Origin of the sequence: Streptomyces sp. NPDC094034 (assembly GCF_040303865.1) — a bacterium.
Lineage (GTDB): Bacteria > Actinomycetota > Actinomycetes > Streptomycetales > Streptomycetaceae > Streptomyces.
In genome coordinates, this window is sequence record NZ_JBEOUD010000006.1 from 1 (window position 1) to 57,671 (window position 57,671).

General features: G+C 68.7%; 43 protein-coding genes, 1 tRNA gene, 1 other RNA gene and 3 pseudogenes (1 of these 48 running past the window's edge). 25 read left to right on the forward strand and 23 right to left on the reverse strand.

The window, feature by feature from the left end; translation table 11 throughout:
- Positions 1–84 precede the first annotated feature (84 nt).
- The 5 genes from ABTZ59_RS07820 to ffs form a co-directional block, all read right to left on the reverse strand.
- A complete protein-coding gene (locus ABTZ59_RS07820) occupies positions 85–1,656 on the reverse strand; it encodes a N,N-dimethylformamidase beta subunit family domain-containing protein (RefSeq protein WP_351392395.1) in 1,572 nt (523 codons plus the stop codon).
- Positions 1,657–2,039: 383 nt separating this feature from the next.
- The gene (locus ABTZ59_RS07825) at positions 2,040–4,016 is read right to left on the reverse strand and encodes a M48 family metalloprotease (protein ID WP_351392398.1); all 1,977 of its coding nucleotides are present in this window, start codon (positions 4,014–4,016) and stop codon (positions 2,040–2,042) included.
- Positions 4,017–4,409: 393 nt separating this feature from the next.
- Complete coding sequence (gene purD, locus ABTZ59_RS07830; RefSeq protein WP_351392401.1) at positions 4,410–5,660, reverse strand: phosphoribosylamine--glycine ligase; 1,251 nt, start codon at positions 5,658–5,660, stop codon at positions 4,410–4,412.
- Positions 5,661–5,742: 82 nt separating this feature from the next.
- The gene (locus ABTZ59_RS07835) at positions 5,743–8,118 is read right to left on the reverse strand and encodes a DNA polymerase III subunit gamma and tau (protein WP_351392404.1); all 2,376 of its coding nucleotides are present in this window, start codon (positions 8,116–8,118) and stop codon (positions 5,743–5,745) included.
- Between the two features lie 51 nt (positions 8,119–8,169).
- Positions 8,170–8,268: signal recognition particle sRNA small type (ffs, locus tag ABTZ59_RS07840), an RNA gene on the reverse strand.
- A gap of 72 nt (positions 8,269–8,340) precedes the next feature.
- Here ffs and ABTZ59_RS07845 point away from each other — a divergent pair.
- The 4 genes from ABTZ59_RS07845 (at position 8,341) to ABTZ59_RS07860 (ending at position 13,435) form a co-directional block, all read left to right on the forward strand.
- Positions 8,341–8,428 (forward strand) — tRNA-Ser (locus tag ABTZ59_RS07845).
- Positions 8,429–9,027: 599 nt separating this feature from the next.
- Positions 9,028–10,884 (forward strand): hypothetical protein, encoded by a 1,857-nt coding sequence (locus ABTZ59_RS07850; protein WP_351392407.1) that lies wholly within the window; start codon positions 9,028–9,030, stop codon positions 10,882–10,884.
- 136 nt (positions 10,885–11,020) lie between these two features.
- Positions 11,021–12,697, forward strand: a complete 1,677-nt coding sequence (locus ABTZ59_RS07855) for an Eco57I restriction-modification methylase domain-containing protein (RefSeq protein WP_351392409.1) — start codon at positions 11,021–11,023, stop codon at positions 12,695–12,697.
- Between the two features lie 12 nt (positions 12,698–12,709).
- Positions 12,710–13,435: a PaeR7I family type II restriction endonuclease gene (locus ABTZ59_RS07860; RefSeq protein WP_030350016.1), complete on the forward strand. Its 726-nt coding sequence runs from the start codon at positions 12,710–12,712 to the stop codon at positions 13,433–13,435.
- Positions 13,436–13,455: 20 nt separating this feature from the next.
- Here ABTZ59_RS07860 and ABTZ59_RS07865 read toward each other — a convergent pair.
- From ABTZ59_RS07865 to ABTZ59_RS07875, 3 genes and pseudogenes are all read right to left on the reverse strand, one after another.
- Positions 13,456–13,761 (reverse strand): annotated as a pseudogene (locus ABTZ59_RS07865) (helix-turn-helix domain-containing protein); the annotation flags it as partial.
- Positions 13,762–13,813: 52 nt separating this feature from the next.
- The gene (locus ABTZ59_RS07870) at positions 13,814–14,389 is read right to left on the reverse strand and encodes an endonuclease domain-containing protein (protein WP_351392914.1); all 576 of its coding nucleotides are present in this window, start codon (positions 14,387–14,389) and stop codon (positions 13,814–13,816) included.
- 530 nt (positions 14,390–14,919) lie between these two features.
- Positions 14,920–15,471, reverse strand: a complete 552-nt coding sequence (locus ABTZ59_RS07875) for a PaeR7I family type II restriction endonuclease (protein ID WP_351392413.1) — start codon at positions 15,469–15,471, stop codon at positions 14,920–14,922.
- A 376-nt stretch (positions 15,472–15,847) separates the two neighbouring features.
- Here ABTZ59_RS07875 and ABTZ59_RS07880 point away from each other — a divergent pair, with 376 nt between their 5' ends.
- On the forward strand, positions 15,848–17,230 hold the full coding sequence (locus tag ABTZ59_RS07880) for a protein kinase domain-containing protein (protein WP_351392416.1): 1,383 nt from the start codon (positions 15,848–15,850) through the stop codon (positions 17,228–17,230).
- A 245-nt stretch (positions 17,231–17,475) separates the two neighbouring features.
- On the opposite strand, the gene ABTZ59_RS07885 is transcribed toward ABTZ59_RS07880, so the two are convergent.
- The 5 genes and pseudogenes from ABTZ59_RS07885 to ABTZ59_RS07905 all read right to left on the reverse strand — a co-directional run bounded on the left by ABTZ59_RS07885 (position 17,476) and on the right by ABTZ59_RS07905 (position 21,355).
- Positions 17,476–17,661 carry a hypothetical protein gene (locus ABTZ59_RS07885; protein ID WP_133243340.1) on the reverse strand — a complete coding sequence of 62 codons (186 nt, stop codon included), beginning with the start codon at positions 17,659–17,661 and terminating at the stop codon, positions 17,476–17,478.
- A gap of 89 nt (positions 17,662–17,750) precedes the next feature.
- Positions 17,751–18,371: a KpnI family restriction enzyme N-terminal domain-containing protein gene (locus ABTZ59_RS07890; protein WP_030350013.1), complete on the reverse strand. Its 621-nt coding sequence runs from the start codon at positions 18,369–18,371 to the stop codon at positions 17,751–17,753.
- A 745-nt stretch (positions 18,372–19,116) separates the two neighbouring features.
- A pseudogene (locus ABTZ59_RS07895) lies at positions 19,117–20,334 on the reverse strand (tyrosine-type recombinase/integrase); the annotation flags it as partial.
- Positions 20,335–20,345: 11 nt separating this feature from the next.
- On the reverse strand, positions 20,346–20,645 hold the full coding sequence (locus tag ABTZ59_RS07900; protein WP_351392423.1) for a helix-turn-helix domain-containing protein: 300 nt from the start codon (positions 20,643–20,645) through the stop codon (positions 20,346–20,348).
- A 143-nt stretch (positions 20,646–20,788) separates the two neighbouring features.
- Complete coding sequence (locus tag ABTZ59_RS07905; RefSeq protein ID WP_351392427.1) at positions 20,789–21,355, reverse strand: helix-turn-helix domain-containing protein; 567 nt, start codon at positions 21,353–21,355, stop codon at positions 20,789–20,791.
- Positions 21,356–21,625: 270 nt separating this feature from the next.
- Between ABTZ59_RS07905 and ABTZ59_RS07910 the strand changes: the two genes are divergently transcribed.
- The 6 genes from ABTZ59_RS07910 (at position 21,626) to ABTZ59_RS07935 (ending at position 29,918) form a co-directional block, all read left to right on the forward strand.
- Positions 21,626–23,161, forward strand: coding sequence for a DnaB-like helicase N-terminal domain-containing protein (locus ABTZ59_RS07910; RefSeq protein ID WP_351392431.1), 1,536 nt, complete (start codon positions 21,626–21,628; stop codon positions 23,159–23,161).
- Positions 23,162–23,421: 260 nt separating this feature from the next.
- Positions 23,422–24,798, forward strand: coding sequence for a hypothetical protein (locus tag ABTZ59_RS07915; protein ID WP_351392434.1), 1,377 nt, complete (start codon positions 23,422–23,424; stop codon positions 24,796–24,798).
- An 87-nt stretch (positions 24,799–24,885) separates the two neighbouring features.
- Positions 24,886–25,536, forward strand: coding sequence for a plasmid mobilization protein (locus ABTZ59_RS07920; RefSeq protein ID WP_351392437.1), 651 nt, complete (start codon positions 24,886–24,888; stop codon positions 25,534–25,536).
- Complete coding sequence (locus ABTZ59_RS07925; protein ID WP_351392440.1) at positions 25,533–27,227, forward strand: relaxase/mobilization nuclease domain-containing protein; 1,695 nt, start codon at positions 25,533–25,535, stop codon at positions 27,225–27,227. The genes ABTZ59_RS07920 and ABTZ59_RS07925 overlap by 4 nt, the downstream gene beginning before the upstream one ends.
- Before the next feature lie 194 nt (positions 27,228–27,421).
- Positions 27,422–28,723 carry a GNAT family N-acetyltransferase gene (locus tag ABTZ59_RS07930; RefSeq protein ID WP_351392443.1) on the forward strand — a complete coding sequence of 434 codons (1,302 nt, stop codon included), beginning with the start codon at positions 27,422–27,424 and terminating at the stop codon, positions 28,721–28,723.
- 652 nt (positions 28,724–29,375) lie between these two features.
- Entirely contained in the window at positions 29,376–29,918 is a 543-nt protein-coding gene (locus ABTZ59_RS07935; protein WP_351392446.1) for an NUDIX hydrolase, read from the forward strand.
- Here ABTZ59_RS07935 and ABTZ59_RS07940 read toward each other — a convergent pair.
- Positions 29,915–31,243 carry an NsdA family TPR-like regulatory protein gene (locus ABTZ59_RS07940; protein ID WP_351392448.1) on the reverse strand — a complete coding sequence of 443 codons (1,329 nt, stop codon included), beginning with the start codon at positions 31,241–31,243 and terminating at the stop codon, positions 29,915–29,917. The genes ABTZ59_RS07935 and ABTZ59_RS07940 overlap by 4 nt on opposite strands.
- A 158-nt stretch (positions 31,244–31,401) precedes the next feature.
- Between ABTZ59_RS07940 and ABTZ59_RS07945 the strand changes: the two genes are divergently transcribed.
- From ABTZ59_RS07945 to ABTZ59_RS07955, 3 genes are all read left to right on the forward strand, one after another.
- Positions 31,402–31,827: an ATP-binding protein gene (locus ABTZ59_RS07945; protein WP_351392451.1), complete on the forward strand. Its 426-nt coding sequence runs from the start codon at positions 31,402–31,404 to the stop codon at positions 31,825–31,827.
- Between the two features lie 451 nt (positions 31,828–32,278).
- Positions 32,279–33,373 carry a radical SAM protein gene (locus ABTZ59_RS07950; RefSeq protein ID WP_351392454.1) on the forward strand — a complete coding sequence of 365 codons (1,095 nt, stop codon included), beginning with the start codon at positions 32,279–32,281 and terminating at the stop codon, positions 33,371–33,373.
- A gap of 28 nt (positions 33,374–33,401) precedes the next feature.
- Positions 33,402–33,950: a class IV adenylate cyclase gene (locus tag ABTZ59_RS07955; RefSeq protein WP_351392457.1), complete on the forward strand. Its 549-nt coding sequence runs from the start codon at positions 33,402–33,404 to the stop codon at positions 33,948–33,950.
- 909 nt (positions 33,951–34,859) lie between these two features.
- Here the strand turns inward: ABTZ59_RS07955 and ABTZ59_RS07960 are convergent.
- The 4 genes and pseudogenes from ABTZ59_RS07960 to uppS all read right to left on the reverse strand — a co-directional run.
- Positions 34,860–35,146: pseudogene (locus tag ABTZ59_RS07960) on the reverse strand (FtsK/SpoIIIE domain-containing protein); the annotation flags it as partial.
- 302 nt (positions 35,147–35,448) lie between these two features.
- Complete coding sequence (locus tag ABTZ59_RS07965; RefSeq protein WP_351392460.1) at positions 35,449–36,618, reverse strand: NsdA family TPR-like regulatory protein; 1,170 nt, start codon at positions 36,616–36,618, stop codon at positions 35,449–35,451.
- A gap of 497 nt (positions 36,619–37,115) precedes the next feature.
- Positions 37,116–38,543, reverse strand: coding sequence for an oxygenase MpaB family protein (locus ABTZ59_RS07970; RefSeq protein ID WP_351392916.1), 1,428 nt, complete (start codon positions 38,541–38,543; stop codon positions 37,116–37,118).
- A gap of 101 nt (positions 38,544–38,644) precedes the next feature.
- The gene (gene uppS / locus ABTZ59_RS07975; protein WP_503002414.1) at positions 38,645–39,334 is read right to left on the reverse strand and encodes a polyprenyl diphosphate synthase; all 690 of its coding nucleotides are present in this window, start codon (positions 39,332–39,334) and stop codon (positions 38,645–38,647) included.
- Positions 39,335–39,747: 413 nt separating this feature from the next.
- On the opposite strand from uppS, the gene ABTZ59_RS07980 reads away from it, so the two are divergent.
- Positions 39,748–40,977, forward strand: coding sequence for a hypothetical protein (locus tag ABTZ59_RS07980; RefSeq protein ID WP_351392466.1), 1,230 nt, complete (start codon positions 39,748–39,750; stop codon positions 40,975–40,977).
- Here ABTZ59_RS07980 and ABTZ59_RS07985 read toward each other — a convergent pair.
- Both ABTZ59_RS07985 and ABTZ59_RS07990 read right to left on the reverse strand, forming a co-directional pair.
- Positions 40,958–41,488 carry a pyridoxamine 5'-phosphate oxidase family protein gene (locus ABTZ59_RS07985; RefSeq protein WP_351392469.1) on the reverse strand — a complete coding sequence of 177 codons (531 nt, stop codon included), beginning with the start codon at positions 41,486–41,488 and terminating at the stop codon, positions 40,958–40,960. The two genes, ABTZ59_RS07980 and ABTZ59_RS07985, sit on opposite strands and share 20 nt — an antisense overlap.
- Positions 41,489–41,596: 108 nt before the next feature.
- Positions 41,597–43,015 carry an MFS transporter gene (locus tag ABTZ59_RS07990; RefSeq protein WP_351392472.1) on the reverse strand — a complete coding sequence of 473 codons (1,419 nt, stop codon included), beginning with the start codon at positions 43,013–43,015 and terminating at the stop codon, positions 41,597–41,599.
- A gap of 253 nt (positions 43,016–43,268) precedes the next feature.
- Between ABTZ59_RS07990 and ABTZ59_RS07995 the strand changes: the two genes are divergently transcribed.
- Both ABTZ59_RS07995 and ABTZ59_RS08000 read left to right on the forward strand, forming a co-directional pair.
- Positions 43,269–44,174 (forward strand): LysR family transcriptional regulator, encoded by a 906-nt coding sequence (locus tag ABTZ59_RS07995; RefSeq protein ID WP_351392474.1) that lies wholly within the window; start codon positions 43,269–43,271, stop codon positions 44,172–44,174.
- 133 nt (positions 44,175–44,307) lie between these two features.
- Positions 44,308–44,841 carry an EF-hand domain-containing protein gene (locus ABTZ59_RS08000; RefSeq protein WP_351392477.1) on the forward strand — a complete coding sequence of 178 codons (534 nt, stop codon included), beginning with the start codon at positions 44,308–44,310 and terminating at the stop codon, positions 44,839–44,841.
- Between the two features lie 194 nt (positions 44,842–45,035).
- On the opposite strand, the gene ABTZ59_RS08005 is transcribed toward ABTZ59_RS08000, so the two are convergent.
- Positions 45,036–47,465 (reverse strand): ABC transporter permease, encoded by a 2,430-nt coding sequence (locus tag ABTZ59_RS08005; protein ID WP_351392480.1) that lies wholly within the window; start codon positions 47,463–47,465, stop codon positions 45,036–45,038.
- Between the two features lie 240 nt (positions 47,466–47,705).
- Here ABTZ59_RS08005 and ABTZ59_RS08010 point away from each other — a divergent pair, with 240 nt between their 5' ends.
- Positions 47,706–48,593 (forward strand): sensor histidine kinase, encoded by an 888-nt coding sequence (locus ABTZ59_RS08010; protein ID WP_351392483.1) that lies wholly within the window; start codon positions 47,706–47,708, stop codon positions 48,591–48,593.
- A complete protein-coding gene (locus ABTZ59_RS08015; protein ID WP_351392487.1) occupies positions 48,590–49,375 on the forward strand; it encodes a response regulator in 786 nt (261 codons plus the stop codon). Before ABTZ59_RS08010 ends, ABTZ59_RS08015 begins: the two co-directional genes overlap by 4 nt.
- Positions 49,376–49,488: 113 nt before the next feature.
- Here ABTZ59_RS08015 and ABTZ59_RS08020 read toward each other — a convergent pair whose 3' ends face one another.
- Positions 49,489–51,417 carry a P-loop ATPase, Sll1717 family gene (locus tag ABTZ59_RS08020; protein ID WP_351392489.1) on the reverse strand — a complete coding sequence of 643 codons (1,929 nt, stop codon included), beginning with the start codon at positions 51,415–51,417 and terminating at the stop codon, positions 49,489–49,491.
- Between the two features lie 280 nt (positions 51,418–51,697).
- Between ABTZ59_RS08020 and ABTZ59_RS08025 the strand changes: the two genes are divergently transcribed.
- From ABTZ59_RS08025 to ABTZ59_RS08050, 6 genes are all read left to right on the forward strand, one after another.
- Positions 51,698–52,561: an isocitrate lyase/PEP mutase family protein gene (locus tag ABTZ59_RS08025; protein ID WP_249951622.1), complete on the forward strand. Its 864-nt coding sequence runs from the start codon at positions 51,698–51,700 to the stop codon at positions 52,559–52,561.
- Between the two features lie 103 nt (positions 52,562–52,664).
- Positions 52,665–53,117 (forward strand): hypothetical protein, encoded by a 453-nt coding sequence (locus ABTZ59_RS08030; RefSeq protein WP_351392492.1) that lies wholly within the window; start codon positions 52,665–52,667, stop codon positions 53,115–53,117.
- Between the two features lie 22 nt (positions 53,118–53,139).
- On the forward strand, positions 53,140–54,171 hold the full coding sequence (locus ABTZ59_RS08035) for a bile acid:sodium symporter family protein (RefSeq protein ID WP_351392919.1): 1,032 nt from the start codon (positions 53,140–53,142) through the stop codon (positions 54,169–54,171).
- Positions 54,172–54,347: 176 nt separating this feature from the next.
- A complete protein-coding gene (locus ABTZ59_RS08040; RefSeq protein ID WP_351392495.1) occupies positions 54,348–54,764 on the forward strand; it encodes a YciI family protein in 417 nt (138 codons plus the stop codon).
- Positions 54,765–54,774: 10 nt separating this feature from the next.
- The gene (locus ABTZ59_RS08045; protein WP_351392498.1) at positions 54,775–56,007 is read left to right on the forward strand and encodes an RNA polymerase sigma factor; all 1,233 of its coding nucleotides are present in this window, start codon (positions 54,775–54,777) and stop codon (positions 56,005–56,007) included.
- Between the two features lie 137 nt (positions 56,008–56,144).
- Positions 56,145–56,957, forward strand: a complete 813-nt coding sequence (locus ABTZ59_RS08050; RefSeq protein ID WP_351392501.1) for a hypothetical protein — start codon at positions 56,145–56,147, stop codon at positions 56,955–56,957.
- 119 nt (positions 56,958–57,076) lie between these two features.
- Here the strand turns inward: ABTZ59_RS08050 and ABTZ59_RS08055 are convergent, their stop codons facing one another.
- On the reverse strand, positions 57,077–57,671 hold the 3' portion of the coding sequence (locus tag ABTZ59_RS08055) for an aldehyde dehydrogenase (NADP(+)) (RefSeq protein WP_351392504.1). 986 nt of this gene lie beyond the right edge of the window; only the last 595 of its 1,581 coding nucleotides appear in the window; the start codon falls outside the window, past its right edge; its stop codon occupies positions 57,077–57,079.

The window sequence follows — 57,671 nt, forward strand, 5'->3', positions numbered from 1 at the left end:
ATATCTAAAACTAATCCCTCACTATCTTCACAGGCCCGTGTCGGGCCCACGCCGGCGGGCCCGCGAAGATCGACCGGAGAGGACCTAGTCCCGCTTGCAGATCCGGTCCAGGAGATTGGCGGTCGCACGCTGGATACGGGGGTCCACATGGCCCGGCCGGTCCAGCGCAGGGGACCACGCGAAGGTCCCCGACGCGAAGACGAGCGCCCCGGACGGGGCACGGTAGAGCGAGGTCTCCTGGTGGCGCCTGCTGTTGTCGAGATCGCGGTACGGGGAGTGCGCGAGCAGGATCCGGTCCTGGTGCTCCGGGAGCGCGGTGCGCGGGAAGTAACGGTCCGCCTCACCGGCGACCAGGCCTTCGATCTCGTCGCCCTCGGTCGCGCCGGTGGCTTCCCAGAGCCAGTGATCGGCGTTCCGTACGACCAGGGGGCGCGGCTCGGGAACGCGGCCCGCGTACTGGATACCGAGCAGCTGCTGCTCCGGCCGGTCCACCTCGCGCCAGAGCGCGGGGCGGCCAGGACCGCGGCGCTTGCGGCAGGTGAGCAGGCGGTCGGGGACGCCGGAGGCCGAGGGTCCCAACTCCACCTGCCAGTACATGGTGTTGGCGGAGAGGAAGACGAGTGAGGTGCCGCCGTCCCGCGCGGCCTCGACGGTCCGGCGCATGGGCACGGACCAGTACTCGTCATGGCCGGGGAAGACCAGGCCCCGGTAGCGACTGGGGTCGACACGGCCCGCGTGCAGATCGCGGGTGTCGGCGTAGGCGAGGTCGTAGCCGTACCGCTCGGCCCAGCGGATGAAGTCGTAGGCGTGGCCGACGTGGAGCGGCAGCCCCGCGCCCGCGTAGGGGCGGTCGAAGGAGACGGTCATGGCGGCGTCGCGCTCGCCGAGGAGCCGGCCCTCCTCGTCCCAGGCGTGGTAGAGGCTGGCGCCGGTGTGGCCGTCCTCGGGATAGAGGTTGTAGGCCTGCCAGGTGATATCGGGGAGGAGCAGGAGCAGGTCGGCCGGGTGGCTGTCGCGGACCGTGAAGGGGATGTGGGAGCGGTAGCCGTCGAGCGTCGTGAGGACGGCGACATAGGCGCCGAGGGCCCAGAACTCCGGGATCTGGAGCCGCCAGGAGAGCCACCAGTGGTGGCAGGAGACGGTCCGGTCGGCGGCGAGCGGGGGCGGCTGGACGATTCCGGAGAGCCGGGGGCTGGTGATGATCTTGCGGGCGCCGTCGCCGCCGTAGTGCCCGATCCGGTAGATGTCGACCGAGAACTGCTGGGGCGGGTCGACGGTGACATGGAAGTCGATGGCCTCGCCGGGCGCGACGGCGCCGGTGGACGCGAAGCCCTTGATCTGGCGTCGTACGTCGTCGGCGGTACGGGTGCCACCGCTGCCGCCGTGATGGCCGCCGGGGTGCCCGTGACCGACATGGTTGCCATGACCGGTGTGGTTGCCATGAGCGGGGTGGTCGCCCTGGCTGCCGTTGTTGCCGTGGTTGCCCTGGCTGCCGCTGCCCAGATGCGGATCGGCGTACCAGGGCACGACATGGCCGGTGTCGTCGAAGTAGTTCTCGCTGCCGCGCAGCCAGGGCAGCGGGCCCTGACCGAAGGGATCGCTGACCGCGTGGGCGAGCGCGCCCGATTCCCACCGCCGGATCTGATCCGCCCCCATGGTGCGCCCCTCCTCCGAGCCCCCGCGCCATCAGGTGGCACGACCGTTGATGAATGCGCCGACGCGAGCGCCGACGCGCCGGTGATACGACCGTTTATCCGGCCGGTGAAGCGGTCGGGTGTAAGCGGCGATCCCCAGCACATCACATTACGCACGCACTCCGTCACCGTTCGTTGCGAATTAACCTTAACGGAAGGCGACAATCGGGATGCACGGTGTGATAAAGGATGGCGCCGATCGGCGGCTACGGGGCGACGCCGGGCGCATTTCCGGGCCCGATGCCGAGCCCGGTGCCGTGCGCTGTCGTGCGCTGTCGTTCGACGGATGACGATCTCGGGCCCTCGGATGGGCGTGTGACGGGTCTGCGTGGCGTGTGGCGCGACTCACACGAGGCGTACGGGCTTCTCGGCCCGTACACCGAGCGAGATCAGCCAGGAACGGAGCGGCTCGGCGTCGCCGCCCTCGACCAGGCTGAGGACGCGCCCGCCCAGGTCCGCTCGGCGCTCGCCGTCGATCAGGAGTGCCGGGCCGTCGAGCCAGTCGAGACCGGGCACGGCGCCCGCCGTGTCGACGGCGGAGCAGCAGACCATGGCCGTGACATGGTCGGCGAGCAGCTCACGGCCGCTGCGGGGCGGCTGGAGCGGGAAAAGGGGCAGCGGGTCGTTGCCCCAGAGGGCGAGGGCGTCGCTCGCGGCCTCGGCCGGGGTGGACGGGGCCGCCGCCGCCTCTTCGCGGGCCAGCTCAGCGCTGATGCCCGCGGCCAGGGCATCGCCGGCCTCATAGACGTCACCGGCCTCGTCGGCGGTCCTGGCGGCTCCGGTTCCAGTTCCAGCAGTTTCAGCGGTTCCAGTTCCGGTGGTTCCAGTTCCGGTGGTTCCAGTGGTCGCGGCGCTTCCGGCCGTTCCGGCGGAGTCGACGGTTCTGGCTGTGCCGGCGGCCCCGGTGGAGTCGCTGGTCTCGCTGCTCTTGTTGGTCTCGCTCGTTCCTCCGGCCATGGTGGAGCCGCTGGTCCCAGTCGGCTCGTCCGACCCGGCGTCATGCCGGGAAAGATGGTCGATGACCCTTTCCAGGGTCGGGCCTGGGCTCAGGGCGGAGCCCGTGGGGTCGGCGGAGCGCCGTACCCCCATGGTGTCGAGGACACGGTGCAGCCTGGCCGCTTCCGTACGCCACTTACGGTCGACGACCTCTTCCGGATACTGCTGCCAGTCCACCGGGGACCAGTCCGGGCCCGCCTCGGCCGGGCCGCCGTGGAAGAGGCGGGCGGCCAGCAGGGAGGCCGCCTCGTCGACCACGCCCGGTTCTTCGAGCAGATCGCAGGCGGGACGCTCGCCGAGCCGGGAGGCGAAGCCCTCGGCGAGGCTGTCGCGGCGGGACAGCTCGGTGAGGGCGGACACCACGCCGGCGTCCAGCCGGGAGGGCCAGCGGCCCATGCGCCAAGCGGGCAGCGCGACCCTGGTCAGCAGCCGGTCCCAGCCCGCGTAGGCGAGGCCGACCTGTTCCTGGGCGACGATCCGCAGACCGTAGTCCACCGCCTGTGCGCGCTCGGACGCCGCTGCCGCCACGCCGCGCTCCATCAGCGCGGCGTGCTCGCCACAGCCGCGCAACAGCAGCTTGGCGATCCGTCCGACACAACCCAGCGCCACCCGCCGTATGGGCCCCAGGCCCGGCCGGGACGCGACAGCCACCGCCGCGTCCAGCCCCCGAACGAACCGGCGGGCCGCGGCTATGTCCGGGTGCGCCGAGGGTCCCGTACCCGCCACGACAGGGGCCAGTACGGCGCGCAGCTCGGCGACCCGCATCCACCACAGGAAGGGAGAACCGATCACGAGGACGGGGGCGGCCGGGGTCCGCCGGACGGCGTGCCGACGGCCGCCGCCGAAGCCGGACAGCGCGCGGTGCCGCGTATATGGGTCCGCGTACGTACGCGAAAACGCCTCGGCGTGCGCCGGATGCGTACGGTCCTCCAGCCAGCTGTCGCAGTCCGGGGTCAGCGCTATGGCGGAGGGCGCGGGCACATCGAGCCGCTCCGCGAGATCGCGCACCAGCCGGTAGAGGTCAGGGGCGGCCTTCTCGGTCACCGGGACCGTGGGGCTGAGCGCGGGCCTGGCGCGGGCGACCACGGCGGCGACGGCACCCGCGATCAGCAGCACGACGAGCGCGAAGCCCGTCACGGCCCAGCGCGCGATGTCCCAGCCTCCACCGCTGAGGCGCCCCGTGGCGCCGCCGACGAGCAGTACGACGGCGACGGCGGCGGGCAGCAGCGCCACGGCCAGCGCCCTGCTGCGGATGCGCAGCACGGCGAGAGCCCGTACACGGGCGCCCTGAGCACCCATCTCCTCACGGATACCGGAACCGGACATGGCCGGACCTCACCCCCTCTGCCCTGCGGCCTGCGTTGCTCACTCCCCCACTGTGGCACCCGCCACTGACATCGCAATGCCGATGGGCCAAGTGCCGGAACGCCTGCGCCGCACCCTAGTTGGACCCTGGAGACCCGTCATCCGGATGGCCCAACGGTCACTCGATGGAATGGCTTTGGGTAAAGCTGCTGACGCGAGGGGGCGGGTGCGAGCGTGCGGCGTGGCGGCCCGGCTGGGTGGGGCGGCGTAATCGAGGGGTGGCGTGATCGAGGGGCGGCGGGCGCGGGGCGGGGCGGGGGCCGGGCAGCGCGTACCGGGCGGGGCGCACCTGATCCCCAGCCGGGACAGGCGCCGGGGATCAGGCAGGCCCCGGGATCAGGCGGGCCGCCGGGATCAGGCTCCCGCGGCCTCGCGGGCGATGTCCGTGCGGTGCTGGGAACCCGCCAGACGAATGCGGCGCAGCGCCGTGTACGCGCGCTCCCGGGCCTGCGTAAGGTTCCGGCCCGTCGCCGTCACCGAAAGCACGCGCCCGCCGGCGCTGACGACCGTATCGCCGTCGCGCCGGGTACCGGCGTGCAGGACGTACGCGTTGGGGGCATCCTGTTCCGCGATCTCGCCCAGGCCCTCGATCGGGTCGCCGGTGCGCGGCGTGTCCGGGTAGTTGTGCGAGGCGACGACCACCGTGACCGCCGCGTCGTCGCGCCAGGTCAGCGGGGGCAGCGCGGCGAGATCTCCCTCCGCCGCCGCCAGCAGGACGCGGGCCAGCGGCGTCCTGAGCCTCGCCAGGACCACCTGTGTCTCCGGGTCGCCGAAGCGCGCGTTGAACTCGATGACCCGCACGCCACGCGCGGTGATCGCGAGACCCGCGTACAGCAGCCCCGAGAAGGGCGTACCGCGCCGGCGCAATTCGTTGACCGTCGGCTGGAGCACGCTCTCCAGGACCTCGTCCACCAGCTTGGGGTCGGCCCACGGGAGCGGGGAGTACGCCCCCATGCCGCCCGTGTTGGGGCCCTCGTCGTTGTCGAGGGCGCGCTTGAAGTCCTGCGCGGGCTGGAGTGGAAGGACCGTCTCGCCGTCGGTGATGGCGAAGAGGGAGACCTCCGGGCCGTCGAGGAACTCCTCGATGACGACCCGATCGCAGCCGATCGCGTGCGCGCGCGCCACGGCGAGATCCGCGGTCACGACGACGCCCTTCCCGGCGGCCAGCCCGTCGTCCTTGACGACGTACGGCGGACCGAAGGCGTCGAGGGCGTCATCGATCTGCTCGGGGGTGGTGCAGACGTAGCTACGGGCCGTCGGAACGTTCGCCGAGGCCATCACATCCTTGGCGAAGGCCTTGGAGCCCTCCAGCTCGGCCGCCTCCCGCGACGGACCGAAACACGGGATGCCCGCGCCCCGTACGGCGTCCGCGACCCCGGCCACCAGCGGGGCCTCGGGACCGACGACGACGAGCCCGGCCTCCAGCTCGGTGGCGAGGCGGGCCACGGCCGCACCGTCCAGCGCGTCCACCGGGTGCAGCTCGGCCACCTCGGCGATACCGGCGTTACCGGGCGCGCAGTGCAGAGCGGTGACCTCGGGGTCGAGGGAGAGAGAGCGGCACAGGGCGTGTTCGCGGGCGCCGCCGCCGATGACAAGGACCTTCACGAGGGGCAGCCTAGCCCGGACGGGGCGCCGCTCCGTGTGCGGGCCTCGGACGGTCTTGGACGGGTCACCGAAAGACGGACCCCTATTCGTTTGTGTATTCCTCCACAACCGTCGCTCCCAGCTCGCGCACGATCAGTTCACGACCGGAGAGCGCGGAGTCGACGAGATCCGGATCGTCCTCCTCAGGAATGTCGTCCTCCGGTGCGACCGGAGGCTTCGTGGGCGCGACGGGTCTGTTGTCGGGCCACTCCGAGCGGGCGGGGCCGCTCTGGCGCGGGGGCTCGGATCGCGCCGTACCGGGACCGGTCGGGCCCTGGGACGTGGGGGCGGGCGACGGCTGCGACGCGTGCGCGGGCTGGGCGGGGCGCTGAGCCTGCGGGGCTGTCGAGGGTGTCGGAGCGGCCGGTGCGGCGTTCGAGGCGGAGGGGGCGCCGCCGTAACCTCCGGTCCCGCCGTCCCCGTACCCACCGCCGCCGGAACCGGGCGCGCTCGCGCCACCTGGGCCGCCCGTGGCAGCGCCATAGCCACCACCAGGGAGGGAGCCGGAGCCGGGGCCGGAGCCGGGACCTGGGCCTGGGCCGCCGTAACCGCCACCGCCGCCACCGCCTCCTCCTCCGCCGGCCGGGGGCGTGGCGGTGCCGCCCGACGGGTCGACGATCGCCTCGATCTTCCACTGCACATGGAACTGCTCGGAGAGCGCCTGTTTGAGCACGTCCTCGCTGCCGCTGCTGGTGAAGTTGTCGCGAGCGCCCGCGTTGATGAAGCCGACCTGGAGGGTCGTGCCGTCGAACCCCGCGACCTGCGCGTTCTGGCTGAGCAGGATCCAGGTGAAGCGCCGGCGGTTCTTCACCGCCTCCAGGATGTCCGGCCACATGTTCCGCACCTGACCGGCGCCCTGTGTCATGCCGGGGGCCGACGCGGCGGCAGCGGGCTGGGGAGCGGTCGGCGCGGACCCGGGTCCCGGCGGCGGCGCGGCCCCCTGTCCCTGCCCCTGCCCCTGTCCGGGCGCCGACGCGGTGGGCCAGCCGCCGGGACGGCGCCCCGGAGCCTCCGACGCCGCGGCGGAGGGCCAGGCACCGGGCCGCTGCGGCTCGACGGCGGGAGCGGGCGCCGACGGGGGCGCGGCCTGCGGAGCGGCGGGCGCCGGAGCGGCATGCTGCATGGGCGGCGGTACGGGCGCGGGCGGCCCAGGCATCGCGGGGGGTACGGGCGCGTGCGCCTCGGGCCCGGGGACGTACCCCGTCGCGGGACCGGGCCCCCCGGCGGAGAACGCGGCCCCCGCGACCGAAGCGGCCGCGGCCGCCCCGCGCTCCAGCCGGTCGAGCCGTGCCTGAACCGACCGCTCGTCGTCGAAGGCCGCGGGCAGCAGCACCCGCGCGCAGATCAGCTCCAGCTGAAGCCGGGGCGAGGTGGCCCCGCGCATTTCCGTGAGCCCGGTGTTGACCAGGTCGGCCGCCCGGCTCAGCTCGGCCGCGCCGAAGACCGACGCCTGGGCCCGCATCCGCTCGACGACATCGGCGGGGGCATCGATCAGCCCCTTCTCCCCCGCATCCGGCACGGCGGCCAGAATGACCAGGTCCCGCAGCCGCTCCAGCAGATCGGCGACAAAGCGCCGCGGGTCGTTCCCGCCCTCGATGACCTGTTCCACGACCTCGAACGCCGCGGCCCCGTCTCCCGCCGCGAACGCGTCCACCACCGAATCGAGCAGCGACCCGTCCGTATAACCGAGCAGGGCCGTCGCCATGGCGTACGTCACACCGTCCTCGGCCGCGCCCGCGAGCAACTGATCCATGACGGACATCGAGTCACGCACGGACCCGCCCCCGGCCCGTACGACCAGCGGCAACACCCCGTCGGCGACCGGGATCCGCTCCTTCCCGCACACCTCGCCGAGATAGTCGCGCAGCGTCCCCGGCGGGACCAGCCGGAACGGATAGTGGTGCGTACGCGACCGGATCGTGCCGATGACCTTCTCGGGCTCGGTGGTCGCGAAGATGAACTTGAGATGCTCCGGCGGCTCCTCGACCACCTTCAGCAGCGCGTTGAAGCCCGCCGAGGTGACCATGTGCGCCTCGTCGATGATGTAGATCTTGTAACGACTGCTCGCCGGCCCGAAGAACGCCTTCTCACGAAGATCACGGGCATCGTCCACACCGCCGTGCGACGCGGCGTCGATCTCGATCACATCGATGGACCCCGGCCCGTTCCTGGCCAGGTCCTTGCAGGACTGGCACTCCCCGCACGGCGTCGGCGTCGGCCCCTGCTCACAGTTCAGACAGCGCGCGAGGATGCGCGCACTGGTCGTCTTCCCACAGCCGCGCGGCCCGCTGAACAGGTACGCATGATTGACCCGGTTGTTCCGCAGGGCCTGCTGCAGCGGGTCAGTGACATGCTCCTGCCCGATGACCTCGGCGAACGACTCGGGGCGATAACGGCGGTACAGCGCAAGGGACGACACACCTACGACGATATCGGCCCCCTACGACAACGCCCCCCTGCCGCCACCCCCAACACAAGCGCCCCCCACGCACCCGCCAGAGCCAACCTACCCTTGCTGCCTTCCGGCCCTGGGGGAGTTCAGTCAGATAGCGCCACGTGAGGGGCTCCGCACACAGTACCCGATGCGGGAGGCCCGGATCGAGTTCGCGAGCACTCCCCAGCGTCTTGTATTGTTTGCGGCGGAGGATTCGCCTAGTGGCCTAGGGCGCACGCTTGGAAAGCGTGTTGGGGGCAACCCCTCACGAGTTCGAATCTCGTATCCTCCGCCATTGCTCTCACCGGGCAATACGTCGAAGGCCCCCGCAGCTTGCTGCGGGGGCCTTCGACGTGCGTGGTCTCAGTTTTGGTCTCAGTTACGCAGGCGGACCGCCGCGGACAGTCGTAGACCCCCGCTAGGAATCCAGGTCACTGGATGACGAGCCCGGGTCTCCTCCAGCGCCTCGCCGCAGCAACCACGACAGCGACAGCCGGGCGCCCCCTCCCTATGCGCGGTGTGCGCTTGCTCGACGAGCTCGTACACCAGCACCTCAAAGCTCCTGCGCCCGCACCTTCCAAGCAGCCGCTTCGCGACGCACGCGAGATGCCTCGTCCTGCGCTTCCCGCGCTCGGCGATCAGCGTGGATCTTGCCTCATGGGGGTACCGCCGCCGTACATGCCCTCCTCACTGTCCACAAGACCCACTGTTGCCGCCAGCAACGGAGAAAGAGGGTGATGATCACAGCACGGGGCCGTCAACCGGCCGGAGCGCTGGCGCCCCGTTCGGGCGCTTCCAAGCGCCCTGCGCCTTCCGTCGTCACGTTGCATCGTTACGCAGGCCGTGACGCGCTGGCCATCCAGGCGGGGCGGCGAGCGCTGGAGAGACCAGGTCATGGCACATTCGATCAAGCTGCTGCGCTACTCGGTGGAGACTGCGGCAGGTTGGCATTCCTACGCCCTCGACGCCGACCTCGTCGCCTTGGTGGGCGCGGTCAACACCGGCAAGACGACCTTCTTCGAAGGCGTCTCGTACACCCTCGGCTCAACTCCGAAATGGCCCGTGGCCATGGACCGATACGTCCACCGGGTCGAGACCGAGGCCCTCCTGGATGACCAGCATGTGAGGCTGCGCCGGAACGTGCGTGGCCGCACTGGCCAGGTCGAGCTGCTCGAACCCGACGGCACACTGAGCGAGATCCTGCCCCTGAAGGACTCGGACGAGACTGGCCGCACGACTCTGTCGCAGTGGTTGCTGGAAGCAGTGGGCCTGTCCCGATTGCTGTCCACCGCGCGCCGCAGGAGCAAGCCGATCAGCTTCCCCGACCTGCTGGACTTCATGTACGTACGGCAGTTGACCATCGACCAGAAGATCGCCGGCCACAGCGTCGACCGGCCCAGTGCCCTGCGCCAGACCCTTTTCGAGCTGCTCTTCGGGATGTCCACCCCGGAACTCCCGGCCCTGGAAGCCGAACTGAGCGCCGTCAAAGCCACCGTGCGGCAGCTCACCCAGGACCAGGCCAGCATTTCGACATTCCTCAACGCTTCCACCGCCACGAACCTCGACGCCATCCACGCCGAGATCACCCGAGCCACCGAAGCACGCGAAGCAGCCGAGCGGCGGCTCAAGGTCATCGAAACCGAACTCACCGCCCTGACGGGGGCCGCCGATCCGCTGCGCGCCGCCCTGCGGCAGGCCAGCGAAGAAGCCGAAGCCGCCCACCGCCGCGCCAGCAGCGCCCGCCGCGCCCTCGCTGAGAGTGAGGGCAGCGTGGACCAGCTGCGCAAGCGGCTGGAGAAGGCTGGCAAGCCGGTGGTGCAGTGCTCCCACTGCAGCGCCGACCTGACCCGGCGCGCACTCCCAGCGGGGGCCTGCCCGCAGTGCACCGAAACACAGACCGATCTCGCAGCCGCGCTGGACACACTCCAGCGGCAGCTGGACGCCGCTCGCGACCGAGTCGTACAGGGCCAGGCTCGGGCGGCCAAGTCAGAGAAGGAAGCCGCCACTGCCGACGCACACGTCGCCGACCTCCAGCAGCGCCTCGACGAGGCAACCCGCCGACTGATCGCCCCGCATGCCGATCAACTCGCCACTGCCCGCGCAGCCGTCGCCGAAGCAACCACCCGCCTGCAGGGCCTGGAACGCCTCGTCGAACCCCACCAGCGGCTGCGCACCCTTGCGGAACAACTACGCGAAGCCGAGGAACGCCGTACCGAGCTCACCGAGGCCCGCAGAGACCTCATCGCCAGCTACGCCGTACGTCGCGGAGACGTACTGGACAGCCTCAACGACATCTTCGTCGACGTCGTCGAGGAAATGGACCTGCCCTGGTACGCGGGAGACGCCCGCATCGACCGCGACACCTATCTGCCCATCGTCGACGGACAGGGAGTCGACCGCCACGGCGGAGGCACCCGCGCTGCCCTCACCGTCGGCTACCACGTCACCCTGCTGCGCTATCTGCTCACCAACCGTGTCGGTGACCTCCCCGCCTTCCTCATGATCGACTCACCGACCAAGAACATCGGCAGCAACACCTGGGACTCGCGCTTCGCTCAGCGCATCTACAGCAGCTTCGTCGACTTCGTCACCGCCCGCACCGGTGCAGGCATCACCACCGCTCCGTTCCAGGTCCTGGTCGCCGACAACGATTTGCCTGCGTCCGTGCGCGGCCATGTCCTCGTCCACGACTTCGACCATGACCGGCCGCTGATCCCGGGGCTGAGCAACCCGCATGCCACCCAGCAGTAACCGGTCAGAGCCCACTGCCTCGCCGGGCAGGGCGCTCAAGGCCAGCACCAGAGCAGTCGGATCGTGGCTCGATGCCGATAGCGTCTGTTCGCCGAAGGGGCCCGTGGCCGAAATTGTCCCTAGTAGGGTCGTGGACGTGGCCACTCCTCTGCTCTCTGACATCCACCGGCACGTGCTCCCCGCCCTCCCCGCGGAGGCCGACGTGGAGCACGGCGAGGTCTTCACGCGGCGCTGGGTGGTCGACCTGATCCTCGACCTCCTCGGGTACACGGCCGACAAGGACCTCTGCAACGCGACGCTCGTTGAGCCGGCCTGTGGCTCAGGTGCCTTCCTGGTCGCTGTGGCGTCGCGGATCAGCGCCTCCTGCCGTACGCACAATCGCCCTCTCGGGGAGGCGGCTACGGCTGTGCGCGCTCTGGATCTGTTGGATCGCAACGTGCAGAAGAGCCGCGCGGTCGTCGAGAAGCAGCTGGTAGACGAAGGGTGGCAGGCCAAGGAAGCTCGGCAGGTGGCAGTCTCATGGGTCGAGCAAGGTGACTACCTGCTCCAGCCCGATGCAGACCACCGAGCCGACTACGTTGTCGGCAATCCTCCGTACATCCGCCTCGAAGACGTCCCCGACAACCGGATGGCGGCCTACCGCAGCGCCTGCTCCACGATGGGCGGCAGGGCAGATATCTACATCGGCTTCTACGAGGTCGCGCTGCGCAGCCTCAATCCTGACGGGAGGCTCGGCTTCATCTGCGCCGACCGCTGGATGCGAAATCAGTACGGCCGCCGCCTCCGACAGCTGGTGACCAGCCGCTTCAGCATGGATCTCGCCTTGATCATGCACGATGTGGATGCGTTCGCGCATCAGGTTTCGGCCTATCCGGCGATCACGCTCATCTCGAACCGACCCCAGGGCGGAGCGGTGGCAGCGGACACCACTCGGGCATTCGGCAGCGCCCAAGCCGATGACTTCGCCGACTGGTACGCGGAGGACAGCGAGTCCATTACAGCCCCAGCGTTCCAGGCCGCCCGCATGCCGCACTGGTTCCCCGACGAGGACTCATGGCCGGCTGCCTCGCCAGCCAGGCTGGCTCTCCTCGAAGAACTCACCGAGCGCTTCCGGCTCCTGGAGGACACCCAGACCGGTACTCGCGTCGGCATCGGCATCGCCACCGGCGCCGACAAGGTCTTCCTCACTGACGACGACGCCCTGGTCGAGAATGACCGGCTGTTGCCCATGGCCATGGTTCGTGACACCACCAGCGGCACCTTGAACTGGAACGGCACCTACCTGGTCAACCCGTGGACGGCCGCAGGTGACCTGGTCGACCTCACCGCCTATCCGCAGCTTGCCGCGTACTTCGAGGAGCACGGGGACGTGCTCCGCAAGCGGTACGTCGCGGTCAAGCAGCCTCAGCGCTGGTACAAGACGATCGACAAGGTCGACCACCGTCTGACGCGGCGTCCCAAGCTGCTGTTTCCGGACATGAAGCTGACGATCCATCCGGTCCTCGATGAAGGCGCACTGTACCCTCACCACAACCTGTACTTCATCGTCTCGGACAACTGGGACATGCGCGTACTCGGTGGTCTGCTGTTGTCCAAGGTCGCGGAAGCGTTCGTGGAGGCGTACGCGGTCAAGATGCGAGGGGGAACCCTCCGGTTCCAGGCGCAGTACCTCCGCAAGATCCGCGTGCCCGACCCGGCCGCCATCAGTAAGAGTGACCGCACAGCCCTCGCGGATGCATTCGACAAGCGCGACGTGAAGGCCGCGACAGAGGCTGCCTTGCGCGTCTACGGATTGGCCGAGCTGCCTGACTAGGAGGAACGGATCTTGACGGTCACCCGCCAAGACTTCGAGGACGCCATAGCTACGTACTGGGGTGCCAAGCAGCTGCAGAGCGAACAGTCTGCGATCAAGGCCAAGGTTGGGGCCGGCACTGCCGGGTCAGTCCGTGGCGGCAAGCACTTCGATGTGATCGCGGCCCTCTTGGCGAAGTTCTTCCTGGAAGCCGGCTACCCGGCCGAGAGCATCCGCGTCAGCAAGTCCCAAGGGCTGGAGCTGCCCGGCTACTACCGGCCGCAGAAGCAGTGGGACCTCGTGGTCGTGCATGAGGGCGTACTCGTCGCGGCCTTCGAGATGAAGGCGCTCGGCGGGCCCTCGTACGGCAACAACTACAACAACCGGGTCGAGGAAGCGCTGGGCAGCGCGGTGGACCTCCGACGCGCCGCCCTCGCCGAGCTGTATCCGAAGGAGAAGCCCTGGCTCGGCTACTTCTTCATCATGCAGGACGGGGAGGGTTCCCGGAGGCCGGTCAAGACCGCGAAGGGCGCCCTGCCGACCGACGCAATCTGGCATGGCACCTCGTACCAGGACCGGTTCGGCATCTTCTGCGAGCGCCTCATAGCCGAACAGCTCTACGATGCCGCGTGCTACGTCACGTCCTCGGCCGAGGCACCGAAGCCGATCGAGCTCGTGCCGAGCCTCGACTGGAGACACTTCTCAGCAGCGATCAATGCGCGCCTCACCTACTTGAAAGACCTCGGCCTCCCCGGGTAACGGCACAGATTCGACGCACTAAGCACCGTGCCTCTCGCGAACCGGCGCCGAGACGGCAATGGCAGCAGAGGGCCGATGTGGTCGATGACCCGGTCGGCCGCCGACTTCGAAATTCCGAACAGCAGGACCAGCTGGCGCATCGTCAAGTTTGTGCGCCAGTAGGCCGCGACCAACAGAATGCGGCCCTCAAGCAACGGACCCCACGGACGTCTCAGCCGTGGTTCGGCTGCATTCTCGCGCTGCACCATGGTCACCAACTTGCCGAAGCAGCACGGGCTCAGCCCGGTGAACGGGCCTATCCAAGACGGTTCCGACGCCGTGACCACACCAGCCGCGCAAAGGTCATCTCGCCCATGACCAGCGGTTACGGGACTGCCCTCAGAGGAGGACCTTCTTTGCGGGGGGATCGGAAAGGTAGGACTCAAATATCGGGATGTTACGGAGGTCCGCCGGAAGGTTCTCGTACCAGGAGAGCCCCTTCGCATTGCAACTGCTGCAGAGGAGACCTCGAATGCATTTCCCGCACGATCTACCCTGTTTCGAGCAACAAGAGTGGTCATGATCGATGTGCCAAGTCCCAACCTCCCGGAGCCCCTTCACGTTGCAGATTGCACAGGACTGGTTTTGATGGTCAAGCAGTGCCCAGTAACCCTCCTGCGTGAGGTGAAAGCTCCCCTCAATATGGACCCATTTGATGCATGAAACACACTGTGGCCGATAACTGTCAGCCGAGGTCTTGCTCTTATAGAACTCCTCAAACGATTTGACCTGCTTGCATGTGCAGCACTGTTTCAGTCCTTGGTCTCGATACGCAAGGATCGTCGCCATGGGGAGCTTCGCCTTGAATGGCTTGACCACACTCGACGCGAGAGTCTGCATGTAATGGGTGTCGCATAGACCTTTGTTCGTATTGCGGACCTCCCGATCACATTCCCAAACGGAGGACCCAGGCATAGCTAGGGGGTGCTGGCTCGACGCCTCACAGCGGAACTTCGAGTACGTTTTATCACTGCGACGCTTTACCTGTGCAGGCTTGAACTCCCGCACCCCTCGCTTATGTTGTTGGTAGTACGCGTTACACAGGCCCTTCGCTATGACCCGCCTGTCACACTTCCAGCCGTCTCCAGTGGCCCTGCAGACCTTCACAGCCCCGCCCGTCCGACCATCAACTCTGTCAACTCGTCGCCTATTAATATATCGGCCAGTTCACCCTTCGACTCTAAGATGGCGAGGTCTGCGGCATCTGACTCATCGAGGTAATACTCGGCCGTTACCCAGAAGCCTCTTTCTTCCAGGAACTCGCCAGGAAGAAAGGGACCTTCGACTATTAGCGTTCGCCGAGCATTGCCTTAACGTGCTTGACGCGACCCTCGATGGCAGCCCGCAAAGCGTAGCCGGTCGCGGTCTGCAGAGGTTCCTTGTACGTCACAGTTCCGTCCTCGGCCTTCTGCGTGGTCACGAACCACCCAAGGTCATAGACATTCTTACCGACGAAACTGACTGATCATCTCCTGATAGCGCTGAGTGTATGACATCCCCTCGAATGCCGGGTCAGTCTTGAAAAGTGCGTGTGCCTCACGATTCTGCTTCTCAGTCTCTTCTGTCTCCTCAAGAACGAAGACGTAGCCAAGCCAAGGCCGCACAGCACCAAAGGGTTTGTTCATATCCTGAGCCACCGACAAATCAGTGGCGCTGCCAAGCGCTTCCTCGAATCGATTGTTGAAGTTCTTCCCTACGCTCCCGACTTGGGACTTGAACTCGAAGGCAGCAATAAGGACCTCCTTGTAAATCACCACGAGGTCCCAGGACTTGCGAACGCGATAGTACCCCGGAAGGTACGGCCTCCCGGTCCGAACATCACTTTCCGAGAGATCGCAAGCGATGAAGATATCCCGCACGGCATTCTCGAACCCCGCAATGTGGCCGTTGGCACGGGCTTCTCCCCCAGCCTTTCCGTCGTCTGCCTGCTTCCCTCTCTGCTCAGCCCGCTTGTCCCAGAAGTCCTGGGCAGCCTGCTGGATTACCTCGTGCTTCATGTCACCACTCCTTATCGTTCGGCTTGTCTCGAGGGCTTCCGTTCAGGAACCCCAGCTGACCCAGTGTGAGGGGTGGCACTGACAGTCGACGCGGAGGCTACGTCGATGCACCGCCACCTCAAGGGCAGACAAGGGGAGTTGTGCACGGGAGCTGGCCGAATCCCGGTCGTCAGCGCTGCCGGTCCGAGTGCAGGTTCCGGGCAGTGGGAAGCCTAGTGAGACTGAGGTCAGCGGATGGGCGCACAGGCGGGTGGAGCGATGGTCAACGTTGCGTCTGGCTCCGCACAGATCGGAACCGGACGATCACGCACCCCTAACCCGACGACTCTGTAGGTAGGCTCCTCCGGGGCAGGAAGCACTCGGCAAGGGGGAGCAGATGGCAGGGGCGTTGACAGCTGCGGTGCGGAACTACTGGGTTGATTCCGACACCTGGATCCGTATAAATCAACGCATGGAGCCCATCGTCAGCGCCACTATCGATGCACTCGTTGAACGCGGCGTCGACCGCTCTTGGATTCAGACGGGTAATGCGGCTTCTCTGCCAGCATCCTTCGGCTTGAGGGATACTCGGTGGGATATTGTCATCACCAAGGATGACGTTCCGTTGGGAGCAATCGAGTTCACCGCACAGTCTGGGTCGTCCGCCGCAAAGAACTTGAACAACCGGATCCACGAGGCGACCTCACGGGCCCTGGCGGTACGAAGCTCTGACCACAACGGCGGGCTGCAGCCACAGCTCGGACTGTTCATCATGTTGGAGCAGGGAGGAAGTACCTCTGTCCAGCCAAGGCTTGAAGCGGCACTGAATCAATTCCTCGACGACGAGCTCTATGACGAGATTGCCTACACCTGCTACTCCGACGTGGGACTGCGTGAACCATCGGAAGGCATGTCGGTGCAGCGGTTCGTCGACCGGTTCAGCCGTCGGCTGCTCGCACGAGCTGTAGGTCCACTAGAAGAGATCACGCCGAACCTGGAGCGGTACCGAGAAGTGATCGAGGCCGCACGGGGCGAGAAGAAGGACTATTCTCTGGAACGCGTGCCAAAGCGGGGCGGGCAAGCAGAAGTACTCCGGGGGGTGCACAAAGCGTCAGGCATCGAGATTGCTTTCAAGCGGAGACTATCTCAGTGGACGAAGGCAGGTGCCCGGATGGGGCGCGAGATCGAGATCGCCCGCATCCTGAGTGCGCACCCAAACGTCATGCCAGTCCTCGACTTTGAGGCAAAGCACCACTGGTTCATCATGCCTCTGGCCGATGCAACTGCTGAAGAACAGTTTCTCCACTTGAAGGAGCCGAAGCATCTCCGCAGGATGATCAAGGCGGTTGCATCCGCCCTCGCAGAAGCTCACCGCCACGGTTGGCGTCACCGCGACGTCAAGCCACAGAACATTCTGCTGCTGCACGGGCGTTGGACTTTGGCTGACTGGGGCGTCGTCCGCCGGCCACGCGGCCAAACGACTTTTGCTGGTCGTACCGGCTCCCATATCGGCACTCCTGGCTTCGCCCCGCCTGAGCTTTCCGCCGGGCCGCATGACCTCTCTGTACCGGCGACAGACATCTACAGCCTCGGCCGAGTAGCCGCCTGGGCTCTCACTGGGGAGTGGCCGCAAGCGAATATCCCTCTCCTGCCAGCAGAGGAGCCGTGGCGGACCATCGTCAAGGAAGCAACGCAACAGAAGATCGAGAGACGCCCGCAGAGCATTGACGAGTTCGTGGCCCTCATCGACCGCGAGCACGACAAGGCAGGACGATGCTGATACTGGGCTTTTGGTCCTCCACCGGCACGATCTGCAGCAGGGGCGACTGCGCAGTCCTGCGCAGTCGCCCCCTCCAGAGCCCTTTCCTACGTCATTCGCCGTGCCTTCCCGGGTTCCCTGCCCGGTCCATAGCCTGTACATGTGCCTTGGCAACCGCGGCAGCAACGGCTTCTTGACCTTTGTCGTGGACTTGGGCCTCAACCTGATCAGTCGAGGCCCAAGGGGTCACGAGCCTTCGGGGGTGGTCAGCGGCGCCACCTGTCCCAGAGCCACCCGATCGCCGTGACCGTCAGGAGGCCCAGCGCCCTCTGGGTCTCGTTGCCGACGCCAGCGCTGTAGCCCGCCGCATAGCCGACGGCCACAGCGGCCACGAACACCTCGAACCTGGGCGGACGCTCGCTTCCAACCACGGGGACACGCATACTGGACACGGTTCTTCTCCTCATCAGATGGGTTGGACCATCCGCCGGACCCCGGAGATCTGTGGAAGGTGACACGGGATCCGGCGGAAGCATTTCGTCTACTTCTCGTCGCTGCCGTCCTCCGGCACGGGCGACTCCTCGTACAGCTCGGAACTGACCAGTTCGCCGAGTTTCGCTGCCAGTTCCTGGCGTTTCTCCTCGGACAGGCCCCGATAGGCGCGCCAAGCGAGTTCGACGGGGGAGCTAGGTCTGCGCCCCATGGCGATCCAGGCCAGGAGGAGCGATCGTTCAGACAACGACAGATTCTGCAGCCGCTCCCAAACCTGTTCCGGGTCTTGCGCGCGCCGCACCTCGTACAGAGGCTCTCGGATGCGGAATGACTCAGGCCCCGCCGCACGAATCGGCACCAGCTCGGAGGACCGCTCCTGCCGACGGGGCGCCCGGCGCACGCCCGGCTCCCATACAGGATCGCCGGCCCGCACGAAGCGGGTCTCATGAGGCGCCAACAGTACGTCGTCGCGGTTGGTCGCGATGACCCAGCCGTGACTCCGCAGGTCCCGCACTCGACGGTCGACCTGCGCGACGCCAGGAAACGCCGCCTGCAACTGATCCCTGGTGTAGACGTTCCCCTCGCCGACCTCGGCAACGAGCCACAGGGCGGCCCGAACCATGGTCCCCATCTTCACGTTGGTCCAGTCGGGCAACCGAGATTCCGCCATGCAGTCGCACCTCCCTCAGTCGTCGTGCCACCAATGAAACCACATTCGGCGCAGTTCGGCGAGAACCGGCGAGATTTTCGGCAGAAATCGGCGAAGGGCTGCGAGGCAGACAAACCCATGCGGGCCCCGACCGAATCGGTCGGGGCCCGCATGGGCACATCAGGCAGATCCCGGCGGGCCGCCACCCCTACCACTCGTTAGCGTCGCCATACTTTCCGGGGTTCTTCGCACGATCCATTGCCTGTGCACACGCCTCGGCCATGGCGGCAGCGACGGCGTCCTTATTCGTGCCACGGACCTGGGCTTCGACCTCGCAGCCGGGGCGACGGGTGGTGTGCCAGCGGACTGGGAGATCCGTGTAGAGCTCCGTCTCGAACTCCCAGGCCAGCACAGCCCATTGCTCGTAACGGCCGATGTTGAGCCGCTCGCCGTCAGGCAGAAACGCAGCGTGGCCATGGTGGACGATCCTGCGGTCGGGCATGCCCTCGCGGATGGCTCGTATACCACCAGGTCCCTTGTGTTCCCATTTATCCCGACCCCATTCTTCGACGTCCGCCGAGTGGTCGGGGTGGTCCTCCTCCCATTGGGAGATCAGGGCCTCCGCGTGCGCGCGGTCCAGGAAAGGAATGAGGCGTTCGCCGAGGCGGGCTACGTACACCCCCGACTCCACCGGCGCGAGGCTCTGGCTGGGGTCAGGTACAGGACCTCCAGGTGTCGGTGGGTGCTGGTGCGGTGTCGGTGACGAACCCCAGATCAGGGCGCCGACCTTCGCGGCTGTCTGCTGGAGGACGGGGCCGGTGAGGTGCTGGTAACGGCTGCGCATCCGGGCGGACTTGCCGGGCTCCCAGCCCATGATGCGGTCGACGACCGTATCGGGGACGCCGAGGATCAGCAGGACGGTGGCGGCGGTGTGGCGGGCGTCGTGGAGGCGAGCGTCGCGGACCTTCGCCGCCTTCAGAAGGTCCTTCCACTTGTGGTAGTCGGTGTTGGGGTTGAGCGGCTCGCCGGCCGGTGACGTAAACACGTACCCCTTCTCCACCCACAGGTCTCGGGCAAGGGCCCGCTCGCGGTCCTGCTGTTCCTTGTGCAGGCGCAGCAGCCTCAGCAGTTCCTCGGGCACACCGATGGGGCGCTTGCCCGCGCGCGTCTTGGTGTCCTTCGTCTCGCGGCGGATGCTGATCCGCTGCGGGCAATAGCCAGGCTTGCGACCGCACTTGTCGTCACAGCCGTGCTGGTAGCGGGGCCGAAGACGACCCCGGCGTACGAGGATCACGCCCGCCTCGAAGTCGACGTCCGCCCATTTGAGGCCGAGGACTTCGCCCTGGCGCAGGCCGAGTGCGAGGGCGATGACCCAGCGGGCAGTGTTGCGGTGTTTGTCCGCTTCGAGGAGGAGGCGCTGGACCTCCTCCAGGGAGTACGGCTCCACCTCTTCCTCTTCCATCTTGGGCGCCTTGGCGATGGAAGCCGGGTTGGTGGTGAGGTGACGGCGGCGCTTGGCCTCGTTGAGCGCGGTGCGCACGGTGCGGTGCGCCTGGTGGGCGGTGCCGGCGGAACTGCCGTCCGCCTGCATCTTCTTGTAGAAGCGCTCCAGGTGCTCGGGCTCCAGCTTCTCCAGGCGGTGGGCGCCCAGGCCGGGTATGAGGTGGTGGTAGACCGCGACGCGGTAGCCATCGATGGTGTTCTCGGACACGCTCGGCGCGGCGATGTTCTCCACCCAGTGAGTCAGCCACGTCTCGACCGTCCAGGTCTGGCCGGCCTTGCGGACACCCGTGGAGTCGCGCTGCTTCTCCAGGTCTCGTACGACCTTGGTGACTTCGGCGCGCGTCCTACGGCTGGCGTGGCGGCGGTCCGGGCTGCCGTCGTCCTTGACGCCGACGGTGACGCGGCCATGCCAGCGACCATCCTTGCCGAGGTAGATGGTCGAAGCGCCGTTGGGCTGACGGGAGTTCTTGGGGTTGGTCATGTGCGCCCCCCTCAAGCCGCAGTGCCGAAGCCTTCAGGGCCGAGGCGGCGTTGGAGGAATTCGTTCACCGCCTCGACCGGCACACGACGCAGGCGGCCGACCTTCGCGGAGGGGATTTCGCCGGAGGAGATGTACTTGTACAGCGTGGTACGGCCGACGCCCATGCGGCGGGCGGCCTCGGCGACCGTGAGGCCGACGAGGGTGACGTCGCCCTGCTCGCCGCGCGCGGCTATGAGCGCGCGGAGGGAGTCCTCGGGGACGTCGAGGAGCTGGGCGAGCTGGGCAAGGGGCAGGGAAGTGCTCTGGGGCAAGGAGGCTCCTTGACCGGCGGGCGAAGGCGGCAACCCAGGCAGCGATGCCGGTCGATCGTTGGGTATGGCGGTTGTGGGACTGCGGGGGTTCACAGGGGGAGGTCGTCGGCGTTCGCAGCGGCGACGTGACCGTGGCGGAGCGGCTACTGGGCCGGTGGCTGCTCGGTCTCGTCGGCCGGAGACATCCGGTCGGGGCCGAGCCAGCTCCGGAGTTTGCTGCGCGAGCCGCGGTGGTGGCGGAATTCGCCGTCGGAGGCGACCTCAAGCTCGTGCATGAGCATGACCTTGGCCATGTCCGCCTGGTCGGGGTGGGCCTTCGCGTAGTCGTCGAGTTCGGCCATGATCCGGTCCTGGGCCCTGCCCAGGACGCGCCACTCTTTCCACTTCTCGACGTACTCGCCGACGAGCCGTCTCACCTGCGGATTCATCAGGCCGCCGGGAGGGCTGGTCAGCTCGTCGAGGGGCAGGTCGAAGACCTTGCAGAAGCCGAGTGCCTCGTCGAGGTTGACCCTGCGGCGCGGCTTGCCGCTCTCGATGCGCCAGATTGCGGACTGGTTGATCGGGTGGCCGGCCTTGGTCATCTCTTCGGCGAGTTTCGCCGTGCTCCAGTCGCGGACCTGGCGCTCCGTCCGGATGCGATCGGCCACGTGGTTCTCGGGCTCCGGCCGATCGGTTCCGGCGCGGGCCGCGCCGTCCTCTTCGCCGCTCATCGTTCCCACCTCCTCTCGCTCAGGGCCTGGCGGTACGGCCGTGGCTTATGACGAATAGCTAACACTAACCCGATCTGCATTGCAAGTCATTCCCATTTGAATCGTTGCTGGTAGTGTTGTGGCTGTCCTCGGACGGGGGTGGACATGAAGAAGCCCCCGGCGCTGCGAAGCACCGGGGGCGAAGCAGAAACCCCACAACCGCCATACCTAACGATTCGACCGGCCTGGCCGGGGTTGCCGCCCCATATGGCCTGCCGGGTGAGGAGTTCTATGTCCCAGGGTACGACCCTGCCGCCCCAGATGCCATCCCGCTACGACGAAGGCCCCACGCCGTCGCCCCTGGGCGGGGCGGAGCCTCCGCAGAACGTGGACGCCGAGCGCGCGGTCCTCGGCGCCTGCATGTACAGCAGCGCCGCCATCGACGCGGCCCGGCCCGTCCTGGGCGACGACGCCTTCTACCGGCCCGCGCACGAGACGATCTGGCGCGCGCTGCTCACCCAGCAGCGCGAGGACAAGCCGACCGACCCGATCGCCCTCACCGAGCTCCTCGAGGAGCAGGGCGATCTGCAGCGTGTCGGTGGTCGCCCCTACGTGTCCCAGCTCGCCGACGTGCTCTACGGCACCGGCAATGCGGCGTACCACGCGGAGATCGTCCGCAAGAAGGCCGACCTTCGCCGCCTGCGCACCTCCGCAGTGCGCACCCTCCAGCGCGCGCAGGAACCGGGTGCCGACCCCGAGGCGATACGCAGCGAGGTCGAAATGGAAGTACGCGCCGAACGCGAGCGCGCCCTCGCCTCGGGCCAGGGGCGCCTGAATCGCTTCGCCAGGGACGGGTGGTCCTTCGTCAAGGAGACCGGCGCGGATGCCGAGCCCCTGTGGGGAACCCGCGAGAAGACGGTCTGGGCCTCCGGCGAGAGCCTGATGATCGTCGGCGCCCCGGGCGTCGGCAAGACCACCCTGGCCCACCAGGTGATCTTCGCCCGCCTCGGCCTCCAGGAGACCGTCCTGGAGATGCCGGTCGCCCCCAGCAGGCGGGTGCTCTACCTGGCCATGGACCGGCCCAAGCAGATCGCCAGGGCCATGGACCGCCGGGTCTTCGCCTCGGACGAGAAGATCCTGCGCGAGCGGCTCGTGGTCTGGGAGGGTCCGCTGCCCGCCACCCTCGACAAGGAGCCCGACCTCCTCGCCGATCTCGCCGCCGCGCACCAGGCCGACACCATCGTGATCGACAGCCTCAAGGACGCCGTCAGCACGATGGTCGACGACAGCGCCGCGGTCACCTTCCACAACGCCCGCATGCGCGCCCTGCGCAACGGCGTGGAGATCATGGAACTGCACCACCAGCGCAAGGCCGCCGCCGACGCTCCGCGCCGCCAGCGCCCCAGCCTGGACCAGGTCTACGGCTCCACCTGGATCACCGCAGGCGCGGGCAGCGTCCTGTTCGTCACCGGGAAGGCCGGCGATCCCGCCGTCACCCTGCACCACCTCAAGACCCCCACCGGGGAGGTCGGCCCGCTGGACGTCACCCACGACCACAAGCGCGGCACCACCACCCTCGACCCCACCAAGGACCCCGCCGTCCTGCTGCGCACCGCCCCGAACGGGATGAGTACCCGCGAGCTGGCGACCGTCCTGATCGGCGGAGGCGAGCCCGAACGCGCCGACCTGGAGAAGGCACGGCGCCGCCTGGAGAACCTCGTGGCCACCGGTCTGGCGACCAAGGCCGACGGCATCGCCGGAGGAGCCGGAGGCGGCCAGCAGGCGCGTTACTACGCCTCCGCCCGCCACCTCACCGCCGTCGGCTGAACCCCCCGACCGGTCCCCGCGAAGCGATCACGGAACCGTACACGGGGCCCTCACGCGTGCACACCGCCGTGAACCGCCCACAGGGCACGCTCACCGCAAAACCGCAGGTCAAGCGATCACGCGAGCGTCCACGCCGTACACGCACCCAGGCGATCACGCGCGGGCCCCCCTTTAGAAGGGGGCCCGCGTGTACGCCCCCTCCGTGAACGCCCCTCACTCCCACCCCACAAGCCCCACTTCCCCACCCTGGAGACCTCTGTATGCCCCCTATCGGCTTCGCGCCCCTGGCTGCTCAAAACGGCGGCATTCCGCTTCTGCCGGACTGGGCTACCTCCCCCGCTCTGACAGCGGTGCTGCTCATCCTGCTCGCCCTGTCCGTCGCATGGATGATCCGCCAGCAGCGCCACCGAGCACCCGGCCACAGCCGGAGGCGCGCGACCGTCGCCGTGCGAGTCGCGGCCGTGACCGCGGTCGGCTGCACCGCCTACAGCGCGGACACCAACTGGCGGTTCGCCGCCGACTACCTCGACATGGCCAGCACCACCGAGCGCGCCTTCATGTTCGCCATCGCCGAGCTGGCCCTATTCTCCACCGCCCTGATGGCCCGCCAGAACCTCAATGGGCCCAGGCGGGCGCCGGGCCTGCCCGGCGTCCTGGTCTGGGTGATCACCGCAGGACAGCTCATCCCCGCCTACGCCGTTTTCGGGCCCGTCGGCGGCACCGTGCGCGCCCTGATCGGGCCGTTCATGGCCGCGATGCTGTGGCACCTGGCCATGGGCATCGAACTGCGCCACCGCACCCCCGACGCCGCCTCCCGCAGCCTGGCCGCCATCCTCATCCGCCAGGCACGCGAACGCCTGCTGGCCCGGCTCGGCATCGCAGACCAGGACGCGGATGCCGCCCGGCTCATAAGCGAGCGGGCACTCAGCCAAGCCGTCACCCTGATCCTGCGCGCCGAGGCGATGACCGACGAACAACGCGGCAAGTGGCGGGGACGACGGCTGGCCGAACGCCTGCACCAGGCGCTGGAGCGGGCCGAGGTCGATGGTGACCCGCTCCAGGACGCGCTGCTGCTCCGCAAGCTCGCCACCCGCCAGCAAGCCCTCGGCCTTGCCTCCATCCCCCTGCCACCCCGCTGGCACACCCCCACCTCCTACCCCGCCCGCGACGTGGAGCATGGCCGTTCTCGCGCCGGTGCACCGAAGCGGGCAGAGGTCCTGGGCCACGCGCACTCGCCGGACGCGGACAACGAAGGCGCTGACCGGGCAGCCCGCCCTCATCCCGCCCGCCCGGAACCCGAGGATCGTCCCGGTCCGAGTTCCAGTGACCGCCCGGAACAGCCTGGCCACGCGGTCACCGACGCCGAGCGAGATCCGGGCAAGGACACGGATGCCAATCCGGGCAAGACCGCAAAGGCGAAGACGAAGCGGTCAGGCCGCAAGCCGGATGTGTCCGACGAAGCCCTGACCTCCTACGCGCGCCAGATCCTGCGGAAGACCGGCAGCCTCACCCGCGACCAACTCAAGGCCCGAGTCCACGCCGACGAACTCAGCGTCGCCACCGACCGCGCCGCAGACATCGTCCGCGCCATTAAGGCCGAGCTGAAGGACACCGCCCGCGCCGACCACCCCCACTGATCCGCACTCACGCCGTACGGCTCTCCTCGCCCAGTGCGCAGAGAGCCGGCACCCCCTTCACCACCACGAACGGAGACCCACTTCCTCATGCACGACCAGCACCATGAACTCCCCACGACTCAGGAGCAGATGACCGCCACTCCTGCCACCACCGCGTCAGCAAGCAATGGCGATGGACCGTCCACAGGCCGGTCCATCGCGGACTCCTCCGCCCCGGGGGTAGCGGAGGAGCTGCTCCGGCGCGAGGGCGCGCCGGAGCAGGGACAGGCGGGTGCCACCGGACAGCCGCCTGTCCTCGCCGTTGGGGCCAAGCAGCGTGCGCCGCACCGTCGCGCGAACCTTGATGCGCAGCGCTCCGAGCACGTCACCGCGCGCTTCGCTCCTCCCGAGAAGCACGCTATCCAGTCGGCGGCGAAGGCCGCGCACGTGACGATGGCCCGTTACATCGCGGATGCCACCATGGCCCGCGTCCGAGGTGAGATCACGGTCGCCGCCGGGCGCACGGTCTACGACGATGCGGTCGACGAGCTTGCCGCTGTGCGGGCTCAGATTGCCCGGATCGGCAACAACGTCAACCAGATCGCCCGCCGCCTCAACGCGGACGGTGATCCACACTCTGTGGACGCCGCGATCCTCCACCGGGCAGACCGTCTGCTCGCCACTGCCCACAAGACGGTCCGGACGATCGACGATGCCTCCTTCCGGGCAGCCGGGCAGAAGGCGGGCGGTCCGGCGTGATCGCGAACATCGTCAAGCCGGGCAACAACACCTACGGCGTGCTCGCCTACCTCTTCGACAAGGGCCGCGCCAACGAACACACCGATCAGCACAACGTCGCCTCCTGGGACGACTTCATCCCCGACCCCGGCCCATGGGACAGCCCCGGCCACAAGCGGCGACTCGGCCAGCTCACCCAGGCCCTGGATCTGCGGGTCGAGCAGGCCGGCGACAAGGCGCCTAAGGGGCACGTGTGGCACTGCTCGCTCCGCGCCGCACCCGAGGACCGCGTTCTCACCGACGCCGAGTGGACCAGCATCGCCCGGCGCGTCCTGCACGCGACCGGCATCGCCGCCGAGGGCGATCCGGACGGATGCCGCTGGGTCGCCGTACGTCACGCCCAGGACCACATCCACATCGTCGCCACCAAAGTGCGCGGTGATCTACGCCCGCCGAGGAACTGGAACGACTACCACCGCGCCATGAACGAACTCACAGCGGTCGAAAAGGACTTCGGCCTCACGCGAGTTCCGCGCGGTCCTGAAGCTGCTGCCGGCACGTCGGCGGTGAAGCGCTCCACCCGGGCCGAGAAGGAGAAGGCCAAGCGACTGGGCAACGGCAAGACCGCGCGTGAACGTCTGCGGCACACCGTGCGTACCGCACTCTCCCACTCGAAGGACCTGGACGAGTTCTTCAACCTGCTCGCCGACGCCGGCCTTCAGGTCGAGACCCGCAAGCTGCCCTCCGGTGACCTCCAGGGCTACAAGGTCGCCCTGCCCGACGACGGCCCGCCCATCTGGTTCTCCGGCTCCAACCTCGCCACCGACCTGTCCCTGCCCCAGATCCGACAGCGCCTCGCCGCCTCCGAGGACCAGCCTGCCGCAACGCCATCAGGCAGCCAGCGTCGTCCCAACCCGTGGCACGTGGCCACCGCTGCCGCAGAACGTATCCCTCGCCACCTCGCTCACGCCGACGACGGTGCCGTCCAGGCCCATCTGGCCGTCTTCGGCGAAGTCCTCTACGCGCTACCCGCCCACGCTCCTGCCCCGCTCCAGGCAGAACTCCACCGGGCGGCTGTCGCCTTCGAGCAAGCCGCCCACACCCGCGCCCGCGCCGACCATCAACACGCCCGCGCACTGCGCGGCGCCCTGAAGGCCATGCGCTACCAGCCCACGGACCACACCGGCCTGGCCATGCTCTTGGACACCGCCATCCTCGTCGTCCTCGCAGTCCAGCACCGCAGAACACTGCACCACCACGACCGACAGGTCGCCGCCGCCCGCCAGACACTCACCCACCTGCAAGCCGCCTACAACCAGGCAGCCCCTACCAGCCTCGCTGCACTCGCCCGCCACCAGCCCCTGCACAGCGCCGTGCACCGGTACGCCGCCGCCCTGCACGGGGTCCTACCTCGCCATGTCGAGCAGATCCTTACCGAGGACGCCTGGCCCGCCCTCACCGCCGCCGAAGCCGTCGGCCACAACCCCGCCACCGTCCTCCAGCAAGCAGCCCAGCACCGCCCGTTGAACGACGCCAAGTCAGTATCCGAAGTACTCGTCTGGCGCATCCAGCGCCTCGGCCAACGCCACGCGCCCGGCAACGAAGCGCGGACCCGCGCCACCCGCCTCCTCCACGCCCGACCCACCCCCCAGGCCCCGGCGAACACCACCATCCCCGCGCCGCAGACACCGCGCCCGCACCGGTCGCGGTAGGCACCCGCCCCACCAAGCCGCAGACCCTCGGTGTCGGATGCCGAGGGCCCGCCGCTCACATCAGCCGGCGGGACAGAATCCTCCGCACAGAGCAGCAAGTGAAAGATCCGCAATAGCCGACGGATCACGCTGTCCGCCCGGCACTCTGTATGGCGTCCCACGGCCGATCCTCATAGACCCCAGGAGCGGAGCACATGACCGAGCAAACGGTCTACCTCGACCCCGGCCCATACGACTGGCGCTCCCGGAAGATCCATATCCGGCCCCACCGTTGGTACGCGACAGTCCGGCTAGACCGTGACGGGTACGCCGACGTCAGACGGCGGCAGGGACTCGACTTCGAACTGCCCTCCGCGTACGCAGAAGCCGTCAACGAAGCCAACAGTGCAGCCATCGACCGTATCCGGTACGAAGGCAACTCGGACACCTTCGTGTGGAGCGACGGCCCGGAATGGGTCACCTTGTTCGTGCCCTTCCGACACGTTGAGGCCACGGTCGAGGCGCTGCGTGCCGCCGAGCTCAACCACGATTACGGCATGCTCCGAGCCCTCGCTGAACGGCTGGCCCTGCCCATCGATGACTGGCTGGCCCCCGGCGAGCGGGAGTTGATCCGCGGCGTCGACTTCGACCCGCCACCTGGCGTGTTCCTGAGATTCCTGCGAGGTAAGGCCAAGCGGTACGGAGTGCGTCTGAACGGCCGGGCAACCGCTGGCAGCGTATGGGTCCGCCCGACACTGTCACCCGTCGAGAAGCTGCTACGGGAGAACCTCCCCGAGCGGTATCCCGGTTGGGTCGACCGCTGGTCCAGCCACGTCGAGCCGGACGGTGCCTCCGTCCGGCCTTGGGTGGGTGGCCAAGATCAGGGCCTCAGTTACGGGGCGACCCGCGTCGAGTTCCGCGATGTAGCGATACCAGGCCACGGCGCGTGCCCCTGTGGGATGAGCCTGCGAGACCTGGAGGACGGCGGTAACGAGCACACCGCCCACCACACGTCGTGGACATTCGGCGTCCGGGCACCCAAGAACCTGGAGTGGTACAGCGAACTGGCGGTCGTGACGACGCAGTCACCCATCGCGTGGCGCAGGCTTGCCAACAAGGTGGCGCGGATGCCGCAGAAGGAAGAACACTACGACTTCAACTCGTGGACGCACCTTGGCGAGCCCGAAGCGACCGCGGATAACGTGCGGGCCTACCTGTTAAAGGCGAATGGGTACGTCATCGGCTACCTAGTTGCTCACGACACCAGTGAGCATCGCAGCTGGGACTTGATCGACGGTTCGCCGGACGGCGACCGGGACGACACGCTGCGCCCGCGAATCATCCTGATCTGGGTCGCGGACCTCTACCGCCGCCAAGGCATCGGCGCCACGCTCGTTCAAGCACTCGCCGACGACTTCGGCTGCCAGATCACCGACGTGTCCTGGTCGACCCCCGTCAGCAATGCGGGCCAACGCCTCGCAGCCCGGATCTCACCCCTGGGCATCTGGATCAGCTGACAACGAACCCTTGCAATGAGCGCAGACGACGGGCAGCGCACTGAGCTGAAGGGGCCGACCACTCCATGACTGAGCCCGTGCTCCGTGACGAGCCACTTCTCCTGTTGTCGGCGGCGCTTGGATCGATTCAAACGCCGCCGACAGTGTTTCGCAGCCCGATCGATCGGCGTCGGCCTTTCCGTTCAAGGTGACTTACGAGCGGGCCACTTATCGCTCGCCACCGGGGCTGTCCGCGTCGCGGGGGTCTCCAGGGTTGTGAAACCCTGGGAACTACTTGCAGGCCGACGCGAGCCACCCGTGGCGCGGCAGACCACCTTCCCTGAACCGCTCTCCACACACGAACAATGAGCGAACGGGCAGCAGCCGAGTGAGGTGGTGACCAGGCAGAACTCGCTGATCAATGGTTGTAGTTCTGGTTGTATTCACCGGCGTACCGCACCGTTCAGAAGCCCCACCCGCCCCGGTTCCGCCTCAGGTCCGAACACTCCCGTACACCCCGGAAGCGCCAGACGAATACCCCTCCGACGAGTCCGGGCCACGGCGGCTTCGGCCGGATCACGCGAGTACCGGGCCGGAAATCGTTGACGGGGCAGACGGCTTCTCGTCCAAGTGACATTCTGGAAGCTGCACAGAGGCGAAAAGGAGTTGGCTCATGCGGTGGACGGTTCATGGCGAGCGCCAGATCTATGACAACCCGTGGGTCAATCTCTGGCTCGTGGATGTCCAGCAACCGGACGGTCGGCGGTGGGAGCACCATGTGGTCCGGATGCGGCATCTTGCTGTCGCCGCCGTGGTGGATGAGCAGAAGCGGGTGCTGATGATGTGGCGCCACCGGTTCATCACGGACACGTGGGGCTGGGAGCTGCCGATGGGCCTGATCGAGACCGACGAGACCCCGGAGCAGGCCGCAGCTCGTGAGGTGGAGGAGGAGACCGGCTGGCGGGTGGAGGGCCTGAAGCCTCTGGTGTACGCGCAGCCGGCGAATGGCATCACCGACTCGGAACATCACGTCTTCCGCGCTGAGGCTTCCGCCTATGTCGGCCCGCCGACGGAGTTGAACGAGTCGGACCGCATCGAGTGGATCCCGATGTCCGAGATTCGCGGCATGATCGACCGTCGCGAGGTGGTCAGCAGCGGAAGCCTCGTCGGCCTGCTGTACCTCCTGCTGGACGACGCCACGAGCGCCGCAAGCTAGCCGAGCGCTTCGCGCATGCGCTGCTCGAACGCGATCACCGGCGTCTCGCGCGCGTAGGGGGCGAGACGCCGGTGGAACTCGTGGACGTGGCCCGCGACCCGGGGCGAGTCGAGGGACGCACTGAGGTCCAAGGCGAGCCCGGCACTGTGACACGCGGCATCCAGCTTGCCCTGCTGGAGTTGGGCCGTGGCCAGCCAGAAGGCGTGGAAGGCACGGCCACGCTGTTGTGCGCCTGTTTCCCGTCGAAGGCCCTCGGCGATCAGCGGCTCGGCACGTTCTGACTCGCCCAGCTTGGCGAGGGCGATCCCCGTGTCGACGATCAGTTTCGTCTCGTCGAAGTAGCGGATCCAGGAAGGCGCCTCGCCTTCCTGACCGCGGGCCTGCTCGTACGCGTCCCGGGACCGTCCGATGGCCTGGTGACAGGAGGCGGCGTCGCGGAGCGTGGCGTGGGCGAAGGCTTCCCGCATGTGGAGCATCGACATCACCAGCGGCTGCCCGCCGGCGGCTCGGGCGCTGTCCTGGGCCTTGCAGGCCAGCGCCACCGCGTCGGAGGGCTGTCCGTCGTACGTTGCCTGCAGGCTCATGCAGGACAGGACGTTGGCCATGAAGAGATAGTCGTCCTGCCCGTGCGAAAACCGCAGCGCCTGGGTGAAGTGGGTGCGCGCGGTGCTGTACTGGCGGGCATCGAAGTATGCCCACCCCGCGAGGCGAGCGAGCTCGGCCGCGAGTGACTGAAGATCGCGGCGCAGAGGGGCGCGGACGCTGCGCATCATCTGCGTCACGTATCGAAGGTGCCCCACGACAGCCGGACGCAGGGAGGCACCGCCGTGTTCGTCATCACGGCGCCAGTAGTCCTCGACCGATGACCTGAGCGCGAGGAGCGTCGATCGCGTCACCCTTCCGTCGGCGAGCGTCAGCAAGTCGTCGAGATCACTGTGGGATTCGGCGTCAGTTTCCCGCTCAGTGTCGGCGAAGGTCTCGGATGTCCGCGCCGAACGGCTCGGAAGGCGGTCTCGCGACCTCGCGGGGGACGGGATTTCCCAAGGCCGGTGGGCAAGCCCGAGCATGGCGCCGGGGATACGAAGCCCGTCGGCGACCCGCTCGATCACATCGATGTGGGCAAGTCCCCGCCGCCCCGACATGATTTCCCCGACCCGGCTCGGCGTCATGCCGCACAAGGCGGCCATGCGGGAGGGATAGATGCCCGCCTTCACCTTCACGAGGTGGAACACCTTCGCGAAGTCCCGCTGCCGACACGCACGTTGCCACTCGGGGTTCGCGAGCAGCTCGGGCGGAAGTCCCTGATGAGTCTGGGGTCCGGGCACATGCGCTCCTCTGCCGCGTCAGGCGGTGGCGTCTGGCGGTTGGTCAGCCGCTCTGGATATTACCCACGTTGGGTAATCACCGTGACCTGATTACGTGATGGCCCTTCGCGGTGAGCTGGTCCTCCAACCGCCCGCGATGAGGGGACGCGATGTACGCGATGGCCACGCACGACCAGCAGACCGCCCAGAGATGGCACATGCAGTTCAGCTCGACCGCCGCATGCGTCTCCCTCGTCCGGCGCCAGGTGGAGAAGACCCTTAGCGAGTGGGGATACGCACTCGACGACATCGACCGGGTCGTCCTGGTCTCCAGCGAGCTCGCGACGAACGCGGTGCTACACGGACACGTCCCCGGGCATCTCATCGAAGTCACTCTGACCTCAACGCACCACACCTGCTTGATCGAAGTGTCGGACAGCAGCCCCCGCACTCCGATGACACTGCGGGCTACGGCCGAGGAAGAACACGGTCGTGGACTGCCGCTCGTCAGCGCCCTGGCCGTACGAGTCGGCCACCACGCGCGCCAACCGACCGGCAAGACGGTCTGGGCCCACATCCTGCGCACATCCCACGGATCACGGTGAGAGGGCACCACACGGGCGCGTCCCGCGGCACGCGCACGAGCTACCGCCCCCTCGATACCAGCCCCCGGGCCCGCCGCAGGCGAGAGGCGACAGCCATGATGCGTGTCATCGGCCGCTACGCCGGAGTCCTCTTCATCATCGGCATCAGCGCATCGTGCGGCCTGGTCGTCGGTCTGGCGCTCGCGACGGCACCGACTCCATAGACCGGTCCGCCCCAGGCGAGTACCCGCACCGCGGGTCGGCTCCCCCGTGCCCACCTGGGGCGGACCCTCCCCCTCCGTCGGCTGCCTATGAGCGAGCTCGGCAGCCGACGGAGGGCCACCCGCCGCTCCGCACCCACCGACCGTGACCCCGGCCACGCGGTCCGCCCTGGCAGCAGCGCGGGACGTGCCCTGCGCGCCGCGATCCCTCGGACCGCGCTCCGCTTCGACCCCACAAAGAGGTACGCCGAGTGATTCAGCACCCAGCTCTGGAGAACATCGACCGCGCGGTCCCGATCACGGTCACCACCGACCGCACCCTCAGAGTCAAGGTCATCGACTCGTGCGGGATGACCTGCGCCTTCTGCCACAACGAAGGCACCCCCGTCAGCGTGGACAACCGTGCCCACGCCGCCGGCGTATTCGCCGACTCGGGCAGCTCCGGACGTGTATCGATCTACGTGGCCACCAACGGCGCCGACTTCCTCAGCGCACCCGTCTTTCCGGACGAGTCGTTCCGCCACGCACTGGAGCAGCTCCGGAACGCCCTCGGCTTCGACGAGGTACACCTGACCGGAGGCGAGCCGACCCTCCACCCCCGGCTTCCCAAGATCGTGGCCACGGCCAGGGAAGCCGGTTATGCGGTGAGCATCACCTCGAACGGTGAGAACGGGGCTCGCATTCTGCCCAGTTGCGCCCTGGCCGGGCTCGGGCACATCAACTTCTCCGTATTCGGAACGACACCCGAAGAACTGGCGCAGGTGCAGCACGTCCGGTACCGGAACAAGGCCCTGGCTCAGCGCAAGATCGCAGCACTGGACGAGTCGATCAGACTCGCCATGAAGCTCGGCGTGGACGCACGCGCGAACATCGTCCTGCCGCACCGAGACCATGTGCCGCGCGTGCACCGCCTCCTCGCCAAATACTCCTCCTCCCTGTCCGTCCGGATCCTCTCTTCGCTGGCGGACGGCGACGAGTCCCTGAACGCCATCGACATCCTCCTCGATGAGCTCGGCGCCGAACTCGAAGAAGTCCGCCTCATCGCGGGTACTTCGGGCTTCCGCATGGCCTACCGGCTGCCCGACGGCCGTCCGCTCCTCATCAAGCACATCCGGCCCGTCAGGCTGCCGACAACCTGCGCCAAGTGCCGCTTCAACAACGCCACCGACTGCGAGGAGGGCTACTACGGGGTGCGCTTGTACCGAGACACGACGGGCCGTTTTCACGTCGGAGTCTGCATTCAGCGCATGGACCTCTGCCTACCCGTGGAAGAGTTCGTAGCCGGCGACGCCTGCGACGAGGTCGTCAGATTACGGGAGAGCGACCTCCGAGACCTGACCGCCTAGAAACCGATCACCAGGAGCACAGACAGCGATGGCCCAGCACGAGTACGAGGCGAAATTCCTCAGCATCGACGTCGAGGCGGTACGCGACCAACTCCGCGCCGCCGGTGCACAACGAGCCTTCGAAAAGACCATGTTCACCCGGCTCATCTTCGAGAACGACGCGGTCCAGGGCGAACAGTGGCTGCGTCTCCGGGACGAGGGAGGCAAAAAGACCCTCACCCTGAAGCAGGTCAGCGACGCCACCACCATCAACGGCACCACCGAGATCGAGATCGAGGTCAACGACCTCGACAAGACAGCCGAGCTCCTCGGCGCCCTCGGGCTGCGCCAGGTCCGGTACCAGCAGAACTACCGGGAAGAGTGGCAGCTCGACGACATCAGGTACGACCTCGACACCTGGCCCGATCTCCCCACCTTCATCGAGATCGAGGGCCCCTCGGAAGAAGCGGTCCGCAAGGCGGTGGCCGCACTCGGCTTCGACTACGAACAGGCCCGCTACGGCAGCATCGACCTCATCTACAAGAGCGAACTGAACCGGGACATCCTCGCCGAGCCAACGCTGCTCTTTACGGAGTAACTGATATGCAGCGCGTGGGCCGTCGTCCTTGGAGGGTGACGGCCCACTTGCTGGAACGCTCGCCGAACGGACACCGTCGTCCAGCACAACCACTTCACCGAAAGCGGGCCAGCCTGCCAGCACGTGACAGCCGACAGGGCACCCTTGGCCAGATCTGACGGAGTCACGGTGCTGGACAGGCGATGCTCGCTCGCCGTGGTCTCAGTTGTGGTCTCATTCGCCTCCGTCCAGTACCGTTCGCAGGCCCACCAGCCAGCAACCCCACCGCTGGTCAGAACGTTCCCGCACACCCTCGAACCCCCAGACGAACAGTTGGAAAGCGTGTTGGGGGCAACCCCTCACGAGTTCGAATCTCGTATCCTCCGCCATTGCTCTCACCGGGCAATAGTCGAAGGCCCGCCATCGCCAGCGATGGCGGGCCTTCGACGTACAGGGTTGCAGTTCTGTTCGCAGTCGATGAGATCAGGCAGCGAGAGGCTGCTGGTCCGGCCGGGTCCAGAGAAGTCCGCCGACCTTGGTGGCCGTTTCCTTGAGGACGCGGCCGGTCAGGTGCTGGTACCGGCGGCGCAGCGAGCCGACTGGCCGGGCTCCTCAGTCCGTGATCGAGTCCACGGCAATACCGGGCACGCAAAGGGTCAGCAGGATGGTGCCCGCCATGTGGCGGGCGTACTACAGGCGACCGTCCCGCAGGCCGGCCGCCTCCAGCAGTTCCTTCCACTTGCGGTGGTCGGCGTTGGGGTTGAGCGGTTCGCCGGTCGGCGAAGTGACGGCGTACCCCGTCTCCACCCGCAGGTCGCACGCGAGGCAGCGTTCGCGGTTCTGCTCGTCCCGGTGCTGGGCGAGAAGCTTCATCAGCTCGCCGGGGACGCCGATGGGCCGCCGTCCAGCGGAGGACTTGGTGCGCGGTACCGCCAAACTGCCGTCGTTCTGTGTCTTCTTGAAGCGGAGGCGCAGGCAAAGCCTGGTCGAGGTGGGGCGGATGATGCCCCGGCGGGGCGGTACGGGCCGGACCTCCTGTCGGCTGGTGGCCTTGACGGCCAGAACGCGGAGCCGGGACGGCGCGACAGTCAGGCCGCATGCCTCCATGACCGAGCCGTACGAGCTGAGCAGCCGGCCATGGACATCGGCGGGCCGACCGTGGACCAGTACGCCGCCGGGTGCGCGGCGGGTGCGTAGGCGGCCCCGCCAGCGAGCACGGCGTTGGACGCGGGACATCCTGTGCGGCTCGCCGTTGGCGGATGGCCCTGAGGTCATCGTGAGCGAGCTGAGCACGAACGCGATCCCGCACGCGGCGAGCAGCCGGGAAGTCGGCTGCTTCCACCTGACGTTGACGGTGGCGGCGTAGCTGGTTGCCCTGCGGTGACGGATGGGCAGCAACGCGGCAGCCTCCCCCTGAAGCTCGCCACTCGGAGCTCATAGCCACGGCCCCCGGACCCCGGACCCCGTCGACTATGACAAGGAATTTACCAACCCGGGCGGCTGTCCATGATGATTTCCGCTACTCAAGTCCCCCGTGCACGCCTTGGAGGCGGAGTGCGAAAGATTCGAATTCTTGATTCCATCTATCCCTCTTCAGGAGTTCGTAGGCCACGGAGGAAAGCACTCGAAGGGTCCTTCCGGATCCGGTTGTGAGAGCATTCGAGAAGGCCTCCTTGGCACATGAATGCGCCGTGCGGCAATCTCCGGCGAGGGAATATCCATAGGCCAAATTTGCCAGGTGTAACCCCTTCTCGTGGTTGAACCCGTCGTCCCATGCCTGTAGTGACTCGACAATTGCGTCCACTCCAGGTGAGAGGTGGCCCAAGTTGACCAAGGCCAGCCCTTTATGCATGTCAAGGTTAGCGCCTGTCATAAAATCCGCGGATATGGAGAGTGGATCTCCTGAAGGCGGCTCGTCACCATCGAGATCGTTCTGCGCCATGGCGAAGTTTTCCAGGCACTCTCGCTCCTCTCCGAGGAGTGACAACGCCATGGCACTCTGCTGGTATCCGAAAGCTCGCATCGCACCCGCGTTGCCGATATCCCTTATGGAACGCTCGGCAAGGCCGAGGGCAGTGCGTGCGTCACCGCAGTCCACAGCTATTTGTGACCGTCGGGAACAAAAATACCCCGCGAGGATGTCATCCCGGCCGGCAATCGCCAAGGCGATCGACCTTTCCGCGCATCGCCCGGCTTGCCGCATATTTCCTGAGCTCTGCCAGAGCCACCCGAGGAGATCCATCCAAGCGGCCTCAAGGCGCAGGATGTCTTCGCCGATGGATTTTTCAGTTGTCTCGCGTCGCATCAACTCAAGCGTCTCCAGTTGATGCCGAGCAATGGGAAGCGCTTGCGTGGGACCCAGGGAGCGCTCGGAGGATACGAGATCTGAGCGCATCCTTCCAAGAGACGCGATCAATCCCGGATCAATACGGACCATGCTGCCGCGCCGGCTGACTCCGCCGGCGACAAGTGTGCTCGCCAAGCCGCCGAAGCGTTGGATGAAACCCCGGCGATCAACGCCGGCACTCTCCTCGCCTTCACTTGCACGACGCCGCGGATGTTCCTCCTTTTCGATATGGAAGTTGTAGTGATTCTCGATCACCTTCTGGTCGCGGCCCGCTTGGTAAACTCTGCCGGAGTCCTCGGCTGCTCCTCGCAGGAATGACTGGGCGGTGTCATTTCCGCTCATGTGCGAGAAATACTTCGATCACGGCCCGCAGTCCGTCGGCCCGCATCGGTCGCGCCATCTCCACCCTCGCGCGCGCTTGATCGGTCCGGGGCCATCGCGGATACAACGGCGGCCCCAGCCGCCCTCGCGACGGAGATGATCTCCGGGTCCATGACCTCTCCACATATCCGTAAATAGGGGGCACTCACCATGCCGTGTGCCCTGTTCAGGCATCGGTTACTTCCCCAACTCCGGTGGCGCCAACCTCGCTTGTGGAGGCAGACGTGTCACCGTGACCTCGACCGGACGATCACAACGAGCCGGTGAACGGCCTAGAACGGCCCGCACCGATCTCGCGCCTGCCTGATCCACGGGGTGAGCCCGCCACCGTGCCGGTTCCGTCCCGAGGCTCGGAGACTCCTTGGGCAGCGATACGGAGGAGATCATCACCGGATACGCGGCCTGGCCGCCCCTTATCGAGGTCCGCCAGGCGCTTCGGTCAGCTCGGCTCCCGGGCCCTACGCCTCGGCGAGCAGGGGGTCGAAGGCGGTTGAGCGGCGGCGGCCCGACATGAAGGAGAGGAAGTCCTTCACGAACGCGCCGCGGGAGTATGTCGCGTCGGCGTCGGTCATCGTGCGGCGGAAGCCGGTCCGGAACAGGGTCCGGTACTCGTCCGCGTCGATGCACTGGTTGCCGTCCGTGTCGGTGACGCTGAAGAGCACCTCGGCGACTCTGATCAGCGCGGGGCCGGCGAGGGAGGGGACAGCGGCGGCGTACTCCTCCTTGCTGACGCGGCCGTCGCCGTCGAGGTCGAGTGCCGCCTGGAGCTCCCTCCACCACTCGGCGTACGCGTTGTAGAGCTTGGTCTCCTCCGGTTCGTCCAGATCGAGGCGGGAGGACAACTCCCGTGCCATGGCGGCGAGATCGGGCCAGTCCAGGTAGCCGTCGCCGGTCTGGTCCAGTACCGCGGTGAAGAATTCCTCGGCGCTCCACCGTGCCTCGGCGCTCCGCCGCGGCCCGTCTCCCCCTGCCGGACCGTGCTCCGCCGGAAAGGGGTTGACCAGCCGGAACAGGGCGCCGGCCCGCTTCATCCGGCCGCGCAGCTCGTTGAGTGTCGCGGCGCGCGGGTCGTCGCTGTCCGGGGACAGGTAGAGCAGGCTGGTGATGTTCTCGGTCCGGAGCCAGCTGTCGGGCAGGAAGCGCGCCAGGCCGACGCCCAGGTAGGCGCTCTGCATCAGCGCCTGGGCGCCGGGGATCTCGGGCAGACCCGCCCGTCGGCGGAAGGGTTCGGGGAGAGACGCCACGGTGATCGTGCCGAGGACCGGACCTGCGAGCGCGCGACCCGCCGCCCATACGGTGGGCAGGCCGTGCAGCAGAGGCGGCGCCGGGAGATGGTCGAACAGCTTGTAGAGGATGACGCGCAGGGCCTCCGTGTCCTCCAGCTCCTCCTGGACCGTGTGGTCGTAGTACTGCCAGAACTCCTTCAACGTGGGCGGCAGATGGCCGCCCTGGTCCCCCAAGGCCATCAGATATGCCTGGAATTCGGCGTAGAGCTGTTCCATGGTGGTCCGGTCGAGCGGCTGACCGCTCAGTCGGCACATGGTGACGGAGCTCTCGAACAGTGTCGCGACCACCCAGGCGCGGACCTTGGGGTCCATGGCGTCGTAGGGCCGGTTCCGCGCGTCCGTACCGCTCAGCCTCGCGTGCAGGCGGTTGAGCCGCGCCGCCTCCCTTCGGCGCGTGTCCTCGTCGGCGCCGAACATGCGCTGAAGACTGACGAGGGTGTTGCGCAGCCGCCGCCACGGGTGTGCCACGAACGTCGAGTTGTCGATCAGGGCCGCGCCGATCTGCGGGTGGGCGGCCTCCAGCACCGTGGCCCTGAGTACGGCCAGGGCCCAGCGCGGATCGTTGAAGAACCGGTGGAACTGCGCGTCGGGGCCGAACAGGGAGCCGGGCGGTGTCTCCGGGGGTGGCCCGGAGAGGTCGCCGTAGTGATCGGTGGTCTCGGAACGTGTGTCCTTGGGGCGGCTGCCGGGGCCTGTATCCGTCACGGGTGAGCTTCTCCGTTCGCGTGCGGCGTCACGCCGCCGAAGCGGCGATCGCGTTGCCGGTAGGTGTGCAGGCACTCCAGGAAGTGCGGCGCGCGGAAGTCGGGCCAGAGCACCGGAGGGAAGATCCACTCGGCGTAGGCCACCTGCCAGAGCATGAAGTTGGAGATGCGCTGTTCGCCGGAGGTCCGGATGAGGAGATCCACATCGGGTGTGTCGGGAAAGGGCAGATGCGCGGCGAAGAGCCGCTCGTCGACGGCATCGGCCGGCACCCCGTCCCGGATCAGGGACCGGGCCGCCTCGACGATGTCCCTGCGTCCGCCGTGATCGAAGGCCACGGTCAGCGTCATGCCCCGGTTCATGCTGGTCAGCGTCATCAGGTCGGTGAAGTCCCGGGCCAGCGGTCCGGGGATCCTCGGGTCCGCAACCCCGAGGAACCGGCAGCGGATGCCGCGCGCGTGCAGCAGCGGGGCGTGTTTACGTACCACGCGGCGCACCAGTCGCATGAGGAAGTCGACCTCACTGCTCGGGCGTTGCCAGTTCTCGGTGGAGAACGCGTACAGGCTCAGCCACTCCACCCCCGCTGTCCGTGCCGCCTCGATGACGTCGATCACCGTTGCCTCCGCCGCCCGGTGACCCGACGTACGGGGCAGTGACCGCCGTGCCGCCCACCGGCCGTTCCCGTCCATCACGCATGCGACATGACGTGGCACGGTTCCCCGCCGGTCCTCGGCGGCCGGGTGAGGTGGACGCGCGGAGGCCGACGACGAGGCGGGGGTGCCGTCGGCGTCGCCGGCCTCGGCTCGTTCAACCGTCATATGTGCTGCTCCCCCGCGATCGGCCCCCAGCAGAGTGCCGGTACCCGACCTCGCGCACATCGCAATCTCCACAGATTCACCCTTAGCACGTCAGTACGTTTTGTGGTGCCGCACACGTGCGCGAACATCCCCGTCCAGGTCCCCGGCCGGACAGCCGGCTACAACCATGCGGCGTCATCGTGAGTCTGACTGTGCGTCAGATAACCCTGACCGTCCGTACGCGCGCCGCCAGGGTGCGCCGGGGTGGCAGGGGCCTCGCTCTCACCGCAAAGGAACGCCCACCGATGCATACACGGCACCTACTGCGCACCGCCGCCGCCTCGTTGACTCTCGCCGCCACCCTCCTGACCACCGGAGCCACCGGTGTCGCCGGAGCCGCCGGAGCCACCGGTGTCGCTGGAGCCACCGGAGCCACCGGAGCCGCTGGAGCCGCCGCAGCCGCTGGAGCCACCGGCTCGGCGGAATCGACCGGTACGACCCCCGGCTGGAACGTCTCCCTCTCCGGGAACAGCCCCGTGGAATCGCTGAAGTCGGTCTCCGCCCTCAGCGAGGATCTCGCCTGGGCGGTCGGCAGGAAGGCCCAGCACGGCGTCATCATGCGCTGGGACGGCGAGAGATGGAGCGAGGACACCTCTCCGGGGCTTCCCGCCGTGTGGGAGTGGTCGTCGGTCAGCGCCGTCTCCGCCGACGACGTCTGGGCCTACGGCATGGTGAACAGAGACCAGGTCCTCGTGCACTACGACGGCGAGCGCTGGAGCACCGTTCCCACCACCGGCCCCTCCGACGACTCCTGGCCCGAGGTCCCGATCAAGGCCGTACCGGGGCGGCTCTTCAAGGGCGGCAATGCCCTCTACACCTACGCGGACGGCGCGTGGCAGACGTTCACGCTGCCACCGCTCGTCGACATCCGGGACATCGACGCCCTGTCGGCGGACAACGCCTACGCGACCGGCATGCGCTACCCCGTGGACGGCGGCCATCCGGTGACCTACCACTGGGACGGTACGACCTGGACCCTGCTGGAGGAACCTCCCGTACGAGCCGGTACGGACACGGCCAAGATCGCCGCGGACTCCCCGGACAGCGTCTACGTGGCCGGATGGGCCGACGCTCCCCAGGCCGGCCCGCCCATCCCGAGCGTCACGCACTGGAACGGGACCGCCTGGGAGGACATCACCGGTACGCTCGCCGACCTCTACCTCCACGCGATCGCCCCGGACGGCCGCGGCGGTCTGTGGGTCACCGGCAGCGACCAGTCCGAATCGCCCCGCTCCTGGCCGGTGTTCTGGCACTACGACGGCACCAGTTGGACCAAGCAGTCCGGAGCCACGGCCCCCGACGGCGACACCCGGTATCCGTCCTACACCTTCTACGATCTGGCCCCGGCCGGTGACTCCGGCGCCTTCTGGGCCGTCGGCGACTACACCACGCCCATGGACGCCAACGGCGATCAGACGGTCAACGGCCTGATCGAGCGCTCCACCACGCTCCCCCTCACGTCCGACCCGCGCTGACCGACCCGTCGGGACCGCCGCGACCCGGCCGTTCGTCGCGGTACCAGAGCGTGCTCCGTAGATCGGCGCCCCGTACCAGCTGGATCCGCCAGGGATCGATACGGATCACGTGGTACTCGGGATCCTCGGGTCCGCCGCGCCAGTACCGGACCGGGTCGTACCCCACCCCCGGCGGACCGCCCTCGGCGTACACGTCCCAGGCGTGGTGTCTGGACTCCTCGTCCTCGGCCCAGGTCGAGACGCTGTCGACGAAGGCGGCGTTCTGCCGGGGGCTCCAGTACGCGTACGTGGTGTGCGGATTGCCCGCGAGGTGGGCCGTCTTGACCGGGGTTTTGTAGACCGCGAGCCAGCCGACCGGCTGGCCGTCGACGACTTCCCAGACGGGGAGCAGTACGCGGGCCCTGGGACGGTTCTCGCGGTCGACGGTGATCATCGTGGCGTAGGTGATGGAGCGGACGTAGCTGAAGAAGGTGTCCTGGATCTCGGCGAAGGCACTGGCTCGGTCGGCCACGAAGGGCTCCTCACGCTGGTCGGGGGCGGTTGGGCAGTCGGGCGGTGGGCAGTCGGGCACTCGGGCAGTCGGGCGCTCGGGCAGCCGAGCAGTCACGCGATCGGGCGATCAGCGGGCAGCGGGGGCGTCGGGACGGGCCGGCTCCTCCCCGTACGCGACCGCCGTGCCCTTCGGCGACCGCAGCCCGAAAGCGCTGACGAGGGCGGCGAGCAGGGCCGCCGCGAACGGGACGACCAGCGCGGCGTGGTACCCGTCCAGCAGGGCCGCCGGCGAGTCCGCGTCGGTGGCCGCGACCTGCACCGCGGTGACCGCCGAGAGCCCGAGCGCGGCGCCGAACTGGAACGAGGTGTAGAGCAGGCCGCCGGCCAGTCCCTGTTCGCGCTCCTCGACACCGTCCGTGGCGGCGATGGTGAGCGGGCCGTACGCCAGCGCGAAGGCCAGCCCGAGGATGATCAGGCTCGGGAACATCATCGGATACGTCCAGTCGGCGCCGACCGGCAGGAACAGCGCGTAGGCGAGCGCGGCCAGCAGCAGACCGCCGAAGATCACCCTCGCGTTGCCGAACCGGGCCACCAGCTTCGGCGTCAGGGTGGGCGAGAGTATGGCGTCGATACCGATGACGATCATCGCGAAGCTCGTCTGGAGGGTCGACCAGCCGCGCAACTCCTGGAGATACAGCACCACCAGGAACTGGAATCCGAAGAAGCCGGCCGCGAACAGCAGCGCGGAGAGGTTGGCGCGCACCAGTGGTCCGACGCGGAAGATGCCCAGACGTACGAGCGGAGAGGCCGAGCGCCGTTCGACGGCGACGAAGACGGCCAGGAGGACCAGGCCCGCCGCGAGCGTGCCGAGCGTCCCGCCGATCCCCGTGTGGGAGGCGCGTTCGACGCCGAGGACGAGCAGCACGATGGCCGCGGTGATGGTGACCGAACCGGCCAGGTCCACGCTCTCCCCGGTCCGGTCCGGCCGCGGAGACCTGGGCAGGAGCGCGAGCGCGGCGGTCAGGACGAGGAAGGACAGGACGACCGGGGCGAAGAACACCCACCGCCAGTCGACCGCGGTGAGCAGGCCGCCGACGACCAGACCGATCGAGAAGCCGCCCGCCGCCGTGCCGGAGTAGACGAGCAGGGCCTTGTCGCGGCGCGGGCCCTCCTCGAAGCTCGTGGTGATGATGGACAGTCCGGCCGGGGTCATGAAGGCGGCGGCGACACCGGTGACGAACCGGGCGACGATCAGCGTCCAGCCGTCGGTGGCGAACCCGCCGAGGCCCGAGAAGAGCAGGAAGACGGTGAGCCAGAAAACGAACATCCTGCGGCGGCCGAAGAGGTCGGCGGCCCGTCCTCCGAGCAGCATGAAGCCGCCGTATCCGAGGACGTACGCACTCATGACCCACTGCAACTCGCCGGTGGACAGGCCGAGTTCGGAGCGGATGGAGGGGAGGGCCACATTGAGCATGGCCACGTCGATGCCTTCCAGAAAGATCGCACCGCACAGGACGAACAGCACGCCCCAGTCACGCGTACTCATCTGAATTCCTCGATGGTGTAGGGAAGTCTTGGCTCGATCACCATCGATCAGCGGCCGTGGGGGAACAACGGCGAAGATCGCAACGTTCGTCAAGCCAGGCTTACCGATCCGGCCCGGCCCCGTCACCGACCCGGGCGGCTCACCAATCCTGCTCACCAATCCGGGAGCGACTATGGAGCGCGTTGAACGGGGGGCAACTATGGAGCGTGGCGAACCGGGCGCGACTATGGAGCGCGTTGAACCGGGGGCGACCATGGAGCGCGTTGAACTGGAGTGCTTTCTCATCCTCGCCGAGGAGCTGCACTTCGGCCGTACCGCGGACCGGCTGCGGCTGTCCCGGGCCCGGGTGAGCCAGCTCGTCCAGCGCCTGGAGCGCCGGGTCGGCGCCCCGCTGTTCGTCCGTACGAGCCGCCGCGTCGCCCTCACCGCCCTCGGCCGGCAGCTCCGTGACGACCTCGAACCGCACCATCGCGCGGTCGGCGCCGCCGTCGCGCGTGCCGCCGCCACCGCGCGCGGCATCAGTGGCGTACTGCATGTCGGGTTCTCCACTCCGCTGGCCGGCGAGATCGTGATGAAGGCCGCGGAGGCGCTGCGCGCCGGCCACCCCGAGCTGGGTGTGGAGATCTGTGAGGTGCCGCTCTCGGATCCCTTCGGGCAGTTGCGCAGCGGCGAGTTCGACGTCCAGCTCACGGAGCTCCCCGTACGTGAGGACGATCTCGGCGGGGGCCCCACGCTGCTCACCGAGGGGCGCGTGCTGGCGGTCTCCTCCGGGCATCCGCTGGCCGCCGGAGGAAAGGTGTCGCCCGAAGACCTCGCCGAGGTGCCGTTGCTGACGATCGCCGGTGAACTCCCCGACTACCGGCTGGAACAGCGAGTGCCCGCGCACACGCCCGGCGGCAGACCGATCCGTCGCGGCCCGGCCGTCACCCATATGCAGGAAGCTCTCATGCTCGTCGCCGGTGGCAAGGGGGCCCTGCTGTCGGCCGCGCACACCGCCACGTATTTCACGCGGCCGGGCGTCACGTACCTGCCGTTCGAGGACGCCGAACCCATCGGGTACGGCCTGGTGTGGCGGGCCGGGGACGACACCGGCGCCGTTCAGGTCTTCGCGCGAGCGGCGCTCGAAGTGACGAGGGACACTCAACTCGCCCCCAGATAGGCCGATTTCACTCATTTTGATGAATACCTCGGCACTTCACTGACGCACTGCTCCCTCCCTCGCACAGTGGACACGCATACGTGCACGCACGCTGCGTGCACGCCGGTCAGGGCCTGACGGAGGGCGAGACACCATGCGTACGGAAGCACTCAACCGGGTCGAGCTCGTCTTCACACTCTTCGACGTCAACGGCAACGGATATCTCGAAGCCGACGATTTCGAGCTCATGGCGACTCATGTCGTCCAGGCGGTACCCAGCGCCGACGACGCGGCGAAGAGCGCGATGGTCGCCGCGTTCCGGACGTACTGGACGACCGTGGTCGGCGAACTGGACGCCGACCGCGACGGCAAGGTCGGCCTCGACGAGTACGTGGCCTGCGTCCTTTCTCCCGAGCGCTTCAATGAGGCGATCGACGAATTCGCCGAAACACTGTCCGCCCTGGGCGATCTGGAGGGCGACGGACTGGTCCGGCGGCCGACATTCGTCGCGCTCATGACGGCCATCGGCTTCCGGCTCCCCAACATCCACTCCCTCTTCGACGCGTTCGGGCCCACGGACGCGGACCGGATCGCGCGGGCGACCTGGGCCGATGCCATCAGGGAGTACTACGACCCCACCAAGGCCGGCATCCCTGGTGACCATCTGGTCGGTGACCCGGCGCTCTGACCCGCCCCAAGGCGACGACCCGCGAGCGCTTGGCGCCTCAGACTTCGACTTCGGACTTGGTACTTGGCGCTTGGCCCCTTGGCGCTTGGCGCTTGGCGCTTGGCGCTTGGCGCTTGGCGCTTGGCGCTTGGCGCTTGGCGCTTGGCGCTTGGCGCTTCGGGCAGACGACCGGCCTCACGCGTTGTGCGGCACCTTCACTCGTTGTGCAGCACCTTCGCGATCGTCAGCCGCGCCGCCGAGCGGGCCGGGACCAGGGCGCCGAGCGCCGCGATCACGATGCCCGTCAGGGCGAGCAGGGCCAGTACGGGGGCCTGCCAGACGTCCGTCATGGAGGCGGGGAGGCTGACGTCCGCCGCGTCGGTCATGGCGGGGATGATCAGTTCGTACGCGCCGACACCGGCCGGGATGCCGAGCGCGCCGCCGACCGCGCCGAGCGCCGCCATCGAGGTCACCACCATCACGCTCACCTGACGCGGTGTCATACCGAGGGACTTGAGCGTGCCCAGATCCCTGCGCCGTTCACGGGTGTTGAGGAGGGCGGTGTTGAAGACACCCAGCGCGGCGACCGTCGCGAGGAGGACGGTCAGCGCCGAGGCCGAGCCGATGATGACGACGGCGTCGCGGTTCGTCTCCTGGACGGCCAAGGGCCTGAGTCCGGGATCCGCCGCCTTGACGGCCGCGTTGTAGGTGCCGACGGCGGTGCCCGGGGCGAGCTGGACCTCGTACTGATTGGCCTCGCGGTCCGGTGCGAACGCGGTCAGCGTCTCCCAGTTGGACTGGAGCCGGTCGGGCATGCCGTCCATGGTCTCGCCGACGATCGTGGCGGACGCCTTCCTGCCGTCCAGTGCGAAGGTGACCCGGTCACCGACCGCCAGGCCGCGCTTGTTCAGGAACGCGGGCGGCGCCACCACCTCACCCGGGCCCTCCAGCCAGCGGCCCTTGGCGATCGTCTCGCCCAGGGTGTCGGAATCGCCCCGGAAGAACTGGCAGCTGACGGTCTCCGTGTACCCGGCGAGGTTGACCTCGATCCACGCGTCGGCGGTCACCCGGACCGCGCCGGGCAGCGACCGCAGCAGGGCCTCCGTCTCGGCGTCGCCCTGCTGCGGCGCGGACTCGCCGAACTTCGGCTTGCCCACATGGACCACGGTGTGTACGTGCCCGACCCGCTGCGCGGCCTCGCCGTACGCGGCCATCGTGCTGGACAGTCCGGTCGCCAGCGTCACCGTGGTCACGCCGAGGACGACGGCCGCCAGGGTCAGGACCGTACGGCCCGGCCGCGCGAAGGGCAGTCCCAGCCCCAGGCTGACCGAGCGCGGCAGCCGGGTGCCCGCGAGCCGCCGCTGTACGCGCTGTCCGCGTCCGGCGCGGGGCGAGCTGCCCGCGCTGATCGCCCTGGCCGCCGGGAGCCGGTGCGCGCGCAGCGCGGGGGCGAGCGCGGCGAGGACGACCAGGACGGGCATCCCGAGCAGCGTCACGCCGTACACCCATGGGCTGATGCCCACGGCGAGGTCCTCGGTCCCGATCCCCATGAAGACGCTTTTCAGGAGGGGTTGTGCCCCGATGCCGCCGAGGACGGTGCCGGTGACACAGCCGACGGCCCCCGGGACGAGCACCATCACCAGATAGACGCAGACGACCTGGTTCGGTGTGAAGCCCAGCGCCTTGAGGACCCCGATGTGCCGGAGCCCCGCGACGACCGCGCCGCTCACCACATTGGCGACGATCAGGACCGCCACCACCAGGCCGAGGATCCCGAAGGCCAGCAGGAAGGGCACATACGCGGATGCCGTGCGGCCGACATCCGTCTTGACGCTGAGGTACGACTGCGAGGCGAGCAGCGACTCCGACGGCAGGTCGGCCGTGGCCGAGGCCATCGCCTTCTCGATCCGGCCGTCCGTGGCGGAGGCCGACTCGGCGAACCGGTAGAGCATCTGCGTCGCGGTCGGGTGCAGGGCCCCGATCTGGTCGGGGGTGACCCAGCCCCTGGCGGACCGGCTGAGACTGCTGGCCCAGCCCACGACGGTGAGTCGCGGGCCGCCGGGGACGCTGATCACCGTGCCCAGCTCCCGGTCGGCGCCCTGTGCCTGGAGGACGATCTCCCCGGGGCGGGTGACCCAGCGGCCGGCCAGGAGGCGCACGCGGTCCACCGGACCGGCCGGGTCCGCGCGTCCGACGACCGTGAGGGGGCCGGTGACCACGCGCGGAGCGGCCGGGGACCCACCCCCGCCCCCACTCCCGGCTCCCGCCCCGGCCCCATCCCCGGTCCCGCCTCCGGCCCCATCCCCATCCCCGGTCCCGGCGCCGGCCCCGTCCCCGCTTCTCGCCCCGGCGTCGGGAACGGTGATGACGGCCTGCGCGAACGGACCGGCCGCGGCCTCCACCCCCGGCCGCCGCGCCGTCGCCGCCAGCCGCGCGTCCGAGACCCCGGCCCGGTCGAACGAGGCGACCACATGGGCGCCATGCTGCTGCGCGAAGGCGCGGTCGAAGGGCGCCGAGGCGGCTTCCAGCAACCCGAGTGCCACGACGATCGCCACCGTGGAGGAGAAGACGACAAGTCCGATGACGATCGTCTGGAGCCTGCGCCGCCGTACGGCCGCGCGCGAGGCCCGCCACACGGCGCTCATGCGGCACGCCCCGAAGTGCCCGGAGCCGTCCGGCTCGACGGAGTCATCGCGACAGCCTCCCCGGTGATCCGTCCTGTCTCTTCTGCGGTTTCGGTAACCATGGCAAGAAGCTTGGGGTGAGCGGTACGGGCCGGACGTCCCTCCCCGGAGGTAATCTCCCGGCCGCGTCATCCCACGGATGTACGGCGCTGGATCCGGGGACTGATGCGCGTCCAGCGGCCGTCTGCGAAGGTGGGATCCGTGGGGATATCCGGGACGGGCGCGCTGGTCGCCGCCCTCGTGGCGGCCTGTGCGGTCGCCGGCTCGCTGGCCGTGGCGCTCGTACGGGCACGGCGTCTGCACCGCAAGGCCCTGGGGGACCGGAGCTGGCTGCTCGAACGCGAACGCGAGAGCGCGGCCCGTATCGCCGTCGACACCGAACGGGCCAGGATCGCCCAGGAGTTGCACGACATCGTCAGCCACAACGTGAGCGTCATGGTCGTCCAGGCGGGAGCCGCCCGCGAGGTGCTGTCGACGCTGCCTGACGAGGCCGCGACGGCGCTGCGGGCCGTCGAGGGCGCGGGCCGTGACGCGATGACCGAACTGCGTCATCTGCTGGGACTGCTGGCACCGTCGGGGAGCGGCGAGGACGGGGAGGACCCGGACGGCTCCGCCGGCGCGGCGGCCCTGTCGCCGCAGCCGAGCCTGAGCCGGCTCAGCCCGCTGATCGACCGGATCGCGTTCGCCGGGCTGCCGGTCGAGGTGCGCGTCTCCGGGGAGCCCCGCCCGCTCCCGGCCGGGATCGATCTCACCGCGTACCGGATCGTCCAGGAGGCCCTGACCAACGCGCTCAAGCACGGCGGCGGCGAACAGGCGGAGGTGACGGTGCGGTACGCGGACCACTATCTGCGGGTCGAGGTGCTGAACAGCGGGCCGAGCGTGCTGTCCGGGCACCGGCCCGCGCCGGGAAAACCGGCCATGAACGGGCGGGACGGAGCAGGACGGGACGGAGCAGGGCGGGACGGAGCAGGACGCGGCCTGCTCGGGCTCCGGGAACGGGTCGCCGTTTACGGTGGCGATCTGGACGCCAGGCGGCGCCTCGGCGGCGGCTACCGCGTACGTGCGCGGATTCCGTTGGACCGGCCATGAGCGCCGTACCCGACGCCGTACCCGACACCGCGCCCGGCCCCCCGCCCGAGCCGGCCCCACGTGTTCTGATCGCCGACGACCAGGCCCTGGTCCGTACCGGCTTCCGGCTGATCCTCACCACGCGTGGCATCGAGGTCGCCGGCGAGGCCGCCGACGGAGCCGAGGCCGTCGCGGCGGCCCGTCGGCTGCGCCCTGACGTGGTGCTGATGGACATCCGTATGCCGAACATGGACGGACTGGAGGCCGCCAGGCGCGTCCTCGAACAGAACCCGGACTGCCGGGTGCTCATGCTGACGACCTTCGACCTCGACCGTTACGTCTACGCCGCGCTGGCCCTCGGCGCGAGCGGCTTCCTGCTGAAGGACGTCACCCCGCAGCACCTCGCCGCCGCCGTACGCCTCGTCAACACCGGTGACGCGCTGCTCTCCCCCTCGATCACCCGGCGCCTCGTCGAACGCTTCGCCTTCAGCGACCACCGTCCAGGCCCGCCACCCGGCGATCCGCCCGGCCGCCCGGCCGGCAACCGGCCCGCCCGCGTGCCCGGGCCCCCCGCCGTCCACCGCGATCTCACGGCCCTGACACCTCGCGAGCTGGAGGTCCTGACCCTCATGGGCGGCGGCCTCTCGAACGCCGAACTCGCCCGTGAGCTCACCCTCAGCGAGGCCACCGTGAAGACCCATGTCGCCCGGATCTTCGCCAAGCTCGCCCTGCGCGACCGCGCCCAGGCCGTGGTCCTGGCCTACGAGACGGGTCTGGTCTCGCCCGGAGGCCCGGCCCTCTAGGACCTGTCGTCACGTCGCACCGGTCCTCGCCCGCGTACTCGCCCGCGTACTCGACGGCCTGGAGGCCCGGCGCGCCCGCTGAGCCTCGCGCGCCGCGCGTCGGCATCCGCGGATCAGCGCCCCCCGGAGTCTCCCGAGCTCCCGTAGGACCCGCCGGCCAGCCGGCGCAGCCGGCGCGCCTCGTCCTCGATCCGCTGTGCGACGCTCCCCGCGCCCGTGGTGTCGTCCAGCCCGCTCGCCCGCAACTGCGCGGCGAGGCCGGTGAAGTAGTGCGCGGCGGTGAGGAGATGGCCCGCCGTGTCGCTGTACCCGCCACCGACGGCGTGCGGCCGGACGGCGCTGACCTCGTTCAGTACGCGGCCGATCTGCTGGGTGATCTCGTCCCGCGCGTCCTGGGCCAGTCCGACCGCCCGCCCGACCTGGGAAAGGATGGAGTGACAGGACCGCGTCAGCTCCGCCAGCAGCCGGTACTCGCGGCTCACACCCGTATTGCCCGCCCCATCGACGTTGATGGTGCCGGACGCGATGCGGTGACCGGCCGCCACCGGCTCGAAGCGGCCGAGGTCGATCGCGCTGGTGGCGCCCAACGCCTCGCGGAAGCACGGATGGACATGGAACTCCCCTTCGTGCGGCTGGACGGGCAGCTCACCGCCGCCCGCGAACACCACGTCGTTGCCGCGGCGCACCCCGAGAAAGCCCACGCTGTACAGGATGTCGACCGCGCCGGACGGCGTCAGCGCCTCGGCGTACGCGGGGAACAGCCGGTGCAGCGTCTCCGCGGCCTGCTCGAACCGGCTGCTGAACGCGGCGCGCGACACCACGTACCCCGTGTTCTGGAAGAGCGGGAAGAGCCGTTCGAGGAACGGGTGGGCGATCAAGTACTCCTGTGCCAGGTCCTTCAGCTTCCACGCGGAGAACTGCCGGCCCGCCTGGAGGACATCGGAGTCCGTGATCCGGTCGCGGCCGTGCGTCAGCCAGGCCGTCTCCTGGCAGAGATTGAGGAACTGGATGGCGTCGCGCGGCCGGGGCAGACAGCGGCTGAAGATGAACGCGGCGGTGTCCTCCCCGCGCACGCTCGCCGGGAAGATCTCCCGCCACAGCGACTCCTCCGGCAGACCGGCGGCCCCGGTCGAGGCCCGCGCGCGGGCCAGGGCGAGCTCCCGCAGGGAGTGGTCCGTCCAGACGATCCGCAGCTCGTCGCCGTGGAACTTGTCGCCCTCGCCGAACGACAGCGAGTCGTAGATGTCCGCGCGCAGGAACAGCAGACACCGCACCGCCCGTCCGTACAGCCCCGCCGCGTGCTTCGCCGCCAGCAGCAGCCCGATCACCATCGAGTTGCTCTCCGGCTCCGCCGACCAGACCTGCTCCAACTGGTCGACCAGGAGCAGTAACGGCTCGTGCGCGGCGGCGCAGTCCAGCTCGGCGAAGGCGTCGGCCACCCCCCTTTCCACCACGTCCAGCTGCCGGGCGGCCCGCGCGCCCTCCGAGGGCGCGTGTGCCAGCTCCACCCCCGCCTTGAACCCGAACGCCTCCAGCGACAGCGCCGTCTGCAACCCCCGCGCGCCTTGGGCCAGTCGGTCGCCGAACCGGTCACCCGGACGGTCGGCGGGCAGCTCGTCGTTCTGTTTGAGGAAGCGGCGCAGCGCCTTCACCGAGTCGGCCTTCCGGCCGTGCGCGTCCGCCGCGTGGGTCACCAGATGACGCGCGGCGTTGACGGCGAACACATACCGCCAGATCAGTGACTTGGCCGAGTCTCCGGGCAGCCCCTGGAGCTCGAAGCGGCGGATCTCGTCCCCCGCCGCGTCGTCGGGCGTGATCAGCACCTTCCCGCCGGAGTGCACGCCGTCCGCCATCAGCCGCATACAGATCGCGCTCTTGCCCGACCCCTTGCGCCCGATGATCAGCATCTTCCGGCCGGACACCGCCGCGCGTGTCGCGTTCGTCGACAGGAAGCCGCCGCGCAGCAGCAGCCCGTCGGTGACGTCGCGCTCGGCGTCCTCCCGCCCGAAGTGGAGATTCGCCAGTACGGATTCCCCCGCCATCCCGTCCTCCCCTGTCCCGGTCCCCTATGCCCCCGCGCCCGCCGTTCCGCACAAGCCGACTTTCCCGCAAGGAAGTTGTATCGCACCGGGCGGCGGTTCGCAGCGTCGATGAATCGTCACTTCGTTGAAATGTCACACATATCGATCACTCCGAATTTTTTGCCAGATCGAGCGACGACACGGTGTGTCGTTTTACGAAGTCTTGGTCTTCTGTAAATGTGTGCCCGTCAGCACATCGCCTGAACTCGTGATCGGGCGGGTTCTGGAATGAGGGAGAACCATGCGCTACGGCAACTCCTTGCGAGAAGCGGTCGAATCGCCTCGCACGACGCCTCTCATCGGCATCTACGACATGTACTCGGCCTCGATCGCGGCCCAGCACTACAACGGATTCTTTGTCTCCGGCTTCGGCTTCGCCGCTTCCCATTACGGGCTGCCGGACATCGGTTTCATCGCCTGGCCCGACATGGTCGCCTTCGCGGAACGGCTCCGTCTGGCGTTTCCTCGCCATCACATGCTCGTCGACATCGACGACGGGTATGTCGACCCCGAGGTCGCTTGCCATGTCGTCCAGCGGCTGGAGCGCGCCGGGGCCTCGGGGGTGATTCTGGAGGATCAGAAGCGGCCTCGAAGGTGCGGGCACGCGGACGGGAAGCTGATCCTGCCGCTGGAGGAGTACCTGGCCAAGCTCGATCTGGTGCTGCGCAGCAGGGAGGAGATGCTTGTGGTGGCGCGTACGGACGCCACGGAGGAGTCGGAGATCGTACGGCGCGCCGCCGCGCTGGCGGAGACGGACGCGGATGTCGTCCTCGTCGACGGCGTGCGGAGCGTGGAGTGGATTCGTAAGATCCGGTCGGTCGTCGGCGACAAGCCGCTGCTGTTCAACCAGATCGCGGGCGGAAAGTCGCCGAGGCTCTCCCTCTCCGAACTCTCCGACCTGGGCGTCAATCTCGCCATCTACAGCACGCCATGTCTTTTCGCCGCGCACGGCGCGATCGACGGCGCGCTGGTCGATCTCAAAATGGCGGACGGACGGCTGCCGGACACCAGGGAGACGGGGGCGATCGGGGTCAAGGGATCGACGGAACTGCTGGAAAAGAACATCAGCAGACACCACGACAGTCGAGTTTCGGTGTCGGTGTGACCACGGGAATTACCTCTTGTCTTCTCATTTCCTTCGGTCCGGCACCGGCCGGCACCGTCTTCCGAGGAAAACGCCCCTTCTGAGGGGAGTCTCCACGACGAGTGTGATCGTCGCGGCGACGACGAGCGTCCTGTGCGGCGCCGGTGCCGCACAGGCCGACGACGACGAGCCGGAGCGGTCGGGGCCCGTCGCCGGACGTAACGTCGGCCTGTTGGTGATCGACAACTCCCATGCCGACTCATGGCTGGAGGTCGACCGGACGCTCAACACGCTGTTCAGAAGCAAGGGCACGGCGGGCAGCGACCACGACGGGGGTGGTGGCGCCATCGATGTGCGGACCGGGGACGTCTCCGGGTCCGAGAACGGGACCCGGAGCGGGCCCTGCTCATGTCCGAGCCCGTCCTCCGACGCGTCCGCCGACGCCGACTCCGGCTCGGGTTCGGGCTCCAGTTCGGGTTCGGGTTCGGGCTCCGGCTCGGGCTCCGGCTCGGGTGGTGTGATCGAGCAGATCGGACAGATCGGACATCCGCCGTACCAAGGCGAGAACGGTGAATGAAGTGACCTCCAAGTCCTGGCTGATGACCTGGCCGGGCCGGCTGGGAAGGGCGATCGACCTTTACGTCGTCGCCCTTCTCGGCACGGTCGTGTTCGCGGCGCTGCTGCCCGCGAGCGGCCGGGCGGCCGTGGCCGTCGGCGGCGCCGCCGACCTCGCCATCGCGCTGCTCTTCTTCCTCTACGGCGCACGGCTCTCCACCCGCGAGGCGGTCGACGGACTGCGGCAGTGGAAACTCCATCTCGTCATCGGAGCCAGTACGTTCGCGCTCTTCCCGCTGCTCGGGCTGATCGGGGGCGGACTCGTACCGTTCCTCCTCACCGACCAGCTCTACACCGGCCTCCTCTTCCTCTGCGTCGTCCCCTCGACCGTTCAGTCGTCGATCGCGCTGACGTCCGCCGCCCGGGGCAATGTCCCGGCCGCCATCTGTGCCGGTACGTACTCCAGCCTGTTCGGCATGGTCGCCACCCCGCTGCTCGCGGCCTGGCTGATCGGCTCCACCGTCAGCTTCTCGGCCCATGGGGCGGTGGCCATCACCACCCAGCTCCTGCTTCCCTTTGTCGCCGGGCAGGTGGCACGCCGCTGGATCGGCGGGTTCATCGGCCGCCACAAGAAGCGGATCGGCCTGCTGGACCGGTTCTCCATCCTTCTCGTCGTCTATACGGCCTTCAGCCAGGGCATGGCGGAAGGCATCTGGCGGCAGATCACCCCGGCGCGGCTGGCCGGTCTGGTCGCGCTGGCCGCACTCCTGCTGGCGGTGGCCCTCGCGACGACCTCGTTCGCCGCGCGGCGCCTGGGGTTCAGCCGGGAGGACCGGATCACCATCGTCTTCTGCGGATCCAACAAGAGCCTGGCGACGGGGCTGCCCATGGCGGCGGTGCTGTTCGGCGCCAGCGCGGGCCCGGTGATCCTTCCCCTCATGCTCTACCACCAGGTGCAGCTGATGGTGTGCGCGGTCATCGCGGGCCGCTGGGCCCGCCGGCCCCTGGAAACCGCCTCCGAGCGGACCCCCGTGCAGGCGTCCCGTGCCGTTCCCCTGCGGGAGACGGCCCGCTGACCGGCCGGCCGCCGGTCTCCTCCGCTCCCGGGGCGTTCCCCTCCCGGAGCGGTTCTGCGAAAATCTTCGCGATTCCGTCCGGTCGGCTGTCGAGAACGTGCGGCCCGCTCCGACGTCCCAGCTGAAAGTCGCCCACAAGGGGTGACGGCGTACCGAGGAGCCGAGGAGCCGACGTCATGAAGTATCTGGTGATGGTGCAGGGATCGCAGGCCGACTACGACGCGCTGGGCGGCAAGGCGTCCGCCCACAGTCCGGCCTGGAGCGAGAAGGAACTGCGAGCGCTGTCCGCCTTCATGGAGGAGCTCAACAACGATCTCGCCGAGAGCGGCGAGATGGTGGACGGGAACGGCCTGGCCGAGCCCGCCGCCACGCGCCTCGTCGGGCTCGGCGCGGACGGCCGGCCCGTGATCACGGACGGCCCGTACGGCGAGACCAAGGAACTGCTCGCCGGCTACTGGGTACTGGACTGCGAGAGCCTGGAGCGGGTGACGGAGATCGCCGAACGCGTTCTCCGGAGCCCGGCGCCCGACGGCGCCCCTGTCCACCCCGTAGTCATCCGGCCCATTCCGGACGTCGGCGGGGGCGACGTGTGAGCCTTACGGCATGACGCCCGGAACGGAGATCGAGGACCTGCTGCGGCTGCACACGCCGCAGGTCCTCGGCGCGCTGGTACGGCGGTACGGACACTTCGACGTGGCCGAGGACTCCGTCCAGGAGGCGCTGCTCGCCGCGGCGCGGCAGTGGCCGGAGACAGGGGTGCCCGACAACCCGCGCGGCTGGCTGATCAGGGTCGCTTCCCGGCGGCTCATTGACCAGTTGCGTGCCGACGAGGCGCGGCGGGTGCGCGAGGAGACCGCCGCGGCGCTCACACCGCGCGACGCGTTCACGGCGCCGCCGCCCGGTGAGAGCCGCGCGCCGTCCCAGGACGACACCCTCACCCTGCTCTTCCTCTGCTGTCACCCCGAACTGACCCCCGCCGCGCAGATCGCGCTCACCCTGCGTGCCGTCGGCGGACTGACCACGGCCGAGATCGCCCGGGCCCATCTGATGCCCGAGGCGACGATGGCACAGCGGATCAGCAGGGCCAAGCGGCGGATCAGAGGGGTGCCTTTCCGGCAGCCGGGGCCCGAGGACCGCGACCAGCGGCTCGCGCCCGTGCTCCAGGTGCTCTATCTGATCTTCAACGAGGGCTATACGGCGACCTCCGGCAGCGCTCTGCACCGCGCCGATCTCGCCCGCGAGGCGATCCGGCTGACCCGGGCCGTACGGCGGTTGCTGCCCCGGGAGGGCGCGGTGACCGGGCTGCTGGCGCTGATGCTGCTCACCGACGCCCGTAGCGCGGCGCGCACGGGGCCGGACGGCGACCTGATCCCGCTGGACGAGCAGGACCGTTCCCGCTGGGACCGGAAGGCGATCGCCGAAGGCACCGCGCTGGTGGCGGAGGCACTGTCCCAGGGACCCGCCGGCGCGTACCAGTTGCAGTCGGCCATCGCCGCGCTCCATGACGAGGCGGCCCGCGCGGAGGACACCGACTGGCCGCAGATCCTGGCCCTGTACGACATCTTGGTGCGCCGCGCGCCCGAGCCGATGGCCGAACTGGGCAGGGCCGTGGCCGTCGCGATGGTGCACGGCCCGCGCGCAGGACTGGCCGAGGTCGCCGTACTGGAGGACCGGTTGGCGGGCCATCACCGACTCGACGCCGTACGGGCGCATCTGCTGGAGAAGGCGGGGGACGCCGAAGGCGCGCGAGCCGCCTACCGGTTGGCCGCCGGGCGTACGCTCAGCGTGCCGGAGGCACGGTACTTGCGGATGCGCGCCGCCAGGCTGCCGGTCTGAGTCCATCCGGCCCGCGTCCATCACCCGGAGATTGTCATCCCATTGCATTTCCATGAAAGATCTGATCCAACTGGCCCTTATTGTATCTTTAGGCTCTTTGGGTGCAATTGAACACATAGTCCATTCCTGTGCGCGCCATGGACGTTGTTACGCACGTGGATCCACGTGAACTCTGGGAGCGGAACACTGTCCTGGCCGAAGCGTTCTGCGCCAGCGATGAGCGTGTACGCCAGGCGCAGTCAGTGCTGGACGAGGCGCAGGCCGAGCGGAGCAGGACGCTCGCGGCCTTCTCCGTGACGGTCGGGAACGACGGCGCGGTCGCCGATCTGATGGGCCTGAACGAACGGGAAGTCCGGGTCGCCCGGCGCACGGTGGGCAGGGAGGACGCCAGGTCCGTCGCCGAGGAACTCCTGATCCGCGGAACGCAGCCACCGCCACCACCGCTGATCCCGCAGGGGCCACCGCAGACACCGCCGCCCCCGCCACAGGCGCAAGCACAGACCGCGCAGGGACAGGGACAGCCGGGACAGCCACCGCTGTCCGATCCCGCCACCGAGACCTTCCCCATCGCGGAGGTCCAACTGCCCCAGCCCCGCGGCGAGACGCCTCCCCCGCAGCAGGACACGATGCCGCTGGACCCGCAGACAGCCGCCGCGCCCACCGACTTCCACACCCCCTCGGTGGAGGAGACCGTGATCTGGTCGGCGAGCATGGACTCCGTCCTGCTGTGGAGCTGGAAGTCCGGCCTCGACCTCCAGACGGTCGCCGCCGAACTGGGCCTGGATCTGCGGGCGCTGCTGCTCCGCGTACAGACCCTGGCCAACGACGGGCTGCTCACGCCCCGTACCCCGCCCTCCGACAGCGGGCAGTCGGGCCGTCATCGCCGACACGAGGACCCGTACGCGGCCCTCATCAGCCCCGCGACCACGCCGTTCCCCGTCTACCACTGAGAAGTGCGGCGCTGAGAAGTACGGCACTGGGAAGTACGGCACTGAGGAACGCGGCACCGAGGGCCCCGGGTCCGAGGACCGCGGCACCGAGGACCGGGGGATCAGGGACCGGGGGCGGGTCAGCGGTTTTCCCTGGCACCGTCCAGCCGGCGCGGCAGGTCGCGGGGGTTGCCGTCGGAGACATCGGCGGGGAGGAAGTCGGCCGGCACGTCCTGGTAGCAGACCGGGCGCAGGTAGCGCCGGACGGACAGGGTGCCGACCGAGGTCGTCCGGACGTCCGAGGTGGCGGGGTACGGGCCCCCGTGCACCATGGCATGGCTGACCTCGACGGCCGTGGGCCAGCCGTCGTAGAGGACGCGGCCCGCCCTGGTCTCCAGCAGCGGCAGCAGGGCGGCGGCGGTGTCCTGGTCTCCCGGGCCGTGGTGGACCGTGGCGGTCAGCTGCCCGCGCAAGGCGCCTGCCACCTCGATGAGTTGGGACGTATCACGGCAGGTCACCACGATCGCGGCGGTGCCGAAGGGCCGGTCCTGGAGTTCCGGCCGGCCCAGAAACGTCTCGGCCGGGGCCGTGAGCAGCCGGGGCGCGCAGGTGTTGGCGCCCTCGCCCGGCTGACCGGCGGCGATCTCCCGTACGTCCTCGATCGCCGCCAGCGCCGCCGCCGCGCGCTCGTACGCGTCGTGGAGGGCCTGGGTCCCCACCGTCCGCGCGATCCGG

Coding starts and splice junctions, on each gene's coding strand:
- ABTZ59_RS07980 (WP_351392466.1), top strand. CDS start 39,748: ATGCATACACGGCACCTACTGCGCACCGCCGCCGCCTCGTTGACTCTC.
- ABTZ59_RS08045 (WP_351392498.1), top strand. CDS start 54,775: ATGACGCCCGGAACGGAGATCGAGGACCTGCTGCGGCTGCACACGCCG.
- ABTZ59_RS07890 (WP_030350013.1), bottom strand. CDS start 18,371: ATGGCGGAATCTCGGTTGCCCGACTGGACCAACGTGAAGATGGGGACC.
- ABTZ59_RS07875 (WP_351392413.1), bottom strand. CDS start 15,471: ATGAAGCACGAGGTAATCCAGCAGGCTGCCCAGGACTTCTGGGACAAG.
- uppS (WP_503002414.1), bottom strand. CDS start 39,334: ATGGACGGGAACGGCCGGTGGGCGGCACGGCGGTCACTGCCCCGTACG.
- ABTZ59_RS07930 (WP_351392443.1), top strand. CDS start 27,422: ATGACCGAGCAAACGGTCTACCTCGACCCCGGCCCATACGACTGGCGC.
- ABTZ59_RS08020 (WP_351392489.1), bottom strand. CDS start 51,417: ATGGCGGGGGAATCCGTACTGGCGAATCTCCACTTCGGGCGGGAGGAC.
- ABTZ59_RS07820 (WP_351392395.1), bottom strand. CDS start 1,656: ATGGGGGCGGATCAGATCCGGCGGTGGGAATCGGGCGCGCTCGCCCAC.
- ABTZ59_RS07965 (WP_351392460.1), bottom strand. CDS start 36,618: ATGAGCGGAAATGACACCGCCCAGTCATTCCTGCGAGGAGCAGCCGAG.
- ABTZ59_RS08015 (WP_351392487.1), top strand. CDS start 48,590: ATGAGCGCCGTACCCGACGCCGTACCCGACACCGCGCCCGGCCCCCCG.
- ABTZ59_RS07870 (WP_351392914.1), bottom strand. CDS start 14,389: ATGCCTGGGTCCTCCGTTTGGGAATGTGATCGGGAGGTCCGCAATACG.
- ABTZ59_RS07910 (WP_351392431.1), top strand. CDS start 21,626: ATGTCCCAGGGTACGACCCTGCCGCCCCAGATGCCATCCCGCTACGAC.
- ABTZ59_RS07990 (WP_351392472.1), bottom strand. CDS start 43,015: ATGAGTACGCGTGACTGGGGCGTGCTGTTCGTCCTGTGCGGTGCGATC.
- ABTZ59_RS07850 (WP_351392407.1), top strand. CDS start 9,028: ATGGCACATTCGATCAAGCTGCTGCGCTACTCGGTGGAGACTGCGGCA.
- ABTZ59_RS08000 (WP_351392477.1), top strand. CDS start 44,308: ATGCGTACGGAAGCACTCAACCGGGTCGAGCTCGTCTTCACACTCTTC.
- ABTZ59_RS08035 (WP_351392919.1), top strand. CDS start 53,140: ATGACCTGGCCGGGCCGGCTGGGAAGGGCGATCGACCTTTACGTCGTC.
- ABTZ59_RS08025 (WP_249951622.1), top strand. CDS start 51,698: ATGCGCTACGGCAACTCCTTGCGAGAAGCGGTCGAATCGCCTCGCACG.
- ABTZ59_RS07995 (WP_351392474.1), top strand. CDS start 43,269: ATGGAGCGCGTTGAACTGGAGTGCTTTCTCATCCTCGCCGAGGAGCTG.
- ABTZ59_RS08040 (WP_351392495.1), top strand. CDS start 54,348: ATGAAGTATCTGGTGATGGTGCAGGGATCGCAGGCCGACTACGACGCG.
- ABTZ59_RS07935 (WP_351392446.1), top strand. CDS start 29,376: ATGCGGTGGACGGTTCATGGCGAGCGCCAGATCTATGACAACCCGTGG.
- ABTZ59_RS07905 (WP_351392427.1), bottom strand. CDS start 21,355: ATGAGCGGCGAAGAGGACGGCGCGGCCCGCGCCGGAACCGATCGGCCG.
- ABTZ59_RS07880 (WP_351392416.1), top strand. CDS start 15,848: ATGGCAGGGGCGTTGACAGCTGCGGTGCGGAACTACTGGGTTGATTCC.
- ABTZ59_RS07920 (WP_351392437.1), top strand. CDS start 24,886: ATGCACGACCAGCACCATGAACTCCCCACGACTCAGGAGCAGATGACC.
- ABTZ59_RS07955 (WP_351392457.1), top strand. CDS start 33,402: ATGGCCCAGCACGAGTACGAGGCGAAATTCCTCAGCATCGACGTCGAG.
- ABTZ59_RS07915 (WP_351392434.1), top strand. CDS start 23,422: ATGCCCCCTATCGGCTTCGCGCCCCTGGCTGCTCAAAACGGCGGCATT.
- ABTZ59_RS07945 (WP_351392451.1), top strand. CDS start 31,402: ATGGCCACGCACGACCAGCAGACCGCCCAGAGATGGCACATGCAGTTC.
- ABTZ59_RS08005 (WP_351392480.1), bottom strand. CDS start 47,465: ATGAGCGCCGTGTGGCGGGCCTCGCGCGCGGCCGTACGGCGGCGCAGG.
- ABTZ59_RS08050 (WP_351392501.1), top strand. CDS start 56,145: ATGGACGTTGTTACGCACGTGGATCCACGTGAACTCTGGGAGCGGAAC.
- ABTZ59_RS07825 (WP_351392398.1), bottom strand. CDS start 4,016: ATGTCCGGTTCCGGTATCCGTGAGGAGATGGGTGCTCAGGGCGCCCGT.